We start from the raw sequence: 57,671 nt of genomic DNA on the forward strand, positions 1-57,671 counted from the left end.
GGTGACGACGACGAGCGGGTGGCGCGCTGCCCGTCGTGCCGGCGCCGCTTCGTCCTCGGCCACCTCCACCGGCGGGACTCGACCTACTGCGGCCCGCGGTGCAGGCAGGCCGCCTACCGGGCCCGCCAGCGGGTCCGCGAAGCCGTCACCACCCCGCCCGCCGTGACGGCTCCCGCCCCCCTCTGCAACGCCGTGACCGGTGCAAACGCCACCGAGGAGATAACGGCGGGTGGTTGTTCGCCCGGAACGGCGGACAGCGGGCGTCGTTGAACCAGGCATGGATGAATCCCCTCTGGCAAAGGCCGAAGCGGCCAAGTCGCGCCGTGACTTCGGCGGCGAGATGTCAGCCCTGCTCGACGGCGGGAAGTCGCTGCAGAGCGCCACGTGGTTTCCGGCGCGGGCGGGCGACGTGCTGACCGTCCGGTACCCCGCCGGCGGAACGGTCCCGGCGCACGAGGAGACCTACGAGGTCGTCCCGGACGAGTTCGGCAGCCTGATCCTCAGCCTGCGGTCCCACACGTACCCGGAGAAGTTCGCGCGCTCCGCCGGCTCGTTCGCCCCGGGCCTGCCCGACGAGCCGTTCTTCGAGGCATGGATGGAAGCCGGCCCCGACAGCCTGACGATCACGCGAGACGGCTGGGTGATCCACCCGGGACGCTGAACCACGGACCGGGGCGCCGGGCAGAACCCCACCCCGGCCCCGCGCTCACGCCTCTGCACGCTCCGGGTCGCGCAGCGGCCTGAGCCCGCCGGGCATCTCGGGCAGCAGGAAGCTGTACCGGCCGAGCATGTTCACGTGGTGCCGCACGAACGGCGAGAGCCGGGCGACGTCCTCGTCGCGGACGTCGAAGCCCTCGGCACGGAGCTGGGTGAGGGCGGCGTCCATGTAGCGGGTGTTCGGCTTCGGTACTGGTGGGCTCGCGTATTCAACCGTCGCGAGTTGACCCACCTCGTTCCGGCATTGCTACTGAGCGTGACAGCCTTGGGGGGAGATTCTGGGTGTCAGGGGCATCCGGTTGGATGAGCACGTGACTGTCTATGACGTAGCTCGCCGGCTCCCTTCCATCGCTGACCTGCGGAACCTGTGCCGCTCACTGGCGATGCTCGATGCGATCTTGAGCCCGGACTGGGAGGGCCGGTACTACTCCTTCAACGCCGGCTGGGCTGACGGCGAGGAGATGGCGTCGATGCGCAACGGCTCGGGGGACGAGTACTCCATCGTGTTCTCGGCGGCCGGGGCCTATATCCGTGGCTTCGACCACGAAGCACCGATGAGCCCGTACGGCAACGACGGCGAGCCCTGGCCGGGAGTGATCGACGAGGTTGCGGAAGCCTTCAAGCCCTTCGTCACGGAGCCCGCGTTCACCGATGAGGACGACGTGCCCGTCGTGACGGCCTGTCTGTGGCGGGAGGCGACGGACGATCGGTGGCGGCACGGCGTGATCGACTTCCCCACCGGGTGGTCTGACCCCGATGGGGCGACGGGCCTGTTCGAGCTCCTGGTCGACCGTTCGCCGGAGGCGTTCCAGCGCTTCGCCGAGGACTACTACGAGGTTTCCGTGGACCTGGAAGCGGTGCGCGATGTGTATGTCTTGCGACCGCTGAGTCATGAGCTCGTGTCATCGCTGAACTCGGAGGTCACCCTCGTAGACCTGGCCGAGGACATCGCCGAGATCGGCTACCCGCAGCCGCTCCGGGACGCGACTTGAGCTTCAACCGTCGGTGAGTCGATGGGGAGCCCAGCCTGCCGGTGACCGGGTGTGGTCGCCTGCGGCGTATCGGCTCCAGGTTCCGCCGTTCTCTCGGAGGAGTCGGCTGGTGGTCTTGTCGTGGTAGCCGAGGGCGTCCGCGACGACGGGGGCGGGCAGTTCGAGGAGTTGCTGTCGGATGGCGGCGCCGCGGGCGGCGGCGACCGGGATGCCGATCTCGCGCAGGAGCGAGGAGAGGTGGTCGGGGCGGGCTGGCTGGCCGGCTCGGCGGCCGGGGAAGAGCCAGCGGGATGCCTGGTTGGTGGCGGTGTTCATGTTGCCGCGGTCCGCGATGTAGGCCAGCAGCAGGGCTGCGACCGGTGAGGGGATGGGTGAGGCAGGCTCTCCGAGCCGGAGAAGCGTGGTCTCTCCGTCGTGGAGCACGTCGTCGATCGTCAGCCGGACGATCCGGGTGAGGGGTTGCGCGTAGAGGAGGACGATGACCCCGGCGACGCGGAGGCGCATCGGTGCGTCTGGGTCGGTCAGCAGCCGGCCGAGTGCGGCCAAGCGTTCGTCCTCGCTCAGGACGGGTCGCCGGGAGATCCTCAGTGCGGGGATGGAGAGGGAACGTGGACACCGGCGGCTCTCCATGGCCCAGTTGAGGAAGGGCCTCAGGCAGGTGCGGCCGCGTTCGGTGTTCTCGGCGAACCAGGCGTCGACGTCGAGCTGGCCCAAGGACGCGAGGGTACTGTTCCGGGCGCTGAGCCACTGCAGGAATGCCGTCGCGCAGGTGATCTGCTCGGCTGCGAAGCCGCGGACGCTCGGCGTGATCCGACTGCGATCGGCTCGTTCCCGCAGGTGGGGAAGGACGCGCCAGGTCGCGAAAAGCTTGATCGTCTTCAGGTGCTCGGGATCGGCGATGCCGGCCAGGTGGCCGGGCAGCCATCGTTGGAAGGAGCAGATGTACTTGTCGACGGCGGGCAGGACTCCGCTGGTCATCAGGAGTTCTTCCAGATGAGCCGCTGCCCGCCAGGGCTGGAGCTCGTGGAAGGCGTCGTGGTTCAGGGGGACCTGTCCGCGGCCGAGCCGCCGCAGCATCTGGGAGGCGTTTCCCGGCTGGCCGCGGCGCATCGCCAGCCAGGACAGCCCGCTCCTGGGCTCGTCCATCGCCACCAGCAGGTTGAACAAGGGCGTCAGCGCGGGCCGGACGCGGCCGGTGCCGTCGTCCAGGAGCTCGGTCAGCCGGTCGGTGAGCGTGCAGCGTTCGCAGAGCCGTCCGCCCAGCAGTTTGCCCTCGAAGCCGCAGCGCGAGCAGTCGAAGGTCTGGGAGAAGCCGGCGCAGTTCGTGCAGATCGCGGAGCCGTCGACGGGGTGACGCCCAGGGAGGGCGCGGTCCTGGCCGCAGCCAGGGCAGGATCCTCGCGTTCGCACCGCGCGGTCCGAACAGGTCCGGCAGACATATCCGTCCGGCCAGGTGCCGGCCTTGTGCCTGCGCTGGCCGCAGCGGCAGCACTCGGCCATGAACCAGCGTTCGTACTGCTCGTCGGTGGCGTAGGGGCGGCTCATGCGTCGGGCAGGATGCGGGCCGCGCGGGGCCGCAGCTTCGCGACGTTCGCGGGCGGGGTGGGCAGGTCGCCGGAGGCGGCCATGCGGACACCGGCGTTCTCAGCGGTGGTGGTCACCAGGTCGGCCGGGGTGCAGGAGAGGATGTCGCAGAGCGCGGACAGGACCTGCAGCGACAGCCGCTCCGGGGTTCCGGAGACCAGGCGGTGGACCTGGGAGGCGGACAGGTCGATGCCGCGTTCGCGCAGCAGTGGGACCAACTCGGTCGCGGTGAAGATGCGGTGCTGGGCCATCACCTCACGCAACCGCCAGGTGTAGCCGACCTTGCGCTTCATGCCCGCTCCCCGTTCTGAGCCTGGAGTGCGGCGGCGACGGTGGCGTCCAGGTGCCGACGCAGGGTGCGGGTGCGGAAGTCCGAGGAGACGCAGGTGTAGATGGACGTGGTACTGGCGTGCTCGTGACCGACCTGTTCCTGGACGAAGCGGGGGTCCCAGCCGTCCTCGATGAGGTGGGTGACGTAGGACCTTCGGAAGGAGTGGTAGTCCAGTCCGTCGTCCAGGCCCAGGGCCTTGCGGTAGGTGATGAAGCGGGAGTTGATGCGCTGGCAGCCAATCCGCATCCCGCGTTCGGACGGCCAGGCTGCTGGGTTGCCGTCGGTGCCCAGCAGCGGGCGGACCTCGGTGAACCACTCGTCCAGAACATCGGGAGTCCAGCCGAACACGGTCAGCACGCCGCGGCGCTTGGGCGGTGAGCCCTTCTTGGCCTTGCCGAACCGGACCTGGCAGCGTCCGAACTCGCCGAACTCGGCGCCGTGCGGGTTGCGGCCGAAGTCGGCGGCGTCGAGCATCCGCGTCTCGTTGCGCCGCAGCCCGTAGGCGTAGGCGGTCTTGAACAGGGTGGCGTCGCGGAACGCCGGCAGCCAGCCCTTGCGGCCGAAGGCCCTGATCCGGGAAACCTCGTCGTCGCAGTGCTCGAAGAACGCGTGCAGCTCGGCCTTGGTGAACGCCCGCTTCTTCGCGTCGGCCTCGTTGTCCTGGACGTGCACCGCGGTGTTCCACTCGTGCACGACCTGGACCGGGTGGGTGCCGAACCGCTCCTCGCAGGTGGCCGCCCAGTCGTAGAGCGGGTCGGTGACGAAGTGGCAGAACGCCCGGACCGCCTCCGAGTAGGACCGGATCGTGGAACGGCGCAGGTCCCTCAGCGAGCGCAGGTCACCGAGCCACTCGTCGACCATCGCCGGCGTCCAGTGCCACGGGTAGGTATTCACGTACGCGGCGAACGCCTTGACCGTGTTCTCCCGGCCCTCCACCGTCGTCCGGGCCAGATTCCGCGCGAGCTGCTGGTTCGCGAACCCGGTCAGCATCGCAGTGAAGACCTGTTCCTCCGGCCGCAGCAGCGCGACTCCGTCCACCAGGTGCAGCCGTGCTGCACCTGGGATCGACCCGTTGAACCCCACCGGCCCACCACTCTCCGTCACTCGCGTCCTATGCGAGAAAACCGCATTTGATGCGAGTCGGAGGGCAAACCGCAGGTCAGTCAGCCGGACGAGTGACCCCGACTGGCGTCATCGCCACGTCCGCCGCTACCGTCACCACCAGCAGGCCGGGCTAACACCCGTGGTCAGCGTGCTGATCAGCGCCATTGCCCCCGACGATTCGCGAACCGTCGCGAGTTCGCATCAGATGCAATTGGCGGCGCTTGTAGTAGCGGTACAGCGGTTAGCGCTAAGGAGCGGCGGCGGGCCTGAGGTGCAGTGATGCTGGTCGCCGGTTGATCCTCTTGATCGCGATTCGGTAACTCCCCAGTCGGCATGTGGTTGGCCGCGTACGGTCGGTGACCATGCCCGTGGAGTTCCTGACTGATGACCAGGCGGCCTTGTACGGCGCCTTCAACGAGGTGCCGACCCGCCCTGAGCTGGAGCGGTTCTTCTTCCTCGATGACGAGGACCGCCTGCTGATCTCGAAACGGCGCGGGGAACACAACCGCCTCGGCTTCGCCCTGCAGATCTGCACCGTCCGGTACGTGGGGCTGTTCCTGGCGGACCCGCTGGACGTGCCCTGGCCGGTGGTGGACTACCTGGCCGAGCAACTGGGCGTCGAGGACGCCTCGTGCGTCAAGCGGTACACCGAGCGGCAGATGACGCCGTACGAGCACGCCTGGGAGATCCGGGACGCCTACGGCTACCACGAGTTCGAGGACGCGAGGTGGGGCCGGCGGTTCCGCACGTTCCTGCACGGGCGGGCCTGGACGCACGCAGAGGGGCCGGTGGCGCTGTTCGACCACGCGGTGGCGTGGCTGCGCCGGCACCGGGTGCTGCTGCCGGGCGTCTCGGTGCTGGCCCGGCAGGTGTCGGAGGTACGGGCGGTGGCGGAGAAGCGGCTGCACGCCACGGTGGCCCGGGCCGCGCACCGGGCGGATGCGGTGCTGCCGGGTGCGCTGGTGCGGCTGCTGGAGGTGCCCGACGGCGCCCGGGTCTCCGAGCTGGAGCGGCTGCGCCGGTCGCCGACCCGCACGACCGGCACCGCGATGGCGCGGGCGCTGGACCGGGTGAACGAGATCTCCGCGTTCCAGCTCGGGAGGGTGAACCTGACGCGGGTGCCGGTGAACCGGCTCTCGACGCTGGCCCGGTACGGGCTCGCCTCGAAGGCCCAGACGCTGGAGCGGTCGGCGGAGCCCAAGCGCACCGCTCTGCTGACCGCGGTGGTGCGAAGCCTGGAGGCGGCGGCGATCGACGACGCGCTGGACCTGTTCGCGCTGCTGATGGCCACCAGGCTGATCAACCCCGCCCGGCGGGCCTCGGACCGGGAGCGGCTGGTGATGCTGCCGCACCTGGAGAAGGCGTCGCGCACCGTGGCGAAGGCGCCAGGGTGCTGATCCGGCAGCTGGAGCTGACCGAGGAGGCGGGCTGCGACCTGGACACGGCGGCGCTGTGGCGGGCGCTGGAGGAGGTCGTCTCGCGGGCCGCGGTGAACAACGCGGTGCGGGTGGTCGAGCAGCTGGTCCCCGAGGACGACGGCTCGGCGGAGATCGCGCTTCGCCAGCAGCTGACCGGCCGCTACAACACGGTGCGGCCGTTCCTGGCGCTGCTGGGCGACAGCGACGCGCTGGGCGCCGCGCAGGGCGGGCGGCGGGTGCTGAAGGCGGTGCGCCGGCTTCCGGTGCTGGCCCGGCGCAAGGTGGCCCAGCGTCCGCTGCTGCCCAAGGAGATCGACGCCGAGCTGGTGCCGCCGGCCTGGAAGAAGGCGGTGTACTCCAACACCGCGCTCCCCGAGGGCGCGGTGGACCGCGACGCCTACGTGGTGTGCGTGCTGGAGCAGCTGCACCGCGCGCTGACCCGACGCGACGTCTTCGCCTCGCCGTCGAACCGCTGGTCGGACCCGCGGGCCCGGCTGCTGGACGGGCCGAGGTGGGAGGCGGTGCGCGAGGACGTGCTGGCCGGCCTGAGCCTGACCGAGCCGGTCGAGCAGCACTTGGACGGGCTGACCCGCGGCCTGGACGCGGCGTGGCGCCAGATGGCGGCCAGGCTGGAGGAGGCTGGGCCGGCGGCGAAGGTGGAGATCGTGGTGCCGCCGGACGGCGGGCGGGCCCGGTTGAGCGTGGACAAGCTCGGCGCGCTCGGCGAGAGCACCTCGCTCCAGTGGCTGCGCAAGACCACCTTGGCGATGCTGCCGCGCATCGACCTGCCGGACCTGCTCTTCGAGGTGCACTCCTGGACCGGGTTCCTGGACGCCTTCACCCACGTGTCCACCAGCGCGACCCGCATGGAGGGCCTGCCGGTCAGCCTGGTGGCGCTGCTGGTGTCCGAGAGCTGCAACATCGGGCTGACGCCGGTGACCAACCTGGCCTACCCGGAGCTGACCCGCAGCCGGCTCTCCCACGTCGACCAGAACTACCTGCGGGGTGACACGATCGCCGCAGCCAACGGGTTGCTGATCTCCGCCCAGGCCCGGGTGCCGCTCGCGCAGAGCTGGGGCGGCGGGCTGCTGGCCTCGGTGGACGGCCTGCGGTTCGTCGTGCCCAAGCGGAGCATCAACTCGGCGCCCTCACCCAAGTATTTTGGCCAGAAGAGGGGACTGACCTGGCTAAACGCACTCAATGACCAGGTCTCGGGGATCGGCGCGATGCTGGTGCCCGGCACCCCGCGCGACTCCCTGTTCATCCTGGACACCCTGCTGAACCTGGACGGCGGTGTGCGCCCGGAGATGGTGGCCACCGACAACGCCTCGTACTCTGACATGGTCTTCGGGATCTTCAAGATGCTGGGCTTCCGCTTCGCGCCGCGCTTCCGGGACCTGGCCGACCAGCGGTTCTGGCGCGCCGACATACCCGGCGAGCAACCGGCGGCCGGCTACGGGCCACTGGAGGCGATCGCCCGCAACAAGGTCAACCTCAAGAAGATCCGCGAGCAGTGGCCCGACATGCTCCGCGTGGCCGGGTCGCTGATCACCAACCAGGTCCGCGCCTACGACCTGCTGCGGATGTTCGGCCGCGAGGGCCACCCCACCCCGCTGGGCCAGGCGTTCGCCGAGTACGGCCGGATCGAGAAGACCTTCCACCTCTTCGACCTGGTCGACCCGGTCGACGACACCTACCGGCGCCGGATGAACCGCCAGCTCACCGTGCAGGAGTCCCGCCACACCCTGGCCCGCGCGATCTGCCACGGCAGGCGCGGCCACATCCAGCAGGCGTACAAGGACGGCCAAGAGGACCAGCTGGCCAGCCTCGGACTCGTCCTCAACGCCGTGGTGCTGTGGAACACCCGCTACCTCGACGCCGCCGTCGAAACACTGCGGGCACTGCCCGCCGAGCAGCGCGAGCACGACGTCCTGGACGAGGACGTCGCCCGCCTCTCCCCGCTCAAGGCCGGGCATCTGAACGTCCTGGGACGCTACGCCTTCACCCCCTCTCAGCCCGAGGGCGCCCTGCGTCCATTGCGCGATCCGGACGCGGTGGACGACGACACCGATCCCGGCGACCAGTAGCCCCCGGGCACGACCGAGAGGAGAGCGGCGTTGAAGTACGCCGCATGGTTACCAGCTGGCCGCCCTTGGCGGGTTCGGTGCTGCGCTGCCGCCCGCCCAGACCTTTGACGCTCTGGGCGGGCGGCAGCGCGGGTGACGACTTCTGCACGGTCTGGTGCCCGGTCGGTGTTGACAGCCGGTCCCGGGCGCGAGTCCTGCCTTGATGGCCTACAGGCCCGGCAGCGCCGGGGCGGTGTCGGTGGCGGCGATGGTCGTATCGATCCAGGTCCTGAACTTGGCGACATCCGTGTAGACGCCGGGGAGGTCGGCCCTGGCGCAGCCGATCCCCCAGGAGATGACTCCGACCAGGGTGTTGCCCTGGAGGAGCGGGCCGCCGCTGTCCCCCTGGCAGGCGTCCACGCTCCCCTGAGGGGCTGCAGCGCAGAGCATCTGGTCGGTCACGGCGTATTCTTTGTAGGCTTTCTTGCAGGTGGTGTGGTCCACGACGGTGACCTGCGCGTACTGCAACTGTGCGGAGGCCTTTGTGGCGTTTTCCCCGGTGTATCCCCAGCCCGCGATGTCCGCGACCGTCCCTGTGGGAGCTGTGGCGCCGGCGGCAGGCAGGTCTGCCGAACGAAGCCCGCTCACTGCACCGTTCAGCTTGATCAGAGCGATGTCGAAGTCAAGGTTCGGGTCGTCATACATCGGGGCCTTCACGATCTTCGAGGCGCTAAATGTCCGGCCGCCGTGGGTGCGGGAGGACGACCCGGCGTAGATCTTCAGGTTGGCGGCTCTGCGGCCCTCGACACAGTGGGCTGAGGTCACTGCCCAGCCGGGTTTGATCAGGGTCGCGCCACAGAAGTGCTGGTTGTTGATCCGCAGGCTCAGCATGAACGGGAATTCCCCGATGCTGGCGTGCTTGCCCCCGACGATGGCGTGCGCCCCGGGCGCTGTCGCGAAGGTCAGCAACAAGGCCGAGGAGAGGGTGAGGCCTGCGGAACGGATCCCCCGCCACTTGGCGCCCTGGGTAATCTTGTGATTCCTCAGTGTCATGAGGTGATCATGGGCATTCGATCCTTCGCCACCGAGGGAATTTGCCGGATCTCAACCCCGGCGGCCTCTCACAAATGATCAGATGTGCGAGTTCTGAGAGAGACCCGAACCGTGTCCGATTCACCCCGATCTGCTCTCGCAGAAAACCTCTCAGAACTCCGCACTTCTGCGAAGCACTTCTGAGAGACTTCTGCCATGGACCTGACGCCCGATCGGGCAGCATCTGCGGTGGAACGACACGAATGCCCGAAGTGCGAGGCGCCACCCGGCAGCCCGTGCCGGACTCTCGGCGGGAAGACCGCCTCGAAGTACCACACGCCGCGATTCATCCTCGTGCCCGCGCTGCGCGAGGACCTCGAAGTCCTCATCCCCGCCGACCGCGGTCCGGGCCGGACCTGGCAGCCGGGCCCGGCGCTCGCCGTCGTCCCCGAGCCCGCCGCGGGGAGCCGGCCCGTGCGGATCGGGTACGCCCGTACGTCCATGGTCAGCCAGGAGCTGGCCAGCCAGATCGAGGCCCTGGAGGTGGCGGGCTGCACGAAGATCTTCCGGGAGAAGATCAGCACCCGCGTCAAGCACCGCCCCGAGATGGCCGCCGCGCTCAAGCTCGCCACCGAGTTCAAGGAGGCGGCCCCCGACCAGGTGGTCATCCTGACCGTCCACGAGATGAAGCGCCTGGCCCGCAACGCCGCCGAGCTGATGCAGCTCTCCGCCGACCTGGAGTCCACCGGCATCCTGCTCGAACTCCTCACCGGCCCGCTCACCGGCATCTACGACCCCAGCGGCATGGGCTCGATGCTGTTCGCCGTGCTCGCCGTCGCCGCCCAGCTCGACCGCAACTACATCCGGGAGAAGACCCTGGAGGGCCAACAGAGCGCCGCCCGCAAGGGCAACCACGGCGGTCGGCCGAAGGTCATCGACGACGACATGCTGACCTTCGCCGTCGCGCTCAAGGCCAAGGGCACCCCGGTCCCCGACATCGCCAAGAAGCTCGTCATCAAGACCGGCAAGAACACCGGGAAGAACCCGTCGGTCGCGTCCCTGTACCGGGCGCTCGCCGACGCCGAGGAAGCCGCCACCACCGCGCTGGACGACGACCTACCGCTGCGACCCCGCCCCGCCCTCATCCGCCAGGCCGACGAACCGCTCACCCCCGAGGAACTCGACCTGCGCCGGCGCCTGGTCGCCCAGCGCACCGACCTCACCGCCGCCGACCGCCAGGAAGAGGTCCGCCCGCGATCCCCGATACGACCCGGCATGCATCACCACAATTCAGACCATACGCTGACAAGCGGCCGTGCATGGCCGGGTAATCCATGAGCGTGTTCGCCGTCACCGGATGGAGAGCCGCCAGAGCGTTATCGCCAGCCGTAACAGCTGTGGAAGGGAACACGCCATGACGGCGCCCGCATCATCACTGCAGTACGACACGTTGTGCCTCCGCCGAGCGGGCCTTACCCGCGACTTGCCGCCCGGCAAGGAAGACCTCCAGTGGGTCTCCAACACCGCCACGCTGATCTACGGTGAGCGCGACGCGGTAGTGGTCGACACGTTCCTCACCATCGAACAGAACCAGGAACTCGTCGACTGGGTGAAATCCCACAACCGCAACCTGGCCTACATCTACATCACCCACGGCCATGGCGACCACGCCTTCGGCGTCAAGCAGCTCCTCGAAGCCTTCCCCCAGGCCAAGGCGGTCTCCACCGCCGCAGTCGTGGCCAAGGCGACCTTCGAGGGCAGCCCGCCGTTCCTCGACACCTTCTGGACCTCACGCTTTCCGGGACAGGTCCCGCTGCCGCAGGTCTTCCCGGAGGTCCTGGACGGCGACACGTTCACCCTCGAAGGGCATCCGCTGCGGGCGGTCGAGACCGGCTTCACCGACTGCGAGGGCAGCACCGCGCTGTGGGTGCCGGACCTGCGGCTCGTCGTGGCCGGCGATGTCGCCTACAACGGCATCCACCAGTACATGGGCGAGACCACCACCGCGTCACGCGAGGAGTGGATGCGCGCCACCGACACGCTCGCCGCACTCGACCCCGCCTTCGTCGTCGCCGGCCACAAGAACCCTGACCTACCCGACGACCCGAAGATCCTGGCCGAGACCAAGAAGTTCCTGGCGGACTTCAACCGGCTCGACGCCGAAACCCAGACCGCGGCCGAACTGTACGAGGCGATGCTCGCGCTGTACCCGAACCGAGCGAACCCGGGCTCGCTCTGGGGCGGAGCGAAGAAGGCTAAGAACCTCTAGCGAAGCGGGTTCGGTCATTTGGGGGTAGCGCCGAGGTACGCCCAGAAGCCGCCAGATCTTGATAGCGCAAAGCCGCAGATCAATCACTCGTTGCTGTAAAGCGAATAGAGGCCACGGGTAGAGATCCAGCGACTACATACCCGGTCAGAGGCCCTGAGAGAACAGGCCCCCGGGGTTCAGCCGAGATACGGGGACCGACCCCGAGGCTGCGCCGTACCGCGGTCGCCGTCTGCGGGGCGGGCTGCTGGGGAGTCTCCTCGGCAGCCCGCTCTGCGGCTGTCCGGCCACGGACGGCGCGCGCCGCCTCGTCGTCGTCCAGGAGGGCCGGTCCGTGCCCGAGCGGGCGGCGCATTGTGCTCACCGCCGAAGTCTCGCGGCCGGGTTAGGCGGCTGCGTCGGTGGCTGTCAGCGCCCGAGATCAGACACAGAGTCGGCAAGGGGGGTGGGGCGGTCCGCCTCGGAGACTCCCAGACCAGCGATTCCGGCGAAAATGTTCATGGTCGGCTTCATGACGAACCTGGCGACCTGCGCGTTGAGCTTGGCCCTGTCCGTCTTCGGGACGTACGAGCCAACAGCAGCCTTCAAGGCATCCGCCTTCGGCATGACCACGTCCGGTACGAGTTTGTCCCCGGTGGCAAGGCGGCTGAAGCTGAACAGGCCCTGCGAGGGGCCTGGCGTCGTGATGGTGTCGAGGGCGGGCTGCTCAGCGGCCAGGGCGGGCGTAGACACAGCCAGGGCAGCAGTAGCGGCGACAAGGGCTGTGGTCACAATGCGCTTGATCATGTCTTTGGCACTTCCCTCATGATCATTCCTTAGCGCTAACGGCTGTACTGCTACTACTCAAGACCGTTCCCCCGGCCCTGGGCCACAGCCCGGGGCCCGCCGGCCCTCGGCCGAGCTTTCGGCGCTGTCCTGGGTCGCCCGTACCGCCTTCGACCAGCAGGCCGCCTCCAGCACCGGGTTCGCCCTCCCGGTGCAGGCCGCGGTGGCCCCGGGCGGCGGTCGCGCGCTACGGGGCGATCGGCGCTGCCGGGTCGCGCCCGAAGAACGCGGCCAGCCGGTCGTACGGCGGGGCGTCCTCGGGCGCGGCGACGGCCGGGCCGAAGGCGTGGCGGTCCTTCTCAGCGCCGCGGTACTCGGGCTTGAGCGCGCCCTCGGCCCAGGCCAGGGCGGCGAGCGCGACCCCGTGATCGAGGCCCTCGGTGGGCTGGCCGGTGGCTCGGGCCAAGTCCCATCCGTGGACGGCGAATTCGGCGGTCTGCTGGTCCACGGGGAAGCGGGCCGGCAGGGTGCCGACGCCGGGCAGTTCCAGCGTCCCGGTGAGGTCGCCGGCCGCACGCCAGGCGTCGGCCAGCTCCTCGGCCCCGGCCTCGAAGGCGTGCAGCCAGTCCTCCTCCACCCGCTCGAAGGGCTGTGACCAGTCGGGCTGGCCGCCCCGCGCCCGCACCGTGAACTGCCGCAGGTCGTACAGCAGATGGCTGATCAGGTCGCCGACGTCCCAGGAGCGGCAGGGCGTCGGGTGGCCGGCCAGCTCGACGCCGGTGCCGTCGATCAGCCCGGCGGTCTGCGCCAGCGCCCGGGCGAGCAGCTCGATCGGGTCTTCCGCTGTGGTCATGGCACACCTCTCGGTCGGGAGCCCGGTCGGGAAGCCCGGTCAGGGAGCCCGCTCCGGGGGCACGGGTCGTGCCGGGCGATCGTAAGCGCGAGCGCTGACGACCACCCGGCACGACACCGCACCGGTTCCGGCCGGGTGTCAGGCCGCGAAGCCGCCGTCCACCGCCAGCTCCGCGCCCGTGACGTACCGGCCGTCGTCGCCCACCAGGTAGGCGACGGCGCCCGCGATCTCCGCGCCGGTGCCGAAGCGGCCGAGCGCGGTGAGCCCGCTCTGGAACTCGCCGGCCTCGCCGTCCGCCGGGTTCATCTCGGTGTCGGTCGGACCGGGGTGGATCAGGTTCGCGGTGATCCCGCGCGGGCCGAGCTCCCGGGCCAGCGCCTTGGTCAGCCCGGTCATCGCGGCCTTGCTGGTCGCGTACAGGGTGGCGCCGGGGAAGGCGACCCGCTGGGCGACGCAGCTGCCGATGGTGACGATCCGCCCGCCGTCGGCCAGGTGCGCGGAGGCCGCCTGGGCGTACAGGAAGGGTGCCCGGACGTTCACCTCCAGCACCCGGTCGATGTCGGCCGACGCCAAGTCGCCGATCGGGCCGAGCGCGCCGACACCGGCGTTGTTCACCAGGATGTCCAGCCGCCCGAACCGCTCGGCGACCTCCGCGACCACGGCCCGCACGGCCTGCGGGTCGGCGCTGTCCGCCCGGACGGCCCAGCCGCTCCGCCCCATCGCGGTGATCTTCCCGGCGACCTCCTCCGCGCGTTCCGCGCTGCCCTGGTAGGTCAGGACCACATCGGCTCCGTCCTCGGCGAGCCGCAGCGCGATCGCCGCCCCGATCCCCCGGCTGCCGCCGGTCACCAGGGCCACCTTGCCGTCGAGCACTGCCACACCGTTCATCGTCATATCTCCAGAACTCCTTGTTCCGATCTCGGACATGACTCGATCCTGGGCCAGGGCGCTGCAAACCTCCGGCGGCATTCGGACATCGAGTTCAACGTTCAACTATGCCTCGATGCGCTCCCGCACTCCGGCGTGCACGCCGCCTACCGGTCGCACGAACCGGCCGCCCGCAACGCCGCCGGGCACCGTGCCTCCGCACCTCCGCGCTCCCGCAGCCGGAGCCCGCTCCGACCGGTCCCGGAACGCAATGAGCCGAGCGGCCGCCCCCACGGGAGGGGCGGCCGCTCGGCCGGGCGGCGAGGCTCCGTCGGAGGCTGGGTCGGGCGCTCCGCCGGAGGCGCGCTCGTGGGCTCCGTCAGACGGTTGCGGGCCGTCGAACGGTCAGAGCCCGTCAGGCAGTCAGCCCGTCAGAACGTCAGGACGTCAGAACGTCAGAACGTCAGACGGTCAGGGTCTGGCCCGGGAAGATCAGGTCCGGGTTGCCGCCGATGGTGCGGGCGTTCTTGCCGTACAGGGTGTCGGTGTCGGTGCCGAACTTGGCCGCGATCTCGCTCAGGGTGTCACCGCTCTTGACGGTGTAGCTGCCGGCGGCGGTGCCCTGCGGCGCGACCGGTGCGGCGGCCGCGATCGGCGCAGCCTGCGCCGGCTTGGCGACGGGCTTCGCCGCCTTCGTGGCCGGCGCGGCGGCCGGCTTGGCGACGGGCTTCGCCGGCTTGGCGACGGGCTTGGCAGGCTTGGCGGCGGGCTTCGCCGCGGGCTTGTCCGCCGGGGCGTCCGAACCCGCCGAGGTGTCGACGGCGGCCGGGGCGCCGCCCTTGTTCAGGCCCGCCTTCTGCGAGCAGACCGGCCAGGCGCCGGGGCCCTGCGAGGCGAGGACCTTCTCGGCGACCGTGATCTGCTGCTCCTTGGTCGCCTGGTTGGCCTGGGGGGCGTACGCGGTGCCGCCGTACGCCTTCCAGGTGCCGGGGGTGAACTGCAGTCCGCCGTGGAAGCCGTTGCCAGTGCTGATGCTCCAGTTGCCGCCGCTTTCGCACTGGGCGACGGAGTCCCAGGTCGAGCCGGGAGCGGCGGAGGCCGAGGTGGCCGTGACGAGGCCGGCCACCGGCAGGGCCGCGATGGCGGCGCCCGTCACCACGGCCAGCCGGACGCGGTTGCGCTTGGTGGAGGTGGCGGAGGTGGTGGCAGCGGCGGTCTCGTGACGGGAATTCATACGGGTCCTCTCGACAAGCCCCGGGCGGGCAGGCGGAACCAGGCCCGGGACATGGGCCGGTCGGCTCCGCTCACCGCACTCGTCGGGCGGCCGGACACGCGTCGGACGTGCCGTGCCGCCCCGGTCACCTCCGCGCGCCGACGGCCCGGTTCGAGCGGGTCTTGTCGGCGGGCACCGCCCTCGCGCCGTGGGTCAGTCGGCGGGCGGTGCGTCGGGGTGAACCCGGGTGGCGCTCGTTGCGCCGCCAACGAAGCTATGGGCATCCCCTGGGCGCGGCAAGCAATTCTTGGACGTCGCAGGTCAGTTGACTGTTACCGGCGGTATCGATCAAGAACCGGCGCCCGGTTCGACCGGGTTTGACCGCATTTCCAAGATCGAACGGTCAGTTTCCGTGCCCGCGCTCACACCTGTCCATTTGCGACACCCGCCACACCATCGACGCACTGCGACCGCGACCTGACGGACCGTCACCACGAGAGCCGGAGTTCCCGACTCCGCATGGCCGCCGAGTGGCGTCCACCACACCCGACACGTTCTGTCATCAAACGGACACGCTCAGCCCCGGCCGTCGAGCTCCGCGTCCCGCGCCAGCAACGCCGCCTGGACCCGGTTCTCGCAGCCCAGCTTGGCCAGGATCCGGCTCACGTAGGTCTTCACCGTCGCCTCGCTCATGTGGATCCGCGCCCCCGCGTCGGCGTTGGACAGCCCCTCACCGAGCAGCGCCAGCACCTCCAGCTCGCGCTCGGTGAGCACCTCCAGCCGGCGCCGGGCCGCTGCCCCGCGGGCGGCCAGCGAGCCGCCGCGCCCGGCGGCCAGGGAGTCGACGATGTGCCGGGTGGCGGCCGGGGAGAGGAAGGCGTTCCCGCCGGCCGCCGCCCGGACGGCCTGGATCAGCTCGTTCGGCGCGGTGTCCTTGAGCAGGAAGCCGGCGCCGCCCTCGGTCACGGCGCGCAGGACGTTCTCGCGCTCCCCGAAGGTGGTGAGGATCAGCGCCCGCGCGCCGGGGGCGACCCTCGCCAGCTCCCCGAGCGCCGTCAGCCCGTCCATCACCGGCATCTGGATGTCCAGCAGCACCACGTCGACCCGGTGCGAGCGGGCCAGCTCCAGCGCCTCCCGGCCGTCGGCGGCCTCCGCGACCACCTCGATGTCGTCGGCGGAGCCGAGGATCATCCTGATCCCGGCCCGGATCAGCGGCTCGTCGTCGGCGACGAGGACTCGGATCACGCTGGTCATTCCCCTCGAACGGTGCTTCGGCTGCGGCACCATCCTCACATCCGCGCCGCCCCTCCCGGACCCCGGCCGTGCTGCTCCCCCGGCTCTCTCCCCCTCGCCCCGCGGTCAGCCCGTGGCGACGTACTGCTGCTTGTCCATCAACACCCCGTCCCGGAAGCAGAACCGGGCCACGTGGTCCTCGTTCCAGCCGTCCGCGCGCGTGCCGACCAGGGAGTACCAGCGGCACTGCGCGCCCTCCGGCGGGGTCGGACCGGTGCGCTCGTACTCGTCGGTGAAGAAGTGGTTGCCCGGCGGCAGATCGCGCAGCACCTCGGCCTCCGCGGTGCCGACCTGGACCCGGTCGTACAGCGGCTTGCGCACCGTCGCGTCGCGGTTGCCGTCGACGAACGCCACGATGCCCCAGACCACCAGCCCCAGCAGGGTCAGCCCGACCGCCACCACCCCGACCGCGCAGCCGAGCGCCGGGCTGCGCCGACCGGCCTCCGCCGGGTCGGCCGGCGGCAGGCCCTCGAACACCCAGTCGTCGGCCCCGGCGTCGACCCCGGCGGCGGCCGCGGCGCCCTCCCCGGCGCCCTCCGCCCCCTCGTACGGCAGGACGGCGGCCAGCCGGAAGCCCTGCTCCGGTGTCGCCCCGGCGTGCACCATGCCGCCGACCAGCCGGGCGCGCTCCCGCAGCCCGGTCAGCCCCTGGCCGCCGCTGACGGCCGTCCCCGCGCCGGCGCGCACGCCCACGAGCTCCGGCGCACGCGCGTTGGTGACCTCCACCACCAGCGCGTCGGGCTCGTACCGGAGCGCGACACCGATCGGCGCGCCGGGGGCGTGCTTGTGCGCGTTGGTGAGCGCCTCCTGCACGATCCGGTACGCCGCGTGGTCGACGGCGGCCGGCAGCGGCCGCCGCTCGCCCTCCCGGGTGAGCCCGACCTGCGCCCCGGCCGCCCGGGAGGACTCCACCAGCTCCTCGACCCCGTCCGCGCCGCCCCGGGCGGGCCCCGCGGACGACGCCGCGCCCGGCGCGGTCGGCACCGCCGTCGACTCGTCGTGCAGCACCCCGACCACCTCGCGAAGCTCGCGCATCGCCGCGACCGCCGCCTGCCGCAGCACCCCGACCGCCTCCCGCTGCCGGTCGGTGAGCGTCCGGTCCACCTCCAGCGCGCCCGAGTGCACGGAGATCAGCGCCAGCTGGTGGCCCAGGCTGTCGTGCATGTCCTGGGCGATCCGGTGCCGCTCGCGCAGCCGCGCCTGGCGCACCACCATGACCCGCTCGCGCAGCAGTTGGTCGTTGCGCTCGCGCAGCGCGTCCAGCAGGGCGCGCCGCTGCGCGCGGTAGCGGCCGTAGAGCGCGGGCAGCACCGCGAGCACCAGGAACCCGCCGAGCGACAGGCCGAGGAGCAGCTTGGGCGAGAACGAGGCGGCGTCCTTCGCCACCCCCGTCACGGTGAACAGCACCCAGCCCGCCGCGAAGGTGCCGACCAGCGTCCAGACCCGGCGGATCCGCGCCCCGGCCGCCCAGCCCGCGCAGACCATCAGCAGCACCGGCCCCATCGACCAGCCCGTGGCGGCCGCGGCGACCAGCAGCACGGTGGCCGGGAGCCCGCGGCGCAGTACCCAGAGCACCGCGACGCCCAGGCCGAAGGGCACCGCCAGGCCGGAGTCGGCGACCAGCTCCCCCAGCGCGGCGAGCCCGCCCATCAGCAGGGCGAGCGCGGCCTCGCCCACCACCCGCCGGGGCCGCCAGGGCCCGGGCAGCGCCGTCCGTACCGCCGTCTTCCAGGCCCGCGCGATCGCATCCACCGGTCGAGGCTAACCGGCCGCCCGACGCCCGCGCCGTCCCCCTTCGTCGCCGCCCGCGCCGACGAAAGTCGCCTGCCCGCCACGGCGCCGGATGCCGTGCGCGCCCGGCGCCGGCTCATCCGAAGGCGGTCAGCAGCAGCGCCACGTCGTCCACCCGGTGGGTCGAGCCGACCTCCCGCAGCAGCCGCTCGGCCGCCTCGTCCAGGTCCTCCCCCGCCGCGCCCCGGGCCATGGCGGCCCGCAGCCGGTCCACGCCCTGGTCGATCGCCACCGACGGATCCTCGACCAGCCCGTCCGTGTAGAGGGCGAGCACCGCGCCCGGCCGCAGCCGCAGGTCGCTGACCGGGTAGGCGGCCCGCTCGTCGACCCCGAGCAGCGGCCCGCCCGCCACCTCCAGCACCTCGGCCCGGCCGCCCGGGTGGCGCAGCACCGGCGGCAGGTGCCCGGCGCGGGCGATCCGGACGGCGCCGTCGGCGGGGGTGAGCCGGACGAGGCAGCAGCTGGCGAGCAGGCCGAGGTCGAGGTCGAGCAGCAGCCGGTTGGTGCGGGCGAGCACCTGGTCGGGCGGTTCGCCGCCGGTGGCGAAGGCGCGGACGGCGCTGCGCAGCTGGCCCATCGCGGCGGCGGCGGCCACGCTGTGGCCCTCGACGTCGCCGATCACCAGGGTGACGTCCTCGTCGGTGACGATCGCGTCGTACCAGTCGCCGCCGATCTCCATCCCCTGGGTGCCGGGCAGGTAGCGGGCGGTGATCCGGATGCCGGGCACCTCGGGGAGGCGGTGCGGCAGCAGCCCCTGCTGCAGTCCGCGGGCCAGCGTGAACTCGGCGTCGTACAGCCGGGCGCGCTCCACGGCCTGGGCGATGAAGCCGCCCAGGGCGGTCAGCAGGCCGCGCTCCTCGATGGTGAACGGGCGCGGCCGGTCGAAGCCGAGGATGCAGCTGCCGACCGGGCGGCCGGAGGCGATCAGCGGCAGGAAGGCCCAGGCGCCCATCCCGTCGAGGGCCAGGCCGGGGTAGGCGGCGGCGAGTTCGCGCACCGACTCGAAGAAGATCGGGGTGCCGGTGCTGAGCGCTTCCGCGCCGGGGAGGCGGGCGTCGATCGGGGTGCCCTCGAAGCCGTCCAGGAAGCCGTCCGGGTAGCCGGCCTGCGAGAGCAGGTGCAGGTGCTGGTCGCGCACGGCGTAGATGGCGAGCTCCTGGCCGCCGAAGGCCGGCAGGATCTCGTCGGCCACCGCCCGGCAGACGTCGCGCACGGTGACCGCCTCGGTGAGCGCGCTGGCGAGCTGGAGCAGGTGGTGGGTGCCGCCGACGCCGGTGCGGGCGGCGGCGGGCGAGGGCGGCGGCGCGGCGGCCGACGGCTCGGCGGCGTCGGGCGGGGACTCGGCGGCGACCACCCGGCCGGTGACGCCGTGCGCGTCGGGGTAGAGCGAGAAGGCGAGCCAGCCGTCGGGCGGGCGGGCGGCGAGGAAGACGGTGGGCCGCTGGGAGAGCAGGGCGGCGCGGTAGCGGTTCTCGTAGAAGGGATCGGCGAGCCAGGGCAGCACGTCCCAGGGGTGGTGGCCGACCAGGTCCTCGCGGCGGGCTCGGAGCAGCGGCTCGATGGCGCGGTTGGCGTAGTCGATCCGGCCCTCCGGGTCGAGCGAGAACACGCCTTCGCGCAGCCGGTCGACGGCGGCCGCGGCGGCGGTCAGGCTCCGGGCGTCCAGCACGGCGCCGACCAGGTGGGTCCGGCCGTCGGAGATCGCGGCGGGCACCCGCGCCCACAGCTCGACGGGGTGCGGCCGGCCGTCCGGTCCGAGCACCCGGACGCGGGCGGCCAGCACCTCGCCGTGCTCCAGGGCGGTGCGGGCGGCGGCCCGGAAGGCCGGCAGGTCGCCGGGGGCGACCCGGGCGTTCAGGGCGGCCACCGTGCCGTCGAACTCGCCCGGCCCGAAGCCGAAGATCTCCCGGAACCGGGCGTCGGCGGCGAGCGCGCCGGTGGCCACGTTCCAGTCGAACAGCCCGACCCGGGTGGTCGGCACCGACGGCGGCGGCAGTTCGACCACGGCCTCGTCCCCGTCCGAGTCCACCGACTGCCCGGACGACGCCTCCAACGCGGCCAGCTCCTCGCCCAGTGCGTCCGCGACGGCGGCGAGCTGCGGGCCCGCAGGCTCCGGCACCCCCTCGTCCGAGGCGGGCCACAGCACGCTCAGCACACCGAACCGCTCGCGGCCGTGCGCCACCGGCACGCAGGCGGAGGCGAAGTCGTACGGCAGGCCGACGGCGAGCTGCGGGAAGCGCCGCATGGTGTCCTCGGTGTCCGAGAGCAGGACGCCGTGGCCGCTGCGGAAACAGACTGCGACCGGCAGCGGCCCGGCCGCCGCGATCCGCCGGAACGGGCTCATCACGGACATCGGCACCCCGGCGATCGTCCGGAGCACCAGCGACCGGCGGTCCGGCGAGCGCAGGTACACCATCGCGCCGTACGCCCCGGTGGCGGCGAGCGCCCGGGGCACGGCCTCCGCGAGCAGTTCGTCCGGCCGGGGATCCGGCCGGGCCGTCTCGCGGACGGACGGGAGGGCCGCCCAGCCCGCCTCCGCGTCGGAACCGGGCTCCGGCGGCCGGTCCGGCCCGGACCGCGCCCCGGGGGCCCCACCGGTCGCATGCGGATGGCGCATGCTCTTTTGCTACGCCGGGCCCGGAACGGTGTCAAGGCGGGGCCGCCCGGCCCCGGCTGCCGGGCCGCCCCGCTTGGACCTCCTCCACGCGGGCCACGACGACATCCCGCACCCCGCCCCGCACGCCCGCCCACCCGTCCTCCCCGCTGCACCGACCCCCGCCGCCCACGGCAGGATGGCCCGATGCGGATCACACCGATCTCCCCCGACAACCTGGCCGAGCTGCTCGCCGACCGCGTCACCGCCCTGCCCTGCTCCGACGGGCGCCGCCTGCGGGTGGCCGTGGACGGCGCCGCGGCCGCCCGCCCCGACGCGCTCGCCGACGCCCTGGTGGAGCCCCTGCGGCTGCGCGGCCGCCCGACCCTGCGGGTGTCGGCGGCGGACTTCCTGCGCCCGGCCTCGGTCCGGCTGGAGTACGGCCGCCACGACCCGGACGCCTTCCACGACCTCTGGCTGGACGACGGGGCCCTGCTGCGGGAGGTCCTCGACCCGCTGGAACCGGGCGGCACCGGCCGGGTCCTGCCGTCCCTGCGCGACCCGGCGACCGACCGCTCGACCCGCGCCCCGTACACCCGGCTCCCGCCCGGCGGCGTCCTACTGCTGGACGGCACCTTCCTCCTCGGCCGCTGGCTGCCCCTCGACCTGACCGTCCACCTCGCCCTCACCCCGGCCGCGCTCGCCCGCCGCACCCCCGCCGACGAGCACTGGACCCTCCCCGCCTTCGCCCGCTACGAAGCGGAGACCGGCCCCGGCGGACTCGCCGACCTCACCGTCCGCATGGACGACCCCCGCCACCCCGCCCTGGTCGAACAGCTCTGACCGGGCGCCTCACCGCCCCGGCGGACGTCCTGCGCCGCCCCGGGACGGGCGGAGGGTGCCGCCCGCCGGGGCCGGGCCGCGTTGGCAGTACGGGCACCAGTAGGCCACCCGGTCCTGCGGGGGCGTGCCTGCCCTGACGAGCGGTCAGGACGAGGGTGCCGCAGCGGGGGCAGGGGCGCCCGGCGCGGCCGTAGACCCAGTGCTGGCGGCCGCGCCGGGTGTCGCCGGTGGTGATGTGGCCGGGGCGCAGCTTGTTGGCGTCCAGCAGGTGCCGGGCGCGGTCCACCAGGCGTTCGGGGCGCGGGAGTTCGCCGACCTCAGTCCACGGGGTGACGCCGGCCAGGTAGCAGAGCTCGTTGGCGTACACGTTGCCGATGCCGGCGAGGTTGCGCTGGTCGAGCAGGGCTTCGGCGACGGGCCGGGCGGGGTGGGCGAGCAGGCGGCGGACGGCCTCGGCCGGATCCCAGTCGGGGCCGAGCAGGTCGGGTCCGAGGTGGCCGACGGCGCGCTGCTCGTCGGCGGTGCGCAGCAGTTCGACGACGGGGAGCCGGTAGCCGACGGCGGTGCCGCCCTCGGTGCCGAGGACGGCGCGGATCTGCCAGGCGGGCCCGCCGGCCCAGCGCTCGCCGGGGCGGTACACCTCCCAGCGGCCGTCCATCCTCAGGTGGGTGTGCAGGGTGAGGCCGCCTTCGAGGCGGGTGAGCAGGTGCTTGCCGCGCGGGACGACCTCCAGCACGCGGCGGCCGGCGAGTTCGGCGGTCGCGTGCGCGGGCACCCGCAGGTCGGCGCTGGTCAGCAGCTGCCCGGCGAGGGTGGCGTGCAGCCGGGCCGCCGCGCGGTAGACGGAGTCACCTTCTGGCATGCCTCCATCCTCTCCCGCTCCCCCGCGCGGCGGCCCGGTGACGGGCTCGGACGGCGGGTTACGCCGCGGCCTGGCCCTCGCGGACGACGACCACCGGGCACGGGGCGTGCTCGGTGAGGTGGCGGCTGACCGAGCCGAGCAGGACGCCGGAGAACCCGCCGAGGCCGCGGCTGCCGACGACGAGCAGGGCCGCGCCCTTGGCGGCCTCCAGCAGGGCCGTGGCGGCGTTGCCGGGCATCACGCTCTCGCGGATCGGCACGGCCGGGTCGTCGCCGACCACCCGGGTGACGGTCTCGGAGAGGGTGTTGCCGGCGAGCTCCTCGGGGTTGAAGGTCTCGACGGTCGGTACGGCCTGCCCCGCCCAGCCGTAGAAGGCGGGGTACTCCCAGGCGGCGATCGCGCTGATCGTCCCGCCGACGGCCTTGGCGTAGCCGACGGCCCAGCGCAGCGCCTGCTCGGAGGCGGGCGAGCCGTCCACGCCGACGACGATCCGGGGATTGGCACTCATGCCCTTGCTCCTTCGGTTGCTCCTGCCGGAGGGTGCGGCTGGATGGTGGGGTCGGACGGTGGGCCGGCTGCGGGGCGCGGATCGGCTCCCGCGGATCCTGTCAGCTCAACTTCGGTACACGGCCCACGAGTTCGCCATCCGCTGGGCCTGCCCGGGGGTGAACCGGCTCATGCAGGAGTCGTAGCTGTAGTCCATGTAGTTGTGGATCGGGTCGAGCCCCGGAGCGGGGCAGGTGTCGCGGCCCTCGGAGCAGCCGTAGGAGGGGCTGCGTTCGGCCGGGGTGTCGTCCACGTAGTCGCCCGGGGCCAGGCAGCCGCCCTGGAAGGTGTGGAAGAGGCCGAGCCAGTGGCCGATCTCGTGGGTGGCGGTGTTGCCCTCGTCGTAGTGGGTCGCGGAGCCGCCGGGCAGTGAGGCGTCGAGCACGACCACGCCGTCGTCGGTCGGGTTCGACCGGTAGGCGTTCGGGAACGTCGACCAGCCGAGCAGGGACTGGCCGAGCCGCGCGGTATAGAGGTTGAGGGTGCCCTGGTCGCCCTTGCGCAGGGCGCTCTTCATCGCCTGCTCGGCCGCCGAGCCGGGGGTCAGGCCGGTGTACCAGGAGGCGTTGTCGGTCCGATCGGTGCCGGCCAGCTCGAAGTGGAACTGGGTGGGGGTGTTGCCCGCGCCCTGGCCGCCGTAGCTCGCGTTGAGGTGGTCGATCTGGGCGGCGACGGCGCCGTCGTCCAGGTTCCCGGAGTCCCCGGCGTGGATCACGTGGACGTGGACCGGGACGGTGGTCGGGGCGCCGATCTGCGCGCGGGCGGCGCCGAGTTGGGCGAGCCGGTCGTCGAGGTCGTCCTGCATCGCCCGGGCCCGGGCGGCGCTGACGGCGTTCGGGTCCTTCCCGGCCTGGCTGCCGGCCGGCTTCCGGGCGGCGGCCCCGGCGCTGTCGGCCCCAGCGCTGTCGGCCCCGGCGCCGACCGCACCGCCCTCGCACACCGTCGTCGGAGCGGTGGCAGCGGTCCATTGCGGGGCCGAGGCCGGCGCCGGGGCAGGGGCCGCGAACTGGCTCAGACCGGCGGCGGCCACCAGCGCGGCGGTGCAGGGGAACAGGCGGGGGGCACGCGAGCGCACCCGGACAGTACGGCGCATCTGCGCTCCTGGGGGGATTCGACGTGGTCTCGGCCGCGCCCGGCATGCTCCGGCCGGACCCGCCGGCGCGGCGCCCGGCGCGGACCCGCCGAGACTACGACGCCGTGAAGTCGATCTCCCGCAGGGCGCGCGCGGCGGCCCGGTCGAGTACCACGGCCGACGCACAGTCGGCCGGCAGCCGCCCGGCGCCGAGGATCCGGCGGCGCAGCCGAGTGACGGCGGCCCGGTGCCGGGCGAAGGCGTACCGGGAGACGCCGCGCCCGCGCCGGCGCTGCCCGGCCAGCGCCTCGGCCGGGTCGACGTCGAGCAGCAGCAGGTGCACCCGGCGGCCCTGCCGGGCGGCGGCCCGGGCGAGCCAGGCCCGCACCCAGGGCAGGGTGCCGCAGTCGTGCACCGCGAGCGGGCCGCCGTCCAGCACCGCGCGGCGCAGCCGCCGGTAGTGCGCGAGCCGGGCGAGCGGGCGGTAGAGCGCGTACGGGAGGCGGCCGGGCAGCCGGGCCGCGTACTCCTCGCGCACCAGCTGGGAGTCGATCAGCGGGGCGCGCACGCAACGGCGCATCAGGGTGCTCTTGCCGCTGCCGGGCAGGCCGGAGACGACCAGCAGGTCCCCGGCGGGGTAGCGCAGGGCCGCCGGGCCCGGGCCGCGCAGCTCGTGCAGGACGGGCGGGTCGTGGGCGGGCGGCAGGACGACGCGCTCCCCGGCGGGGCGCGGCGGCGGCACCCGTGGCACCGCCGCCGCCCGTACCGTTCTCGTCCCGCTCACCGGATCTCCCCCCGCCGTTCCTGCTCCGGAGCATGGCGCATTCCCAAGAGCGAGTAAAGGGCGGAGGTCGCAGCGGGTACGGACGGCCCTTGCCGGGCCTGGTCACGCGGCCCCGGTCGTCAGCCGAGCTGCGGGGCGACCCGGGAGGCGATCAGCTCCAGGTGGTCGAGGTCGTCGAGGTCGAGGATCTGCAGGTAGACCCGCTCGCTGCCGACGGCCTGGTACCGGCCGATCCGCTCGGCCACCTCGTCCGGGGTGCCGGCCAGGCCGTTGGCCTTCAGCTCGTCGACCTCGCGGCCGATGGCGGCGGCCCGGCGGGCCACCTCGGCGTCGTCCCGGCCGACGCAGGCGACCAGGGCGTTGGAGTAGACCAGGGCGTCGGCCGGGCGACCGGCCTGCTCGACGGCGGCGCGGACCCGGCCGAACTGGGCCGCGGAGTCGTCCACCGAGGCGAACGGCAGGTTGAACTCGTCGGCGAAGCGGGCGGCCAGGGCCGGGGTGCGCTTCGGGCCGAGGCCGCCGACCAGCACCGGGATGCGGTCCTGGGCGGGCTTGGGCAGCGCGGGCGAGTCGGTCAGCGTGTAGTACCGGCCGGCGAAGTCGAAGGTGTCGCCGAGCTTGGTGTTCCACAGCCCGGTGATGATCGCCAGCTGCTCCTCCAGCCGCCCGAACTTCTCCTGCGGGAAGGGGATGCCGTAGGCGGCGTGCTCGGCCTCGTACCAGCCGGCGCCGAGGCCGAACTCGACCCGGCCGCCGCTCATCGCGTCGACCTGGGCGACCTGGATCGCGGTGACGCCCGGAAGCCGGAAGGTGGCGGCGGTCATCAGGGTGCCGAGGCGGATGGTGCTGGTGTCGCGGGCGAGGCCGGCCAGGGTGATCCAGGCGTCGGTGGGGCCGGGCAGGCCGTCGCCGTCGCCCATCTTCAGGTAGTGGTCGGAGCGGAAGAAGGCGCTGAAGGCGCCGAGCTCCTCGGCGGTGCGGGCGACCTTGAGCAGGGTGTCGTAGCTCGCGCCCTGCTGGGGTTCGGTGAAGATGCGGAGATCCATGCGGACCATTGTGGTGCAGACCACCCGATCGTGAGCGCACGGATCCGGCCGGATCACGGACCGTACCGGCCCGCCGCGGCGGGTGCCGGGGCCGGCGGCCGGGGTGGCCAAGGTCTCAGCACGGAACCGTCACGGCGGTCCGATCCCGCGCCCGGGCTCGCCTACCGTGGACGGATGTTCGCGACCTCCGACGATTCCTTCCGGCGCTCCCCCGACGAGCCGGCCGGCTGCCCGCTGCCCGGCATCGTGGCGGCGTTCACGCCCCGGCTGGCCGAGTTCGCCTTCGAGCCCGGCTTCGTCGCGGCGGTCGACCAGCACGCGGCGATGCTGCGCGAGCTGCTGTACGCGCAGGGGCCGGAGCTCGCGCCCCGGCCCCTGGACCGTGAGGAACTGTCGGACTACGCGCTGGGCTTCCTCGACGCGCTCGCCGAGATCGGCTGGCGGGAACCGGTCGGCTACGACTACGCCGTGCTCCGGCTGACCGCCATCTGCTGGCTGGTGCGCGAGCAGGACCTGCTGGCGGTCTGAGCCCCGCAGCGCCGACGCCCGCGCACCGCCGGCACCCGGCTACAGCGGCCGGTCGCCCGGGCCGCCGGGGTCGATGCCCGGAGCCGGCGGGGTGGCCGGGCCGGTCTGGGTGGTCGGGCGGATCGGCTGATTGGCGAGGGCGTCGGAGCGGCCGGCCTGGTACGAGCTGCCGCGCAGTCGGGCGGTCTCCTGCTCGGCGCTGTCCAGCCACCGCTCCCAGCGCTGGCGCATCGGCATGATCAGGCCGCCGCCGACGCCGACCACCAGCACCCCGGTGATCGTGGCCAGTGCGGCGATCAGCACCGGTCCGGTGATCGCGGTGGCGATCCCGACCTGGCCCAGCGCGGCGATCACGCCGAGCGCGACGATGAAGCCCCACGCCATGGTGGAGACGGTGCGGCCGTACGAGGCGCCGGAGAGGGAGTTCGCGACGATGTCGCGCACGCCGTTGGCGATGGCCATCGCGACCACCACGATCACGACGGCGACGATGGCCCTGGGCAGCCAGGCGACGATGCTGTGGATCATCACGCTGATCGGGTTCGGGCCGAAGACGCCGAACGCCAGCTGCAGCGCCATCAGCAGGACCACGTAGTAGACGACCTTGCAGACGATGCCGGTCATGTCGTACTTCGAGCCGCGCAGGCGCGCGGCCATGCCGGACCGCTCCGCGACCCGTTCCGAGCCGAGCCGGCGCAGCACCCGGTCGAGGATCTTGGCGATCGCCTTCGCCACGAACCAGCCGATGACCAGGATCGCCAGGAAGGCGATGAACTGCGGAATGACCTTCGCGATCTTGGACCAGGCCTGGGTGAAACCCGACCCGAAATCGACGGACAGTGCGAGCTGCTGAGCCACGGAGTCCTCCACTCGGTGACACGGCGCCACGAGCGGGCGCAAGCGGCCCCCCACCCTTCGTGGATAGCAGCCCCCCGTCCGGGCCGCGCGCGCCCGGTCTCCGGGCTGGTCCCCTCGGGTGAACCGCCCTGGCCCGCGGCGTTACAGTGGCGGTCCCGAGGACGGACGGACGTACGGACGGCGGGGCAGGGCGGACGGCGGGGGCAGGCGGAACGGGACGGTGCGGCAGTGAGCGGTACGGCGGCGGACAGAGCGGCGGCGGACAGTGCGGTGGGGCACCGGGCGCTGCACTGGCGGACCCGCCCGGACCAGGCACGGGCCGCCGTCCTGGTGCTGCACGGCGGCGAGGAGCACAACCTCGGCCGGCCCGGCCGCCTCAACCTTCCCCTGCTCCGCATGCACGGCTTCCTGCGGGCCCTCACCAGGGCCACCGCCGACGCCGGTGTCGCCGTCGGCACCGTCCGCTACCGCCACCGCGGCTGGAACGGCCCCCGCGCCGACGCCGCGCAGGACGCGGTCACCGCGCTGGACGAACTCGCCTCGCTGCTCGGGCCGGTGCCGACCGTCCTGATCGGCCACTCGATGGGCGGACGCGCCGCCCTGCGGGCCGGCGGGCACCCGTCCGTGACCGGGCTGGTCGCCCTCGCCCCCTGGTGCCCGGCCGAGGACCCGTGCGAACACCTCTCCGGCCGGGACGTCCTGCTGCTGCACGGCGACCGCGACACCGTCACCGCCCCCGCCGACACCCGGGCCTTCGCCGCCCGCAGCCGCGCCGCCGGCGCCCGCGTCTGCGGCTACACCGTCACCGGCAGCGGCCACGCCATGCTCCAGCGCGTCCCCGACTGGCACCGCGCCACCGCCCGGCTCACCACCGCCCTGCTCGGCCTCCACCCGTTCCCCGTCGAGACCGCCTCCGCCCTCGCCCTCCCCCCGGCCTCCGCCGAGGCCCTCGCCCTTCCGCTCCCCCGCCAACCCCGCCGCGCCGCCGGCCTCGCGACCGGCCTCGCGACCGGCCGCTGAACCGCGAGAGGGCGGACCCCGCCGCCGGCGGCGGCGGGGTCCGCCGCCTGCGGGCTACTGCGTGCTGATCGCCCGCAGGGTGTTCAGGCGGGCCGCCCGCCGGGCCGGCCACAGTGCGGCCAGCACGCCGATCGCGGGGCCGAGCAGCAGGAACAGGCCCAGCCGCGGCCAGGGCAGCACGACCTCCCAGTGCGGGAGCGAGGACCTGCTGAGGCTGCCGCACGTCCAGGCCAGGAAGATCCCCGTGCCGATGCCCAGGACCGCGCCGAACAGCGAGATCACCACCGATTCCAGGCGCACCATCCGCTTGACGCCCTTGCTGTCGAGGCCGATCGCGCGCAGCAGTCCGATCTCCCGGGTCCGCTCGAAGACCGACATGGCCAGGGTGTTGATGACGCCGAAGACGCCGATCACGACGGTCATGCCGAGCAGGCCGTACAACATGGTGAGCATGGTGTCGATCTGGCCGGACTGCGCCTTCGTCAACTGCTGCCGGTTCTGCACCTGGAGGAGCGGGCTGTTGCCGAGGGCGGCGCGGATGTCCTGGTCGAGGCCGCTCGTGTTCCGGTCGGCGGCGGCCTTGACCAGGATGCTGTCGAACTGCCCGCCGTCCGCCTGCGGCAGGACGTCGTCCATGGTGGCCAGCGCGCTGCCGACGGCACGGGTCTGCTGGTAGACGCCGACGACGGTCAGTTCCCTGGTGTCGTGGCCGAGGCCCACCGTGCCCTGGAAGGTGTCGCCCTTCGACAGGCCGACGTCCGCGGCCAGCTTGTCGGAGACCGCGATCCGGCCGGGGCCGATGTCGGCGAGCGAGCCGCTGCTGAACCTCAGGTCGGTGACCGCGGCGAGCCGCTGCGGGTCGGCGCCGGTGAGCGCGGCGTACTTGCCGCGCGCACGCAGGGGCGCGGAGGCGACGGGCGCCGCCGCCGCGACGCCCGGGACGTCGGCGACCTTCGCGCCGAGCACGGGGTCGATGCCGAGGCCGGCGGCGGCGTTGGACACCTTGTAGTCCGCGGTCAGGCCGCCCACTGCCGCCTCCTGGAGGGCGGCCTCCGTCGAACTGCCGGTCACGCTCAGGCCGGTGATCAGGGTGAGCCCGATCATCAGGGCGGAGGCGGTGGCGGCGGTGCGGCGCGGGTTGCGCAGCGCGTTCTCCTTGGCGAGCTTGCCGCTGACGCCGAAGAGCCGGGTGGTGGCCGCCCCCGCGAGCCGGACCAGCGGCCGGGACAGCAGCGGAGCGATCACGATCATGCCGGTCAGGGTGAGCACCGAGCCGAGCGCGGCGGTCTGGAGGTTGCTGTCGGACCCGTTCCTCTGCGTGGAGAGGTAGAGCAGGGCGAGGACACCGACGCCGGTGAGCAGCCCGCCGACGCTGTGGCGGAGCGCCAGGCCGCGCGGGGGCGGCGGCTGGTCGACGGTGGTCAGCGCCTCCACCGGCGCGACCCTCGCGGCCTTGCGGGACGGCAGCCAGGCGGCGAGCACGGTGACGCCGACGCCGACCAGGACGGACCGGGCGAGCGCGTCCGCGGAGATGACCAACGGCCCCGCCGGCAGGCCCGCGCCGCTCGCGTCGAGGACCGGCCGCACGGCGGCCGCGATGCCGATCCCGAGCGCGATCCCGGCCGCGGAGGCGCCGAGCCCGAGCAGCGCGGCCTCGGCGAGGACCGCGCGGACGACCTGCCGGCGCGAGGCCCCCACGGCGCGCAGCAGCGCGGTCTCACGGCTTCGCTGGGCGATCAGCATGGTGAAGGTGTTGGCGATGACGAAGACGCCGACGAACAGCGCGATCCCGGCGAAGCCCAGCAGCATCCGGGTGAGTTCCTTGGTATTGTCGGCGATCCGCGCCGCCTGCTCGTTCGCGAGCTGGGCTCCGCTGGTGACGGTGATGCCGTCGGCGGGCAGCAGCGCGCGGATCCGGTCGGCGAGCGCCTGGTCGTCGGTGCCGGGTGCGGAGCCGACGGCCAACTCGTCGAACCGGCCCGCCTGCAGGAAGAGCCGCTGCGCGGTGCCGGTGTCGAAGAGGGCGAGGCTGCCGCCCGCCGTCACCCGCGGGTCGTCGGTGTCGACGATGCCGACCAGCTTCTTGGTGAGGGTGGGGCCCGTGGTGGCGAAGCGGACGGCGTCACCGACGGCGTAGCCGGCCTTCTCGGCGGTCCGGCGGTCCAGTGCGATCTCGCCGTCGGCGACGGGGCCGCGGCCGGCGCTGACGGGGAAGCGGCTGTCCCGGTCCGTGCCCGGCGTGTCCGGCGAGTAGTTCGTCGCCAGGTTCTGCCAGCTGGTGTCGGCGTTCAGCGGTCGGCCGTCCTTGGCGGCCAGGGTGGCGCTGCCGTTGACGGTGGCGTGGACGGACGTGACGCCGGGCACGGCACGGACCTGGTCGGCGAGCTCACCGGTGAGCGCCGTGGACCGGGTGGCGTCCTCCTCGTCGCGGGAGTTGCGCCGGGACTCGGCCTGGACGGCGACGGCGACGTCCTTGAGGTTCCTCGCGGAGGCGCCGCGAAGGGCCTGGGTGACGGTGTCGCCGAAGACGAGCGTGCCGGTCACGAAGGCGACGCCGAGCATGATCGCGAGGGCGGTCATGGCCAGTCGGGCTTTGTGCGCGAGGACGTTGCGCAGGGCGGTACGCAGCATGGTGGTGCTTCCAACTCCTGGGTGGGTGGTGGGGGTTCGGGCGGGCAGCGGACGGTCGGGTCAGCTGGTGCGGGCCCTGGTGTCGAACTGCCGCATCCGGTCCAGGACCCCCTCGGGGGTCGGTGCGTCCAGCTCGTCGGTGAGCCGGCCGTCGGCGAGGAAGACCACCCGGTCCGCGTAGCCGGCGGCCGTCGGGTCGTGGGTGACCATCACGACGGTCTGGCCCAACTCCCGGACCGAGTACCGCAGGAAGCCCAGGATCTCGGCGCCGGCGCCGGAGTCCAGGTTGCCGGTCGGCTCGTCCGCGAAGACGATCTCCGGCCGGGACGCGAGGGCGCGGGCCACCGCGACCCGCTGCTGCTGGCCGCCGGACAGCTGGGCGGGGCGGTGGTCCAGTCGGCCGGCGAGGCCGACGGTCGACACCACCGTGTCCAGCCACCGCCGGTCGGGCTTTCGGCCCGCGATGTCCATCGGCAGCGTGATGTTCTCCAGCGCCGTCAGGGTGGGGAGCAGGTTGAACGCCTGGAAGACGAACCCGACGCCGTCCCGGCGCAGTCGGGTCAGCTGGCGGTCGTTCAGACCGGACAGTTCGGTGTCGCCGATCCGCGCGGAGCCCGCGGACACCGAGTCGAGCCCCGCCATGCAGTGCATCAGAGTCGACTTGCCGGAGCCCGACGGACCCATGATCGCGGTGAACCGGCCGCGCCCGAACTCCAGCGAGACCGAGTCCAGGGCGACGACCCTGGTCTCGCCCTGGCCGTAGACCTTGCACAGCCCGGTGGCCGTGGCGGCGGCGGGGCCGGTGGCGGAAGGCGCGGGCACGGGGGCGGCTGCCTGCAGTGACATGTCAGCTCCGAAGTGGCGTGGATGAGGTGAGAGGTGTGGTGACTGCCTCTCATCCTCGGCGCGCCGCACCGCCGAACCGTCGGCCTCAGGGCGTGGATGAGCCGTCTGTCGAAGGTCGGGCCCGGCGGCGCGCCTCGTCCTCGGGGCGGACGACCGGCTCTGTCCTTCGGCAGAGCCGGGGCGCCGGGCCACGGCTCAGGACAGCAGCCCCGTCCGGTACGCGAGGACCGCCGCCTGGACCCGGCTGTCCGTACCCGTCTTCACCAGGACGGCGCTGACATGAGTCTTCACCGTGCCCACGCCGATGCCCAGCCGGCGGCCGATCTCCGCGTTGGCGAGGCCCCGGCCCAGCAGTGCGAGGACGTCGCGCTCCCGGCCGGTGAGCGCTGCCAGCCGCGGGTCGGGGACGGTGCCGGAGGGCTGAGCCGGGGGAACGGGGTTGCCGTGGCTGTTGCCGTTGCCGTTGCCGTCGCCGTCGCCGTCGCCGTCGAGCATGCGCTCGATGACGGTGCGGGTGACCTTGGGCGAGAGGACCGCGTCGCCCGCGGCGGCGGCCCGTACCGCGCTGATCAGCTCCTGCGGGCCCTCGTCCTTGAGGAGGAAGCCGGTGGCGCCGGACCGCAGCGCGCGCGTCACGTTCCGCTCGTCGCCGAACGTGGTCAGCATGACGACCTGCGGCCGGGGGCTGAGGGCGAGCAGCCGCTCGATCGTGGCGAGCCCGTCGAGCACGGGCATCCGGATGTCGATCAGGGCCACGTCGGGACGGGTCTCACCGGCCACCCGCACGGCCTCCTCGCCGTTCGGCGCCTCGCCGACCACCTCGATGCCTTCGGCATGGCGCAGGATCAGCCGGACGCCGTGCCGGATCAGCTCCTCGTCGTCGGCGAGCAGGACCCGGATCGGGCGGAGGTCGGAAGCGGCGAACGCGGTCATCGGGACTCCCAAGGCGGTGTGCGCGACACCACCGGTACGGTGAAGCGGTCGATCGTGGCCAACGTATCGTCACGGAAGCAGAAGCGGGTGATCCTGAGGTGGTTGGCGTCCTCCTCCGCGCCCGCGGCCGGCGCCGTGGAGTCCTCGAACAGGAACGTCGAGTACAGGCAGTCCGTCACCGAGTCCGAGTGGGGCGGCTCCCGACCGGTCGCCGCCGCCCGAACCGCCGTGCTGTCCCCGTACACGGCCTCCTCCACCCTCGCGCGGGACATCCCGATCCGGGGTGGCTCGTGCGGGCGGGGGCTGGGGTCAGGGAACGCCTGGCCGACCAGCGCGAGCGCGCACACCATCATCACGCCCACGCCCAACAGGCCGAGAAGCCCGCTCAGGGCCATCACGACCCGGCGTTGGACCCCGGCGGGCGAGCGGTCGGACGGCGGCTCGGACCGCGACTCGGACCGCGACTCGGACCGCAGCTCGGACGACGACTCGGACGGCGGCTCGGACGGCGATTCACGCGGCGGGGCGTCCGCGGCGGACAGGCTCGCCCCCGGGTCCGGCCGTGCCGGGATCCGCGCCGTCACCGCGAAGCCGCCGGCCGGCGTCGGGCCCGCCTCCAGGGTGCCGCCGAGCAGCGCCACCCGTTCCCGCAGTCCGACGAGGCCGCGCCCCGACCCCAGGCCGGTCGCCGCCTCCGGGGCCACGGGCGGGAGCCCGTTGCGCACGAGCACGTCCACCCGGTCGTCGGTGTGCGTGACCGCCACGGTGACCCGGGCTCCGGCGGCGTACCGGTGCACGTTGGTCAGCGACTCGCGCACCACCCGGTGCACCGCACGCCGCACCTGGGCCGCGCGGTCGTCCAGGTCGGGCCCGTCCCAGGACAGGTCGACCGGTATCCCGCCGCTGCGCGACTCCGCGGCCAGCGCCTCGACATCGGCGCGGGTACCCGTCGTGTCGGTCAGCGCGTCGGTCCCGGTGTCCCGCCCCAACGGGCCCAGCACGCCCAGCACTTCGCGCAGCTCCCGCATGGCTTCCGCGGCCGCGCGGCGCACCAGGGCCGCCTCGTCACGCAGTTCCGGCGACTCCTTCCGCAGTGCCATCTCCAGGCCGCCCGTGTGCAGCGACACCAGGCTGAGCCGGTGACCGACCAGGTCGTGCATCTCGGCGGCGATCCGGGACCGCTCACGGATCCGGGACTCGCTCTCCGCGAGCCGGCGGGCCGCCTCCGCGGCGGCGGCCCGCTCCCGGAGCGCCCACAGCAGCCGCTCCTCCTGGCCGCCCGAGGCACCGAGCAGCCCCGGCACCATCAGCGTGGTGGCGGCGAGCACGGCACCCAGCGCGCCCCCGAACGAGTGGCCGCCGAGCCCGATGACCGGGGCGAGGGCGGCGCAGGCCGACGTCGCCAGGGCGGTCGGGGCGAGCAGCACGACGCTCCGGCGCCGGCGCCGGCGGACCACCAGGTACTTGGCCGTGGTGTACGCGGTCACGGCGGCCGGCAGCCCGGCGGCGGGCAGCAGACCCACGACCGCGGAGATGCCCAGCAGGCTCGCCGTCGGGAACCGGCGGCGGACGGCGAGCAGGACGAGGGCGACGGCACCGAGGAGGAGCTGGAGCCTGCCGGACGGGCCCCGGCCGCCCAGGATCGCGTGGGTGAGGAGCATCAGCCAGGCGCCGCCCGTCACTTCCGCGAGCGCGCGCCACAGTCCCCGGGTCTGCTCGCCGGGGGCCGTGAACGGATTTCGGAAGGTGGGGGGCATCCGCCCATTGTCGGGGGCGGAGGTGCGGGTCCGCCTACGACCTGGGGATGAGTCCTGCTCTGTCGAAAGCCGGAGGCGAGGACACGGCGGGCCCGGGGGTGACCGGGCCCGGCGCGTCCTACGGGGTCGGGCCTGGCACCGGCTCCGGGGCCGGGCGCGGCGCGGCCTGCGGCGCCGGGACTCGGCCGGCGAGGAGCGCCTGGCCGAGCGCGGTGGGGCGGTGGGTGACGCTCCGGCCGGTGCGGTCCTTGGCGGTGAGGCCGGCGTCGGCGAGGACGGTGGCGTGCTCGCTCGCCGAGGCGGTGGAGATGCCCAGGCGGGCGGCCAACTCCGTCGTGGAGCACGGACCGTGGACGGCGACGGCCTCCAGGGCGGCCGCCCGGGTCTGGCCGAGCAGGGCGGTCAGGGTGCGACCCGGGGTCGGTTCGGGCTCGGCGCGCAAGGGTCCACCGATCCGGGCCGGGTAGAGGAGGACGGGCTGCTGCGCCGGGTCCTCGAAGCGGGCGATGACGGGGCGGCGGGGGCCGAACACGCAGGGCTGGAGCACCGGCCCGCGGCCGTCCAGCCGCAGGTCGTGCCGACAGCCGTTGGCCAACGGGAAGCTGAGCACCGGGCGGCGCCAGGACACCGCCGGGTGCAGCGAGCGGAGCACCCGGTCCGGCTCGGTGATCCGGCGGTGGCGGCCGTGCTCGACGGTGACGATGGTCTCGATCTGCCGCCGGTAGGGGTCGATCGCCCGGGCCTGGTACTCGGCGGTGACGTTGCCGAGCAGCTTCCGGGCCCGGCGGTCCCCCGCCGCCACGCCGCGCGCGAAGGCGCTCAACGGCCGCTCCCCGCCGACCGATCGCAGGTGGTCGCGCAGCGGCTCCTCGGGCGCCTCGGCGGTGGCGCACTCGGTGGCGCCCGGCTCGCGCCGCACGGTGAGGAACTCCGGGATCGCCGAGGCGGTGTAGAGGTCGAAGAGCAGCGCGGTGTGCGGGTTCCAGGAGGCGCGCAGGTGGTCCCGCCACGCCTGGAAGCGCGGGTCGCGCTGCCCGTTCACCAAGGTGTGCACGCTGAGAGACAGCTCCATCGACATGTCCGGATGCTCCGCCACCCGGATCCGCTCCAGGTCGTCCGTACCGAAGAGAATTCGCAGCACGATCGCGATCGTCACCCGAAACCGGCACCGCCGCAAGACTGTTCGGCCAGAGCCGAATCCCTTGCGGACCGCCCGGCGCCGGGGCAGGCCCGCGCTCCCGGACCGGGCACCCGGACCAAGCACCCGGCGGGGAGCCGACCCGGGGCTCCGCTCCGCGCGCGAACCACCCGGGACCGCTCCCCGCTCCCCCCGTGCGGGTGGTTTGGCCGTCCGCCCCGCCGAGGGGATTCGTCGGTGGACGGATGATCCGTCCTGGGGCCGTGTCGGGCGGCTCCGGGAAGGACGGGTACCGAACGATGAGCACGACGCGACGTACGGTGCTGGGCGCGGCACTGGCCGCCCCGCTGCTGGGGCAGTTCACCGCCACGGCGGCCGGCGCCGATGACGCCGGCACCGGCCGGGCCGGGCGGCTGGGCACGCTCTCCGAGGCCTGGGTGGAGGTGCGCTGGACGCCGGAGGCGCAGGCCCAACTGGACCGGGTCCAGGCGGTGGTGGAGGCCGTCGCCCCCGCCCGGCTGGTGCAGGACGAGCGGGGCGCGGCGGTACGGCTCCCGGTGCGCTCGGCCGAGGGCGACCCCTCCCTGGCCGACCTGCCGAAGGCGCACGGCGACGGGGCGCTGGACGGCGGGGTCACCCTTCGCACCTCCGAAGGCACCTTCCGGGTGGTCAACCTGGCGGGCGCGCTCCAGGACGGCCTGGCCTCCGGCCGGTGCGAGGTCGGCGGGGCCGACATGGGGCACCGCTCGGCGTTCCGCTGCGGGCTGGCGGAAGGGACGTTGACGGCGGACCGGGTGCCGTCGGGGCAGCCGATGCGGGTCCGGCTCGGCGAGGTGCCGCTGCGCCCCACCCAGGAGGTGCTGGACGCGCTGACCGCGACCTTCGGCGCTCACCCGGTCACCGTGGACACGGTGCTGGCGTACGTCACGGCGGAGGGGGTGTACACCCCTCCTGGGCGGCAGTAGCGGGCGTGGCCTGGGCAGGTAGGGCCTGGGCGGGCGGGGTCTGGGCGGGCGGGGTCTGGGCCGGAAGGGTGCCGCCGAAGCGGCGTTCGCGGGCCGCGTAGGCCCGGACGGCCTGCCGCAACCGGGCGAGGTCGTAGTCCGGCCAGGGCGTCGGGTCGAAGAGCAGTTCGGCGTAGGCGAGGTGCCAGGGCAGGAAGTTGCTGATCCGCTGCTCACCGGAGGTGCGGATCAGCAGGTCGACGTCCGGCAGCTCCGGGGCGTACAGGTGCCGGGCGAGGTCGTCCGGGCCGATCGCCTCCGGGCGGATCGCGCCGGCCACCGCTTCGGCGGCCAACGCCCGGACGGCGGCGATCAGTTCCTCCCGTCCGCCGTAGTCCGCGCAGACCGTGAGGGTCAGGGCCTCGTTGTTGGACGTCAGGTTCTCCACCAGCGCGATCGCGGAGGCGAGCGACTCCTCGATCCGGTCGCGCCGGCCGCACCAGCGGATCCGGACGCCGAGCGCGTGCAGGCTCTCCGTGCTCCGGGCGATGCCGTCGGCCAGGGAGTCGAACAGCGCGGTCAGCTCCTCCGGTGGGCGCTCCCAGTTCTCGGTGGAGAACGCGTAGATGCTCAGGTGCCGGATGCCCAGCCGCAGGGCCGCGTTGACCAGGCGCAGCGCGGCCCGCTGACCGGCGCGGTGGCCCTGGTGGGCGGGCAGGTGCCGGGCCTCGGCCCAGCGGCGGTTGCCGTCCATGATCACGGCGACGTGGGCGGGGAGGCGGTCGGGGGTTCGGTCGGGGGTTCGGTCGGGCGCAGGCGGATCGGTGTGGACGGTCCCCGGCTGGGGACGGCGGTGGAGTGTGGCGCCGTCGGAGCACAGCGGTGCGAGGCCGTCGGTCAGGACGCGCGAGCGCAGCAGGGCGGCCTCGTCGTACTGCAGTTGCGCGCCCAGCAGCATGGTGTGCAGGAAGGGGCTGCACCCGGGTGCGGCGAGCCAGGTGGCCGGGGTGGCCTGGTCCAACAACCGCTGGAAGTAAGCCTGTTGGATGTCGATCAGCTCGTCGAGAGCGGCCCGGCGGTCGTCGCGGCCGAAGTCGGCGACGGTCAGGCCGAGGCGCCGCAGGTCTTCGCCCGGCAGGTAGCAGCGGCCGGCGGCGAGGTCACGGGGCAGGTCCTCCAGGATGTCGGCCAACTGGCAGGCCTCCCCGAGTGCGGACATCGCGGCTGCCGCCTCCGGGCCGTGCGCGCCCAGCAGCGGGCCCCACAGTTGGGCGATCGTCCCCGCGACGCCCCGCAGGTGGCGGTGCCGGTCCGCGTGGGTCCTGAACGCGGGCGGGCTGGCGCCGTCGGCCCGGGTGGCGTCCAGGAACTCCTCGACCAACGCCGGGTCGAGCCCCCGGCGCCGCACCGTGTCCACGAACGCCCGGCGCAGCGGGTGTTCGCTGCGCCCGGCCGCCAGCTCCGCCAGGGTGTCGGCCTGCCAGCGGGCGAACCGGCGCTCACGCTCGGCGGGTTCGCCGTCGTCGGCGATCCGGTCGGAGCGGGAGGCGAAGCCGTTGACGGCGTGGAGGTACGGCCTGACCTCGCTCGGCAGCACCTCGCAGACCGCCCACAGCGAGGGCAGGCAGCCGGACACCTCGGCCTCGCAGACCCGGTAGGACTCCCGCAACTCCGGCGAACCGCCCACCACCGCGTCGGTCCCCGCCGCGCCGTTCCCGGCCGCCCCGCTACCTGCCATGCCCGTACCCCACCCTCCGGACGATTCCGTGCGCCACCTCGTCAACGAGGCACGGGCCGATGAGTGGCGCCCCCGGCTTCGTCCGACGCGGGTCAGTCCAGGTCCGCCGGGGACTCCACCACCACGCCGTACAGGTCCCCGATCGTCGCCAGTGCGCCGCGGTGCACCTGGGCGGCGGTCAGTTCGGTGCCCGCCGACTGCAGCGGCCGGGTGGCGCAGGCGGCGGCGACCACGGTCGGGCGGTTGCCGCGCAGGAAGGCGCCGGCCGTGGTGAAGGCGACGCACATGTGGGTCATGAACCCGGCGATGACGACGTCCCGGTGGCCGGCCGCCTCGACCAGCCCGCCCAGGTCGGTGCCGACGAACGCGTCCGGGGCCTGCTTGACCACCACCCGCTCGCCCTCGGCCGGGGCCACGCTCGGGTGGATCCGCCCGATCTCGGCCCGGATGTCGTACGGGGTGCCCTCGCCGCCGTCGTTGACCACGTGGATGACGGTGGCGCCGGCCGCCCGGGCCCGGGCGAGCAGGTCGGCGGCGGCGTCGAGCGCCTCCTGCCAGCCCGTCAGCTCCATCACGCCGCGTACGTAGGTGTTCTGGTAGTCGATCAGGATCAGCGTCGAGTCGCCGAGCGATGCGGGCTTCTCGTCGAGTCCGTTGAGGGTGCGCAGGGTCGTCGTGGGCACAGCGGTGCCGCCTTTCCCGTGTGGGGTGGGGTTTTCGCAGGTCACGCCTGATGCGCCCTGCCTCGAAAACGCTACGGGCGCCCCTCGCGTGTCGGCAATGTCGTCTAACCTGCAGATTCCGACATCGAAAGATCGAAGGATCGAAGGGGGGACGGTACTGATGGAAACCGGACCGGGGCAGCGGCTGATCGTCATCGTCCTGTTCGAGGGGGTCGACCTGCTCGACGTGACCGGGCCGCCGGAGGTGTTCTCGCTGGTCCGGCGGGAGACCGACGACGCCGTCGGCTACCGGGTCGTCCTCGCCGCCGAGACCCTGGCGCCGGTCACCACCGCGGCGGGCGTGCGCATCCTGCCCGACCTCACCTTCGACGAGGCGGCCCGGGGCGGGATCGACACCCTGCTGGTGCCCGGTTCGGTCGAGGTGGACGACCGCCGCCGGGTCCGCGCGCTCACCGACCCGGCCGTGGTCGACCGGGTCCGCACCCTGGCCGCCCATTCCCGCCGGGTGGCGAGCGTCTGCGTCGGCGCCCACCTGCTCGCCGCCGCCGGGCTGCTGGACGGCCGACGTGCCACCACGCACTGGTCCACGGCCGGGCAACTCGCCGCCGACCACCCGGAGATCGAGGTGGACGCCGATCCGATCTTCATCCGCGAGGGCGAGGTCTGGACCGGCGCGGGCATCAGCGCCTGCCTGGACCTCTCGCTCGCCCTGGTCGCCGAGGACTTCGGCGAGGAGCTGGCCCTGCGGGTCGCCCGCCAGCTGGTGATGTACCTCAAACGCCCCAGCGGCCAGAGCCAGTTCAGCGTCCCGCTGGAGCCGGTCTCGACCACCCGGCGGATCGAGGAGCTGCGCCACCACATCCGGCGCAACCTCTCCGGCCGGCTCACCGTCCCGGACCTCGCCGCCCACGCCCACGTCAGCGAACGGCAGTTGACCCGCATCTTCCAGACCGAGCTGGGCACCACCCCGAGCGCCTACATCGAGTCGGCCCGGGTCGAACTCGCGCGCCACCAGCTGGAATCCGGTGACGCGACCCTCGAACGCATCGCGGCAGCCTGCGGTTTCGGCACCACCGACACGCTCGTCCGCGCCTTCCGCCGCCGGCTCGACACGACGCCGACCGACTACCGGCAGCGCTTCCGAACGACCGCCGGAGCCTCGGCGGCCTCCTCGTCGGCCGTATCGGCAGTGCCGTAAGCGGCCGTCACGGCAGCTGTCGCGGCAGCCGGACGGTGAACACGGTGCGGCCGGGCCCGCTGGCCGCGTCCACCGTGCCGCCGTGCGCCTGGACGACGGCCCGGACGATCGCCAGCCCCAGCCCGGTCGACCCGGTGGCGCGCGAGCGGGCCCGGTCGCCGCGGACGAAGCGCTCGAAGACCCGGTCGAGCAGCTCAGACTCGATCCCCGGGCCGTGGTCCGCCACGCTCAACTCCACCTGTCCGCCCACCCGTTCGAGCTGAAGCCGGACCTCGGTGCCGGGCGGGGTGTGGGTCCGGGCGTTGGCCAGCAGGTTGGCCACCACCTGGCTCAGCCGGTGCTCGTCCCCGCGGACCAGGACCGGGTCCTCGGGGAGGGCGAGGCGCCAGCGGTGGTCCGGGCCGGCGGCGCGGGCGTCGGCGACGGCGTTGAGGGCGATCCGGGTCAGGTCCACCTCCTCCTCCGCCAGCGGTCGGCCGGCGTCCAACCGGGCGAGCAGCAGCAGGTCCTCGACGATCGCCCCCATCCGCACCGCCTCCGCGTCGATCCGCTCCAGCGAGTGCCGCACGGGCGCCGGGACGGCCCCGGGGTGGCGCAGCGCCAGTTCGGCGTGGCCGCGGACCGCCGCGACCGGGGTGCGCAGTTCGTGGCTGGCGTCGGCGGCGAAGGCGCGCAGCCGCTCCTCGACCGCGTGGCGGCGAGCCAGGGCGTCCCCGACGTGGCCGAGCATCCGGTTGAGCGCCGCGCCGACCCGGCCGACCTCGGTGCGCGGATCGTCGTCCGGCACGCGTTCGGCCAGCAGGACCTCGCCGCGGGCGAGCGGCATCGCGCTGACCCGTTCGGCCATGCCCACCACCCGCCGCAACGGGCGCAGCGACCAGCGGACCCAGAGCGCCCCGGCGGTGCCGGCCGCCACGACGGCGATCGCGAAGACCATCAGTTCCAGGGTCTCCAGCCGCCGGACGGTGTCCTCGGCCGGGCGCAGCGGTAGGCCGCTGACCAGCACGTCGCCGTCCCGCCCGGCGACCGCCCGGACCCGGTAGTGGCCCTGGGCCCCGTCAAGGTCGAGGGCCCCGGCCGAGCCGCCGACCGGGAGGGCCGCGAGCACGCGCTGCTGGGCCGGCGTGAAGGTGATCCGGTCGTCCTCGTCGTCGGGGCCGTCCGTGTCGTCGGCGTCGCCGTCGACCACGCCCGCCGCCGTGACCCGGCCGCCGAGCAGCCGTACGCCGAGGGTGCCCGGGGTCTGTGCCCGGGTGTCGGGGCCGGCGCCCTGGCCGGTGTGCTCCAGGCTCGCGGCGTAGCGGCCGCCGGCTTCGGCGAGCTGCTGGTCGAGGCGGTCGACCAGGAAGTGGCGCAGCGCGGCGGTGGTGGCGAAGCCGACGGCGGCGCAGGTGACGACGAGCAGCACCAGCAGGCCGGCGATCAGGCGGGCGCGCAGGGTGCGCGGGGCCAGCCGGGCGGCACGGGCCCGCAGCGTGCGGGGCACCGGGCGGCGGCGGGGCGTCCTGGCGCGGGGGCTCACGGCGCGGCCTTGATGAGGTACCCCGCGCCGCGCACCGTGTGGATCATCGGGCTGCGGCCCGCGTCCACCTTCTTGCGCAGGTAGCTGATGTACAGCTCGACGATGTGCGCCTGCCCGCCGAAGTCGTACGACCAGACCGCGTCCAGGATCTGCGCCTTGCTGAGCACCTGGCGGGGGTGGCGCATCAGGTGCGCGAGCAGCGCGTACTCGGTCGGGCTGAGCTCGATGGTCCCACCGCCGCGGGTCACCTCGCGGGCGCGGTCGTCCAGGACGAGGTCGCCGAGCACCAGCGCGTGCGGGGGCGGCTGCCGCGGCGCGACGGGCGGGGCGGCCCGGCGCAGCAGCCCGCGCAGCCGGACGACCACCTCGGCCAGGCTGAACGGCTTGGTCACGTAGTCGTCGCCGCCCGCCGCGATGCCCGCGATCCGCTCCTCGACGGCGTCCCGGGCGGTGAGGAAGAGCACCCGCACCTCGGGCTGTCCGGCGTGGACGCGGCGCAGCACCTCCAGGCCGTCGAGGTCGGGCAGCATCACGTCGAGCACCACGGCGTGCGGCCGCCAGGCCGCGGCGGCTTCGACGGCGGCCAGGCCGGTGGTCGCGCCGCGCGCCTGCCAGCCCTCGTAGCGGACTGCGCCGCAGACCACCTCGACCAGGTCCGGCTCGTCGTCGACGACCAGGACGCGCCACTCCGGGCGGTCGGCGGCGGCGTCCATGGTGCTCCCTCGGGTCCGTGCTGCGCGGCGTTCATTCTGCACCGCCGCGATGAGAAACCCCTGAGACCCCGGCGGTCCGTTCACGGGCCGCCGCAGCCGCCCTGACCTGGGCGGATGTGCTCGCTGCGAAGGCCCGGCGGCCCGGGCCGCTCAGAGCCGGCTCAGAGCTTGCGGTGCGATCGTGGTCCGCCTCGGCGGCACTCGCGGCCGGGCGCTGAGGAGGTTTCGATGACCACTGCCGCCGCACCGAAGCCGCAGCCCGGTTCACGGCGGGCCGAAGCACGTCGGCCCGGGCCCCCGCCGTCTGGGGCGCGGCCCGGGCCGGCACCCGCCGGCCGTGGGCACCGGGCGGCGCCGCGCCCGTCGTTCGCCCTCGACCCGGCCGTCGCGCTCGCGCTGATCGCCGCGGGCGCGCTCGGCGTGCTCGCCCTGTGGTGGACGGGCACTCCGGCGGTCGTCGGCGCGGCCGGCTGGCTCACCGGCGCCGGCCGGATCACCGGGCTGCTCGCCGGGTACGCCGCCCCGGTGCTGCTCCTGCTGATGGCCCGGCTGCCGCCGCTGGAGCGCGGGGTGGGCGCGGACCGGCTGGCGCGCTGGCACGCCTTCGGCGGCCGCTGGATGGTCGCCGCCGTCACGGTGCACGTGCTGACGATCGTCTGGGGCTACGCGCTGACCGACGGGCGCGGCCTGCTCGGCGAGGGCGTGGAGATCGTCTTCCACTACCCCGAGATGATCAATGCCGCCCTCGGCACGCTGCTGCTGCTCGGCACCGGCGCCGTCTCCGCCCGCGCCGCGCGCCGCCGGCTCCCGTACGAAGCCTGGTACTACCTGCACCTCGCCACGTACCTGGCGGTGGCGCTCGCCTTCTCCCACCAGCTGGCCACCGGCGCCGACCTCGGCGGCGGCCCCGGCCGCGCCGCCTGGTACGCGCTCTACTTCGGGACGGCGGCGCTGCTCGGCTGGTACCGGCTCGCCCGGCCGTGGCTGCTCGACCGGCGGCACGGGCTGCAGGTCGCCGAGATACGGCCGGAGGGCCCCGGCGTGGTGTCGCTGTTCCTCACCGGGCAGCGGCTGGACGAACTGCGCGCCGAACCCGGCCAGTTCTTCCGCCTCCAGTTCCAGGCGCCCGGCCTGCGCTGGGCCGCCAACCCGTACTCGCTCTCCGCGCCGCCCCACCCGCGGTTCCTGCGCTTCACCGTCAAGGACCTGGGCGGGCACAGCGCCGCCGTCGCCGCCCTGCGACCGGGCACCAGGGTGCGGGCCGAGGGGCCGTACGGCGCGTTCACCGCGCGGCGGCTGCGGCAGCGCCGGGTGCTGCTGCTCGGGGCCGGCGTCGGGATCACCCCGCTGCGGGCGCTGTTCGAGACGCTGCCGGGCGAGCTGACGCTGGTCCAGCGCGCCCGGCGGGCGGAGGACGTGCTGTTCCGGGCGGAGCTGGCCGACGTCGCTTATCGGCGCGGCGCGGTCGTGCACGAGTTGCTCGGCCCGCGGGAGCAGGTCGGTGACCTCGGAGCCGCGCTCGCCCGACTCGTCCCCCACCTCGCCGAGCACGAGGTCTACCTCTGCGGCCCGCAGACGCTGGCCGACGAGGCCGTCCGCGCGCTGCGGGCGGCCGGGGTGCGGCCGGGACGCATCCACCACGAGAGCTTTTCCTTCTGACCCCGAGGAGTCCGACTTCCATGCGCAGAGCCGTTGTCACCAGCGCCACCACCGCCGCCGGGGTGGTGCTGCTGCTCTCCCTCAAACCGCACGAGGCGGCCGGGCCTGCCCCCGTGATCAGTTCGGGGGCGGGGGCCGGATCCGCCCCCGGGGCCGGATCCGACGTCTCGGTACCGTCGAACGCCCCCACCGGGCCCGCGTCGTCCGGCTCCGCCGCGCCGCCGTCGTCGGCTGCCCAGTCCGCGTCGGCTGCCCCCGCCGGTGCCACCCGGAAGGTCAGCGGCGACACCGTCAACACCCGCTACGGCCCGGTGCAGGTCCAGGTCACCCTCGCCGGCAGCCGGATCACCGCCGTCGACGTGGTCAAGTACCCCAACTCCGAACGGCGCGACCGCGAGATCAACACCTCCGCCCTGCCCGTCCTCAACCAGGAGGCGATCTCCGCGCAGAACGCCGGGATCGACGTGGTCAGCGGCGCCACCTACACCAGCGACGGCTACATCCGCTCGCTGCAGAGCGCCCTCGACCGGGCCAAGGGCTGAGGGCTGAGGCACCGTGCTGCGCCACGCCGAACCCGTGATGGGCACCGTCTTCTCGATCGCCGTCCGCGACCCCCGCCCGGGCACCACCGCCGTGCTCGACCGGATCGCCGAGCGGCTGCACCGCATCGACGCGGTGTTCTCCCCCTACCGGCCGGACAGCGACATCAGCCGCCTCGACCGGGGTGAACTGTCCCTCGACGACTGCGATCCGGACGTCCTCACCGTGCTGGCCGCCTGCCGCCGGGTCGCCGAGGAGACCGGCGGCTGGTTCACCGTGCGGCCGGGCGGCCGACTCGACCCCAGCGGCTGGGTCAAGGGATGGGCGGTCGAGGAGGTGGCGGCTCTCCTGCACTCCACCGGCGCGCGGCAGTACTGCGTCAGCGGTGGCGGAGACGTGCAGACGAGCGGCGGCCCGTGGCGGATCGGCGTCGCCGACCCCGGCCGGCCGGGCCTGCTGGCCGCCGTCCTGGCCGGCAGCGGCCTCGCCGTCGCCACCTCCGGCACCGCCGAACGCGGCGCGCACATCCTCGACCCGCACACCGGCCGACCGGCCACCGGCCTGGCCTCCCTCACACTCGTCGGCGCCCCTGGCACCGGCATCGCCCGCACCGACGCCTGGACCACCGCCGCCTTCGCCATGGGCCCGGACCGCGCCCTCGCCTGGGCCGCCCGGCAACCCGGCATCGAGGCACTCGCCGTCCTGCCGGACGCCACCAAACGCTGGACCCCCGGCCTACCCGCCCACCTCCCGGCGAGCGGGCCCGCGGACTGGCAGGCCGCCGTCCGCTGACCCGGCGTCGATATCAGCCTCGACCTCGGCCTCGGCCTCGACCGCATGCGACGAGCTCATGCCGGGGTGCCATGAGACAAGCTCATGTGCGAAGTCATGAGGCGACCTCATGCGCCGGCCTCATGAGACAAGCTCATATGCAACCCCCATGAGACGACCTCACACCCCGACGCCATGAGACACCCTCATGTACCCCCGCGTGCAGCCGAGCTACGACCGCTACGACCGCTACAACCGCTCCTGCTGCGCCGCCCGCCAGGCCTCCCACGCCACCAGCGGCGCCAGGTACGACCAGCGGTGGGAACCGTCCGGGCAGACGCCGCCCTCGACCAGCTCGGACACCGAGCGGCGGGTGAACGGCACCCAGACCGCCATGTCGTGCTCGAAGGTGCTGTGGCAGGCCTCGCGGCGGCGGTCGATCTCGGCCGCGTCGAGCCGCGCCCGGACGGTGGCGACCAGCGTGTAGCAGGAGGCCGGTTCGCTCCAGCCGAGCCAGGTGATCACCGTCGGTCCGACGTCGCCCGGCAGCAGTCCCAGCTCCTCCTCAAGCGCCCGGTGCACCAACCCGTAGAAGTCCTCGGCGGCGCCCGGCTCGTCCCGGTACTTCATCGTCTCGTTGATCCCGACCGTCCACTGCGCCGGGAACGTCGTGACAGCCAGGGAGCGGCGCAGGAGCAGCAGCCGCCCGGCGCGGTCCCGCACCGCGACGCAGGCGCTGACCATCGTGGGCGGCGCGGCGGCCACGAAGCTCGTCAGGCCCTCGTCCAGTGCCTCGCGCAGCAGCCGGCCCGCCTCCGGGTCGTCCCGGCCGAGCCGGGTGGTGGCCATGCACTCGGCGTAGTCACTCTCGGCGATGCCCACCTCACACACGCGGGCCGCGCTGTGCTCGCCGTGATCGACCGTCAGCCGCGAGACGTACGCCGTCCGGCCCGCCGCCCCGGCGGCCCGTTGGCGCGCCGCCTCCTCGGCCCAGCCGACCCGGTCGAGCACGTGCGGGCGGGTGATCCGCCCCTCGTACGAGGTCACCAGCGAGCCCGGGGTCAGCGGCCGGGCCGCCGACCAGGTGATCAGCGGCGCGAGCCCGTCCGCCCGGACGTCGTGCGCCCGCGCCGCCGCGGACAGGCCCGCCCGTCGGACCAGTGGCACCGGTACCCGCGAACTAAGGCGTGAGCCGCCGAACTTGGCGAAGTCGTACACCAGATTGGTCAGCACCCCGAGCAGCAGGGCCCCGCCGATCCCCAGCAGCCACTCCACCCCGGTCTCCCCCGCCTTCGTGATCGCCCGCCCCATTGTGGGGCCCCGGCGTGCCCGGGGAAAGGGGCTTCGCACGGCCCGGTGCCAGGGTGATCGAAAGTCGGCTCGGAGGTACCGGACAGTCGTACGGGCGGCCCGGGCCGGACCGCCCGGACCGCCCGAAAAGTACCGGCCCTGACGTTGATGTCGGAATCACGCCAGACCAACCCCCTCACGGCTTGGTGGACTTCGGTGACATCCACCGCTCACGGACAGGACCTCCGGTATGTCTGACACTGCTCTTCTGCCCACCCCGCCTGCGTCCGGCGGCGCTTCGCCGGGTGGCGGGCGGCGTTCCTGGCGATGGCCGCGCTGACCGTACTGACCTTGGCGCCCCTCCTGGTGTCGCTGCCGCCGCTGCCTCCGCTGACCTCGACCAGCCTGGGGGTGCTGCGCGGGATGCTGGCCGGCCGGGGCACCCGGACCGGCCTCGCGGCCACCTTCCTGATCGTCCTCGCCCACTTCGGCAGCTACACGTACGTCACGCCGTTCCTGGCGGACACCACCCATGCCGAACCGGGTCTGATCACCGGCCTCCTGCTCGCCTACGGCGCCGCCGGGCTGCTCGGCAACGTCCTGCTCGGCGGGCGGGCGGCGCGGGCGCTGCGCCCGGTGTTCGGCGGGGCCGCCGTCCTGCTGGCCGCCGCGACCCTGCTGCTGCCGCTGCTGGGCACCGGCGGGCCGGGTGCTGGCGTGCTGCTGATGCTCTGGGGAGTGGCGTACGGCGCCGTCCCGGTCTGCTCGCTCACCTGGTTCCTCGCGGCCGCCCCCCATTCCCCGGAGGGGGCGGGGGTGGTGTTCACCTCCGCGTTCCAGGCCACGATCTCGATCGGCTCCCTGGCGGGCGGCCTCGTGGTGGACCACTCCTCGCCCGCCGCCGTCATGGTGGCCGGGGGTGTGGTCGCGCTTGTCGCCGCCGCCACCGTCGGGGTGTACGGGCACCGGGTCGGGCCCGATGGGGCGGCGGCCGCACGCTGACGAGGGCGCCGCAGCGGGCCCGCGCACGACTGTTCCGGAGCTGCGCGGTGTGCCGTAGCGTGGCCGGGTGAACACGAACGCGTCCGTGCGGTACGACGTCGTGATCGTCGGCGGCGGGCACAACGGGCTGGTGGCCGCGGCCTACCTGGCGCGGGCCGGGCTGCGGGTGCTGGTCCTCGAGCGACTGTCCCGGGTGGGCGGGGCGGCGGTCTCCGCCCCGGTGTTCCCCGGGGTCGACGTCCGGTTGTCGCGCTACTCCTACCTGGTCAGCCTGCTGCCGCGGAAGGTGGTGCGGGACCTCGGGCTGCGGCTGGAGCTCCGCCGCCGCCGGATCTCCTCGTACACGCCCGCCGTGCGGGACGGCAAGCCCACCGGCCTGCTGGTGGACGCCGGTGACCCCGGCCGCACCCGGGAGTCGTTCCGGGCGCTGACCGGCACCGACCGGGAGTGGCAGGCCTGGCAGCGCTTCTACGGGATGACCGGCCAGGTCGCCCGGCGGGTGTTCCCGACGCTCACCGAGCCGCTGCCCACCCGCGCCGGGCTGCGCCGGCGGGTCGCGGACGACGCCGCCTGGACGGCGCTGTTCGAGCGGCCCCTCGGCGAGACGGTCGAACGGACCTTCGCGGACGACCTGGTGCGCGGCGTGGTTCTCACGGACGCGCTGATCGGCACCTTCACCCACGCCCACGATCCCGCGCTCCGGCAGAACCGCTGCTTCCTGTACCACGTGATCGGCAACGGAACGGGTGACTGGGACGTCCCGGTCGGCGGGATGGGCGCGGTGACGGGCGCGCTGGCCGAGGCGGCGCTGGCGGCCGGGGCGGAGATCCGGACCGGCTGCGAGGTCACCGCCATCGCCGCCGACCGCGGCGGCCCGGGCGACGGCGGCGGCCGCGGCGACGCCGAGGTCTCGTACCGCCACCGGGACGGCGAGGCGACGGCGGCGGCGCGCCGGGTGCTGGTGAACGCCGCGCCGGCGACCCTGGCCCGGTTGCTGGGCGAGGATCCGGGGCCCGCGCCGGAGGGCGCCCAGCTGAAGGTCAACATGGTGCTGCGCCGGCTGCCGCGCCTGCGGGACGCCGCCGCGGACCCGCGCGAGGCCTTCGCCGGCACCTTCCACATCGCCGAGGGCTACCGGCAGTTGGCGGCGGCGTACACCGAGGCGCGGGCCGGGCGGCTGCCGTCGGCGCCGCCGTCCGAGATCTACTGCCACACCCTGACGGACCCGTCGATCCTGGGCCCGGAGGCCGTCCGGCAGGGGCTGCACACGCTCACCCTGTTCGGCCTGCACCTGCCGACCCGGCTGTTCGGCGATCCGGGGACCGGCCGCGAGCCCGGGGAGCGCGGGGGCCAGGAGCGTGCGGCCGGGGAGCGCGAGGTCAAGGAGCGGGCGCTGGCCGCGAGCCTGGCGCAGTTGGACGAGGTACTGGCCGAGCCGATCGCCGACTGCCTGGCCACGGACGCCGACGGCCGGCCCTGCATCGAGGCCAGGACGCCGCCGGAGCTGGAGCGGGAGATCGGGCTGCCGGGCGGCCACATCTTCCACCGCGACCTGTCCTTCCCGTTCGCCGACGAGGAGGCGGAGGGCGCCGCGGCGCGCTGGGGCGTGGCGACGTCCCGTCCGAACGTCCTGCTGTGCGGCGCGGGGGCTGTCCGTGGCGGCGGCGTCAGCGGCATCCCGGGGCACAACGCGGCGCGGGCCGTCCTGGCGGACCTGGCGGATCCGATGAACGGGGCCGACCGCTGAGCGGCTGAGTTCCGGGCACCCAGCGCAACTGCCGAGCACCGAGCGCGAGTTCCGGCACCCATCGCGAGCCTCCGGTCGCCGTCCGGCCCCGCACCGGGATCGGCAGCCCGTCCGTCTGGCATGCCACTTCCGGTAGCGGTTTACTGAGAGTAAGCAGGGCAGGAGGGAGGCCCTCCGATGGAATGTCCACACCCACCCGGGTTCCACATCGAGGTCCGTGAACGCTACATCGCCGCCGCGGCGGAAGTGACCCGGCTGGTCCTGGCCGTCCCCGAGGACGGCTGGACGATCCCCACGCCGTGCCGGGGGTGGGACGTCCGCACACTGGTGAACCACCTTGCCGCGCAACACCTCTGGGTCTGCCAGGCGGTGGCAGGCTACACCCCGGAGTCGATCGGCCACCGCTTCGACGGCGACGTGCTGGGCCGCAACCCCGTCGGCGTGTGGGTGATGGCCGCCGACACCGCGGTGCGCGCGCTGCACCAGCCCGGCGCCCCGGACCGGCTGGTGCACCTGCCGTACGGAGTGCGTGATGTCGGCGGGTACGCACGGGAGTTGACCGCGGAGACCGTCGTGCACGGCTGGGACCTGGCCCGGGCGCTGGGCGAGCGCGGCCGGATGCCGCCGGGCGCCGCGCGGTACGCGCTCGCCGAGTTCCAGGGCTACCGCGACCTGGCCCGCACCGGCCTGTTCGACCCGCCGCTCGGCACGGTACCGGGGGCCGACGCCCAGGACGAGCTGCTGGCCCTCACCGGCCGCGATCCGAACTGGTCGTACGACGCCCTGCCCTGACCGGCTCCCGGACGGCCGGTCAGGAAAGCCGGTCAGGAAGCCGGACAGGAAAGCCGGGCTGAATCGGCGAGCGGAGGAGGAGACCCTTCTGCCCACCGCCGTTCCGCCCGGGCGTCCGCCACCGGGCCCTCGGGGTGCAAGCGGGCGACCGTGAGCGCCTGGACCGGTGCCGGGCTCCGGGACCACCATCGGAGGATGCACGCACTGCGCTCCCCCCTGGCTGCCCCCGGCCCGACCGACCCACCCCGCTTCCGCGCCTACGGGGCCCGGCAGTTGGAGCAGGTCGCGCGGCGGTTCGCCCTGTCCGCGGAGGTCCTCCGGACGGTCGAGCTGGTCTCGCGGGTCCTGCCGTTCCGAGTCAACGACTACGTGCTGTCGGAGCTGATCGACTGGCGGCGCGTCCCCGAGGACCCGGTCTTCCAGATGGTGTTCCCGCAGGAGGGCATGCTGCCCGCCGAGGACCTGCGCCGGCTGGCCGCGCTGCCGGACGGCTCCTCCGCCGAGGCGCGCGCGGCGGTGCGGGACATCCGGTACCGCCTGAACCCGCACCCGTCCGGCCAGCTGGAACTGAACGTGCCGAGCGTCGACGGCCGGCGGCTGGCGGGGGTGCAGCACAAGTACGCCGAGACGGTCCTGTACTTCCCGCAGCAGGGGCAGACCTGCCACACCTACTGCACCTACTGCTTCCGCTGGGCCCAGTTCGTCGGCGACGCGGACCTGCGGTTCGCCGCCGAGGGCCCCGAGCAGCTGGTCGGGTACCTGCGCGCGCACCCCGGCGTCAGCGACGTCCTGGTCACCGGCGGCGATCCGCTGGTGATGTCCGCCGAGCGGCTGCGGCGCCACCTCGAACCGCTGCTGGCGGTGGAGAGCGTGCGGACCGTGCGGATCGGCACCAAGGCGCTCGCCTACTGGCCGCACCGCTTCGTCACCGACCGCGACGCGGACGACCTGCTGCGGCTGTTCGAAGAGGTGGTCGCGACCGGCCGCACGCTCGCCGTGATGGGCCACTACAGCCACCCGCGCGAGCTGGGCCCCGCCGTCGCCCGGCAGGCCGTCGCCCGGCTCCGCGGGACGGGCGCGCAGGTGTACTGCCAGGCGCCGCTGATCGCCCGGGTCAACGACGACCCGCAGGTCTGGAACGAGCTGTGGCGCACGGAGTCGGCCCTCGGCGCCGTCCCGTACTACCAGTTCGTCGAGCGGGACACCGGGCCGCACGAGTACTTCAAGGTGCCGCTGGCCGAGGCGGTGCGGATCTTCGGGGAGGCGTACCGCCGGCTGCCGGGGCTGGCCCGGACGGTGCGCGGGCCGGTGATGTCCGCCGCACCCGGCAAGGTGGTGGTCGACGGGGTCGAGGAGTCCGAGCAGGGGCGGTTCTTCCAGCTGCGCCTGCTCCAGGCCCGCGATCCGGAGCTGGTCGGCCGCCCGTTCCGGGCGCACTGGTCGGCGGACGCCGCCTGGCTGGACGAACTCCGGCTCGCCGATTCGGTGCCGCCGGCGATCCGGGCGGCGCTCAGCGCGGCGGCCCCGCCGGCGATCCGGGCAGCGGCCCCGACGGCAGCCCCGACGGCGGTCCGAACAGCGGCCCCGACGGCGGCCCCGGCGGGGGGTCGGGCATGACCGGGACGAGCGATCGGCACGTCTCGCCGAACATGGCGCTCGACCAGCTGGTGGCCCGGCGGCGGGCCGAGGGCGCGGAGATCGTCCACCTCGGCTTCGGCGAGTCCGGCCTGCCCGTCTTCCCACCGCTGGTGGAACGGCTGACCGCCGGGGCCGGGCGCAGCGGGTACGGCCCGGTCGCGGGCGCTGCGGACGTCCGCAGCGCCGTCGCCGGGTACTTCACCCGGCGCGGTTCGGCCACCGGCCCGGAGCAGGTCGTCGTGGCACCCGGCAGCAAGCCGCTGCTGATGGCGCTGCAACAGGTGCTGCCCGGCGACCTGGTGCTGCCCGCGCCCGCCTGGAACACCTACGCCCCGCAGGCCGCACTCGCGGGCAAGGCCGTGGTGCGGGTGCCGATCCCGGCGGAGTGCGGCGGGGTGCCCGACCCGGCGGCGCTGCGTACGGCGGTGCGCGCGGCCCGGGCGGCGGGCCGGCGGCCCGGTGTCCTGATCCTCACCCTGCCGGACAACCCGACCGGCACCCTGGCCGGCCCGGAACTCGTCACCGAGCTGTGCGCGGTGGCCGCCGAGGAGGACTTGACGGTCGTCTCCGACGAGATCTACCGCGACCTCGTGCACGATCCGGCGCAGCCGTTCCTCAGCCCGGCGGACGTCCTCCCGGAGCGGACGATCGTGCTCACCGGGCTCAGCAAGAACCTGGCCCTGGGCGGTTGGCGGATCGGGGCGGCCCGGTTCCCGGCCGGAGCCTGGGGCCGTGAGGTCCGGGACCGGGTGACGGGCTACGCGAGCGAGGTGTGGTCGACCCTCGCCGGGCCGATGCAGGAGGTGGCGGCGTACGCGTTCGCCGAACCGCCGGAGCTGCGCGCCCACCTCGCGGCCTCCACCCGGCTGCACGCCGAGGTGGCCCGGGCGGTGCACCGGATCGTGGTCGGCTCGGGCGCCCGCTGCCGGGCACCGCAGGCCGGCTTCTACCTCTACCCGGACTACGGGCCGCTGCGCGCGGGCTTGGCCGCGCACGGCGTGGGCGACTGCGCCGGACTGCAGCACCACCTGCTCTCGCGGGCCGGCATCGCCGTGCTCGCCGGGCACCACCTGGGCGACGACCCCGGCGCGCTGCGCTTCCGCATCGCCACCAGCAAGCTCTACGGCGAGACCGCCGAGGAGCAGTGGCAGGCGCTGGGGAGCGACGATCCCGCCGCCCTGCCGCAGGTGGCACGGCAGTTGGCGGTCATCGAGCGGGGGTTCTCCGCGCTGGCCGTTCCACCGGGCGGCGCCCGCGCGGCGGACCGGCCGGCCTGAGCGCGGGCGCCCGCGTCAGCGTGCGTACGGCTGACGCGGGCGCCCACGCCCGGTCAGCCGTGCTCGCGGACGGTGTCCCGGAGGCTGTCCGCGAGCGAGCGCACGATCGGGTAGCGCAGGAACGAGTAGTGGTCGCCCGGTGTGCCCCGCACCTCCAGGTCCGGCACGTACGGCTGCCAGGTCTCCCGGATGGTGGTCCCGATCCAGCCCGGCAGCGGGCGGTGCTCCGCCTCGTAGAGGGTGACGGGGAACTCGACCGGTGCGGGCTCGTACGCCAGGACGGCGGTGCCGATGCCGCGCATGACGGTGAGGTGGCGCACCAGGTCCGCGCCGGCGATCTCGTGCAGCTCCGGCGGGATGTTCAGCTGCTCCAGCCCGGCCGCCACGTCCTCCGGCAGGGCGGCCGGGGTGTGTCGCCGCGTGCCCGCTGCTCCCGCCGCCTCCGCCTTCTGCTCCTCCTCCGCCTTGTCCGCCTCCGCGAGCCGGGCCAGCAGGCCGTCGATCGTCGCGATGTTCCCGCGCACGCCGTCCCGGTACTCCGCCGTGGGCAGGATGCCGTCCAGGGCGACGACGCGGACGGCGTGTCCGCCCGCGTGGAGCAGCCGGGCCGTCTCCAGTGCCAGGACGCCGCCGAAGGACCAGCCCACCAGCAGGTACGGCCCGTCCGGCCGGCTGCCGAGGATGGCGTCGCGGCAGCTGCGGGCCATCGTCGGGATGTTCCACTCCGCCGCGTCCGGCCGGTCCCACCAGGACAGTTCGACGCCGAGCAGCCGGGCGTCGGCGCTCAGCGCGCGGGCCAGCGGGACGTAGCCGGTGACGTTGCCCGCGATCACCGGGAAGCAGAAGGCGGCGGGCGCGGAGGTGCTGTCGTTCAGCGGGGTGACCGTGCCGTGACCGGCCGTGCCGGCCCCGCCGTCGAGGGCATCCCGCCCGAGGTGCTCGGCGATCCGGGCGATGGTCTGGTGACGAACCATCAGCCGAGGCGTGAGGTGGATGCCCAGGCGGCCCGCCCGGTGGACGGCGCGGATGCTGAGCACGGAGTCGCCGCCGAGTTCGTAGAAGTTGTCCTCCGCGCCGACCCGTTCGACGCCCAGGACCTGTTCCCAGACCCGGGCCAGCGTCTGCTGGACCGGCCCGGCCGGGGCCACGTACGCCCCGCCGGTGTCCGGCCGCGCACCGTCCGGGGCGGGCAGCGCCCGCCGGTCCACCTTGCCGTTCACGGTCAGCGGCAGCGTGTCGATCGCCATCACGGCGGGCACCAGGTACTCCGGCAGCCGCTCGCCGGCCCGCCGGCGCAGCGCGGCGGCGTCGACCGGGCCGCCCGGTTCGGCGGGGGTCACGTAGGCGACCAGCCGCCGCTGCCCCGGCACGTCCTCCCGGGCCAGCACCACCACGTCGCCCACCGGTCCGCTCGCCCGCAGGGCGGCCTCCACCTCGCCCGGCTCGACCCGGACGCCGCGGATCTTCACCTGGTCGTCGACGCGGCCGAGGAACTCCAGGTCCCCGTCGGGCCGCCACCGGGCGAGGTCCCCGGTGCGGTACATCAGCGCTCCGGGCCCGCCGTCGGGCCGGGGACGCCCGGTGGCCGAAGCGGTGGCCGAACCGGTGGTGGTCGGGCCGGGGGTGAGCGGCCCCGGTCCGGGGGCTCCGTACGGGCAGGCGACGAAGCGTTCCGCGGTCAGGGCGGCCCGGCCCTGGTAGCCGCGGGCCAGGCCGACGCCCGCGATGTACACCTCGCCGGGGACGCCGACCGGCACCGGGTTCAGGTACCGGTCCAGCAGGTACACCCGCTTGTTGGCGATCGGCCGGCCGACGACGTCCTCGGTGCGTTCCGCCCAGTCCTCGGTGGCGGGCCAGTAGGTGCTGGTCATGGTGCACTCGGTGGGGCCGTACTGGTTGACCAGCGCGCCCGGCAGGACACGGCGCCCGTGCTGGCCGGCGAGCCGGAGGCTCTCGCCGCTGGCCACCGTCAGCCGCAGCGAGGCCAGCGCGTGCTCCGCCTCGGGGAGCGACAGGAGCTCCCGCAGCTGGGAGGGGACGGTGCTGAGCAGCACCTCCACCCGGTGGCGCTCGACGCACTCGGCGATCGCGGCCGGGTCGAACGGGCCGTCCTGCGGGGCGAAGACGGCCGTGGCACCGCAGCTGAGCGGCCCGAGCAGGTCCCGTACCGAGGCGTCGAAGCCGACGGACGCCAGCTGCAGCACCCGGGTGCCGGGGGTGATGCCGTAGCGGGAGGTCACGAAGGACAGGTAGGCCGTGACGCCCTGGTGCGGGACGGCGACGCCCTTGGGGGTGCCGGTGGAGCCCGAGGTGTGCACCACGTAGGCGAGGTTGCCGGGCCGGGCGGACGGCTCCGGGTTCCCGTCGGGGCAGGCGGCGAGGGCGGGCGCGTCCTGGTCCAGGCAGACCGCCTCGGTGTCGGCACCGAGCCGGTCCCGGAGCTCCTGCCGGGTGACGAGCAGCGCCGCGCCGGTGCCGGCCAGCAGCGCCGCCAGCCGCTCGCGCGGGTGCGCCGGGTCCAGGGGCACGTAGGCCGCGCCGGACTTGAGGATGCCGAGCAGGGCGGCGGCCAGCTCCGGACCTCGCTCCAGGCAGACGCCGACCAGGGCCTCCGGGCGGGCGCCGGCCCGGCGCAGCCGGTGCGCGATCCGGTTGGCGCGGCGGTTCAGCTCGCCGTACGTCACCTCCTCGGCACCCGCGATCAGCGCGACGGCGTCGGGTGTCCGGGCGGCCTGCTCCTCGAACAGCTGGTGCACGCACCGGTCGTCCGGGTAGGGCGCGGCGGTGTCGGTCCACTCCTCCAGCAGCTGCCGCCGCTCGGAGCCGGTCAGGAGGGGCAGCTCGGAGAGCCGCCGGTCCGGGCCGGCCGCGATCCCGGCCAGCAGGGTGGCGAAGTGCCCGGCCATCCGCGCGATGGTGGTGGGTTCGAAGAGGTCGGTGCTGTACTCGATCACGCAGTCCAGTTGCCCGTCGCTCTCGTGCGCCGCGAGTGTCAGGTCGAACTTCGCCGCCTGCGGTTCCCACTCCCCCGGCGTCACCGTGAGCCCGTCGAGCGTGAACGGTGACCTCGGGGTGTTCTGGAACATGAACAGCACCTGGAACAGTGGGTTGCGGCCGAGGTCGCGCTCCGGGCGCAGCTCCTCCACCAGGCGCTCGAACGGCAGGTCCTGGTGCGCGTAGGCGCCGATCGCACTGTCCCGGACCTGCGCCAGCAGGCCGGTGAAGGACGGGTTCCCGGCGAGGTCCGCGCGCAGCACCAGGGTGTTGACGAAGAAGCCGACCATCCCTTCGGTGTCGGCCCGGTTGCGGTTGGCGATCGGGGTGCCCACCGCGACGTCGTCCCGGCCGCTGTAGCCGGACAGCAGGGTCTGGAAGGCGGCGAGCAGGGTCATGAACATCGTCGCGCCCTCGCGGTGCGAGAGTTCGCGCAGCGCCTCGGTCAACTCCGGCGGCAGGGTGAACTCGTGGCGCGCTCCGCTGCCGGAGCGCACCGCCGGGCGCGGCCGGTCGGTGGGCAGCTCCAGCGGTGCGAGTCCGCTCAACCGTTCGCGCCAGTAGTCCAGTTGGTCGGCCAGCACGTCGCCGCGCATCCAGTACCGCTGCCGCACCGCGAAGTCGGCGTACTGGATCGGCAGCGGCGCCAGCGGGGACGGCAGGCCCCGGGTGAACGCGGCGTAGAGGGCGGCGAGTTCGCGGCTGAGCACGCCCATCGCCCAGGCGTCGGCGGCGATGTGGTGCACCGCGAGGAGCAGGACGTGCTCGTCGGCCCGCACCCGCAGCAGCCGGGCGCGCAGCAGCGGGGCCGCGGCGAGGTCGAACGGCCGGGCGGTCTCGGCGGCCACGAGCGCCGACACCTCGGTCTCCGCCTGCTCGGCGGGAAGTCCGCTCAGGTCGGTCAACGGCAGCGCGAGGGCGCCGGGTTGCTCGATCACCTGGAGCGGGACGCCGTCCGCCACCTCGAACCGGGTGCGCAGCACCTCGTGCCGGGCGACGAGCTCCGCGAGCGCCCGTTCCAGCGCGCCCGCGTCCAGGCCGCCGGTGAGCCGGAGCACCCGCAGGATGACGTACTCGGTGCTGTCCGGGACGAGTTGGTCCAGCAGCCAGAGCCGTTCCTGTGCGAAGGAGGCGCGCAGCGGCCCGTTCCGCAGCACCCGCCGGATCGGCGGCATGGTCAGCGCGGGCTCGGCGCCCGGGGGCGCCTCACCGCCCGCGCTCACCACCTCCGCCAGGGCCGCCACGGTCGGGGCGGCGAAGACGCTCTGCACGCCGAGGCCGTCGCCGAACTCCTGGCGCAGCTGGGAGATCGCCTGGGTGGCCAGCAGGGAGTGGCCGCCGAGTTCGAAGAAGTTGTCCTCGGCGCCGACCCGGTCCACCCCCAGGACCTGTTCCCAGACCCGGGCGATCGACT

The 57,671-nt window shown here is 74.0% G+C and carries 43 protein-coding genes and 5 pseudogenes (1 of these 48 running past the window's edge); 19 read left to right on the top strand and 29 right to left on the bottom strand.

The features are described from left to right. Nucleotides 1–270 (top strand): annotated as a pseudogene (locus AC0B61_RS29480) (hypothetical protein); the annotation flags it as partial. A gap of 7 nt (nt 271–277) precedes the next feature. Then, a complete protein-coding gene (locus tag AC0B61_RS29485; RefSeq protein ID WP_471744317.1) occupies nt 278–661 on the top strand; it encodes a hypothetical protein in 384 nt (127 codons plus the stop codon). Nucleotides 662–706: 45 nt separating this feature from the next. Here the strand turns inward: AC0B61_RS29485 and AC0B61_RS29490 are convergent. Further along, nucleotides 707–898: pseudogene (locus tag AC0B61_RS29490) on the bottom strand (Tn3 family transposase); the annotation flags it as partial. Between the two features lie 130 nt (nt 899–1,028). Between AC0B61_RS29490 and AC0B61_RS29495 the strand changes: the two are divergent. Continuing rightward, nucleotides 1,029–1,709: a hypothetical protein gene (locus tag AC0B61_RS29495; RefSeq protein ID WP_471744319.1), complete on the top strand. Its 681-nt coding sequence runs from the start codon at nt 1,029–1,031 to the stop codon at nt 1,707–1,709. Nucleotides 1,710–1,712: 3 nt separating this feature from the next. On the opposite strand, the gene AC0B61_RS29500 is transcribed toward AC0B61_RS29495, so the two are convergent. Genes AC0B61_RS29500 through AC0B61_RS29510 form a run of 3 tightly spaced genes read right to left on the bottom strand, consistent with a single transcriptional unit; the run spans nt 1,713 to nt 4,662 of the window. Beyond that, complete coding sequence (locus AC0B61_RS29500; protein WP_471744320.1) at nt 1,713–3,254, bottom strand: hypothetical protein; 1,542 nt, start codon at nt 3,252–3,254, stop codon at nt 1,713–1,715. Then, entirely contained in the window at nt 3,251–3,586 is a 336-nt protein-coding gene (locus AC0B61_RS29505) for a helix-turn-helix domain-containing protein (RefSeq protein WP_471744322.1), read from the bottom strand. Before AC0B61_RS29505 ends, AC0B61_RS29500 begins: the two co-directional genes overlap by 4 nt. Further along, the gene (locus AC0B61_RS29510) at nt 3,583–4,662 is read right to left on the bottom strand and encodes a tyrosine-type recombinase/integrase (protein WP_471744324.1); all 1,080 of its coding nucleotides are present in this window, start codon (nt 4,660–4,662) and stop codon (nt 3,583–3,585) included. Before AC0B61_RS29510 ends, AC0B61_RS29505 begins: the two co-directional genes overlap by 4 nt. A 428-nt stretch (nt 4,663–5,090) precedes the next feature. Between AC0B61_RS29510 and AC0B61_RS29515 the strand changes: the two are divergent. Beyond that, nucleotides 5,091–8,233, top strand: a pseudogene (locus AC0B61_RS29515) (Tn3 family transposase). A gap of 207 nt (nt 8,234–8,440) precedes the next feature. On the opposite strand, the gene AC0B61_RS29520 reads toward AC0B61_RS29515, so the two are convergent. Beyond that, the gene (locus AC0B61_RS29520) at nt 8,441–9,265 is read right to left on the bottom strand and encodes a S1 family serine peptidase (RefSeq protein WP_471744326.1); all 825 of its coding nucleotides are present in this window, start codon (nt 9,263–9,265) and stop codon (nt 8,441–8,443) included. Between the two features lie 195 nt (nt 9,266–9,460). On the opposite strand from AC0B61_RS29520, the gene AC0B61_RS29525 reads away from it, so the two are divergent. Together AC0B61_RS29525 and AC0B61_RS29530 are read left to right on the top strand one after the other, a co-directional pair. Further along, complete coding sequence (locus tag AC0B61_RS29525) at nt 9,461–10,582, top strand: recombinase family protein (protein WP_471744328.1); 1,122 nt, start codon at nt 9,461–9,463, stop codon at nt 10,580–10,582. A gap of 76 nt (nt 10,583–10,658) precedes the next feature. Next, complete coding sequence (locus tag AC0B61_RS29530; protein WP_471744330.1) at nt 10,659–11,513, top strand: MBL fold metallo-hydrolase; 855 nt, start codon at nt 10,659–10,661, stop codon at nt 11,511–11,513. Between the two features lie 405 nt (nt 11,514–11,918). On the opposite strand, the gene AC0B61_RS29535 is transcribed toward AC0B61_RS29530, so the two are convergent. From AC0B61_RS29535 to AC0B61_RS29565, 7 genes are all read right to left on the bottom strand, one after another. After that, nucleotides 11,919–12,296, bottom strand: coding sequence for a hypothetical protein (locus tag AC0B61_RS29535; RefSeq protein ID WP_471744332.1), 378 nt, complete (start codon nt 12,294–12,296; stop codon nt 11,919–11,921). Between the two features lie 226 nt (nt 12,297–12,522). After that, complete coding sequence (locus AC0B61_RS29540) at nt 12,523–13,128, bottom strand: TIGR03086 family metal-binding protein (RefSeq protein ID WP_471744334.1); 606 nt, start codon at nt 13,126–13,128, stop codon at nt 12,523–12,525. 138 nt (nt 13,129–13,266) lie between these two features. Then, nucleotides 13,267–14,022: an SDR family NAD(P)-dependent oxidoreductase gene (locus tag AC0B61_RS29545; RefSeq protein WP_471744336.1), complete on the bottom strand. Its 756-nt coding sequence runs from the start codon at nt 14,020–14,022 to the stop codon at nt 13,267–13,269. A 436-nt stretch (nt 14,023–14,458) separates the two neighbouring features. Next, a complete protein-coding gene (locus AC0B61_RS29550; protein WP_471744338.1) occupies nt 14,459–15,229 on the bottom strand; it encodes a LysM peptidoglycan-binding domain-containing protein in 771 nt (256 codons plus the stop codon). A gap of 555 nt (nt 15,230–15,784) precedes the next feature. Then, the gene (locus tag AC0B61_RS29555; RefSeq protein ID WP_471744340.1) at nt 15,785–16,453 is read right to left on the bottom strand and encodes a response regulator transcription factor; all 669 of its coding nucleotides are present in this window, start codon (nt 16,451–16,453) and stop codon (nt 15,785–15,787) included. A 114-nt stretch (nt 16,454–16,567) separates the two neighbouring features. Next, nucleotides 16,568–18,253 carry a sensor histidine kinase gene (locus AC0B61_RS29560; RefSeq protein ID WP_471744341.1) on the bottom strand — a complete coding sequence of 562 codons (1,686 nt, stop codon included), beginning with the start codon at nt 18,251–18,253 and terminating at the stop codon, nt 16,568–16,570. Nucleotides 18,254–18,368: 115 nt separating this feature from the next. Further along, nucleotides 18,369–20,909, bottom strand: a complete 2,541-nt coding sequence (locus AC0B61_RS29565) for a SpoIIE family protein phosphatase (protein WP_471744343.1) — start codon at nt 20,907–20,909, stop codon at nt 18,369–18,371. Between the two features lie 183 nt (nt 20,910–21,092). Between AC0B61_RS29565 and AC0B61_RS29570 the strand changes: the two genes are divergently transcribed. Beyond that, complete coding sequence (locus AC0B61_RS29570) at nt 21,093–21,728, top strand: nucleoside/nucleotide kinase family protein (RefSeq protein WP_471744345.1); 636 nt, start codon at nt 21,093–21,095, stop codon at nt 21,726–21,728. Nucleotides 21,729–21,737: 9 nt separating this feature from the next. On the opposite strand, the pseudogene AC0B61_RS29575 reads toward AC0B61_RS29570, so the two are convergent. From AC0B61_RS29575 to AC0B61_RS29595, 5 genes and pseudogenes are all read right to left on the bottom strand, one after another. After that, nucleotides 21,738–22,590: pseudogene (locus AC0B61_RS29575) on the bottom strand (DNA-formamidopyrimidine glycosylase family protein). 58 nt (nt 22,591–22,648) lie between these two features. Further along, the gene (locus AC0B61_RS29580; protein WP_471744347.1) at nt 22,649–23,098 is read right to left on the bottom strand and encodes a universal stress protein; all 450 of its coding nucleotides are present in this window, start codon (nt 23,096–23,098) and stop codon (nt 22,649–22,651) included. Nucleotides 23,099–23,203: 105 nt separating this feature from the next. Next, nucleotides 23,204–24,229 carry a zinc metalloprotease gene (locus tag AC0B61_RS29585; RefSeq protein ID WP_471744348.1) on the bottom strand — a complete coding sequence of 342 codons (1,026 nt, stop codon included), beginning with the start codon at nt 24,227–24,229 and terminating at the stop codon, nt 23,204–23,206. Between the two features lie 94 nt (nt 24,230–24,323). Then, nucleotides 24,324–24,992, bottom strand: coding sequence for an AAA family ATPase (locus AC0B61_RS29590; RefSeq protein WP_471744350.1), 669 nt, complete (start codon nt 24,990–24,992; stop codon nt 24,324–24,326). Between the two features lie 119 nt (nt 24,993–25,111). After that, nucleotides 25,112–26,038, bottom strand: a complete 927-nt coding sequence (locus AC0B61_RS29595) for an LLM class F420-dependent oxidoreductase (RefSeq protein WP_471744352.1) — start codon at nt 26,036–26,038, stop codon at nt 25,112–25,114. Nucleotides 26,039–26,212: 174 nt separating this feature from the next. On the opposite strand from AC0B61_RS29595, the gene AC0B61_RS29600 reads away from it, so the two are divergent. After that, entirely contained in the window at nt 26,213–26,566 is a 354-nt protein-coding gene (locus tag AC0B61_RS29600; protein ID WP_471744354.1) for a DUF6401 family natural product biosynthesis protein, read from the top strand. A gap of 39 nt (nt 26,567–26,605) precedes the next feature. On the opposite strand, the gene AC0B61_RS29605 is transcribed toward AC0B61_RS29600, so the two are convergent. Further along, entirely contained in the window at nt 26,606–27,424 is an 819-nt protein-coding gene (locus AC0B61_RS29605; RefSeq protein WP_471744356.1) for a mechanosensitive ion channel family protein, read from the bottom strand. Nucleotides 27,425–27,652: 228 nt separating this feature from the next. Between AC0B61_RS29605 and AC0B61_RS29610 the strand changes: the two genes are divergently transcribed. After that, nucleotides 27,653–28,444 carry an alpha/beta hydrolase gene (locus AC0B61_RS29610; RefSeq protein WP_471744358.1) on the top strand — a complete coding sequence of 264 codons (792 nt, stop codon included), beginning with the start codon at nt 27,653–27,655 and terminating at the stop codon, nt 28,442–28,444. 54 nt (nt 28,445–28,498) lie between these two features. Here AC0B61_RS29610 and AC0B61_RS29615 read toward each other — a convergent pair whose 3' ends face one another. The 5 genes from AC0B61_RS29615 to AC0B61_RS29635 form a co-directional block, all read right to left on the bottom strand. Beyond that, a complete protein-coding gene (locus AC0B61_RS29615) occupies nt 28,499–31,075 on the bottom strand; it encodes an ABC transporter permease (RefSeq protein ID WP_471744359.1) in 2,577 nt (858 codons plus the stop codon). 60 nt (nt 31,076–31,135) lie between these two features. Then, nucleotides 31,136–31,921: an ABC transporter ATP-binding protein gene (locus AC0B61_RS29620; protein WP_471744361.1), complete on the bottom strand. Its 786-nt coding sequence runs from the start codon at nt 31,919–31,921 to the stop codon at nt 31,136–31,138. A gap of 195 nt (nt 31,922–32,116) precedes the next feature. Continuing rightward, nucleotides 32,117–32,854 carry a response regulator gene (locus AC0B61_RS29625; protein ID WP_471744363.1) on the bottom strand — a complete coding sequence of 246 codons (738 nt, stop codon included), beginning with the start codon at nt 32,852–32,854 and terminating at the stop codon, nt 32,117–32,119. Further along, nucleotides 32,851–34,611: a sensor histidine kinase gene (locus AC0B61_RS29630; protein ID WP_471744365.1), complete on the bottom strand. Its 1,761-nt coding sequence runs from the start codon at nt 34,609–34,611 to the stop codon at nt 32,851–32,853. Before AC0B61_RS29630 ends, AC0B61_RS29625 begins: the two co-directional genes overlap by 4 nt. Nucleotides 34,612–34,729: 118 nt before the next feature. Continuing rightward, a complete protein-coding gene (locus AC0B61_RS29635; protein ID WP_471744367.1) occupies nt 34,730–35,752 on the bottom strand; it encodes an ArsR/SmtB family transcription factor in 1,023 nt (340 codons plus the stop codon). A 296-nt stretch (nt 35,753–36,048) separates the two neighbouring features. Here AC0B61_RS29635 and AC0B61_RS29640 point away from each other — a divergent pair, with 296 nt between their 5' ends. After that, nucleotides 36,049–36,714, top strand: a complete 666-nt coding sequence (locus tag AC0B61_RS29640) for a hypothetical protein (protein WP_471744369.1) — start codon at nt 36,049–36,051, stop codon at nt 36,712–36,714. Here AC0B61_RS29640 and uppS read toward each other — a convergent pair. Further along, nucleotides 36,674–38,431, bottom strand: coding sequence for a polyprenyl diphosphate synthase (gene uppS / locus AC0B61_RS29645; protein WP_471744371.1), 1,758 nt, complete (start codon nt 38,429–38,431; stop codon nt 36,674–36,676). The two genes, AC0B61_RS29640 and uppS, sit on opposite strands and share 41 nt — an antisense overlap. Before the next feature lie 92 nt (nt 38,432–38,523). Then, nucleotides 38,524–39,114 carry an isochorismatase family protein gene (locus tag AC0B61_RS29650; protein WP_471744373.1) on the bottom strand — a complete coding sequence of 197 codons (591 nt, stop codon included), beginning with the start codon at nt 39,112–39,114 and terminating at the stop codon, nt 38,524–38,526. 160 nt (nt 39,115–39,274) lie between these two features. Here AC0B61_RS29650 and AC0B61_RS29655 point away from each other — a divergent pair, with 160 nt between their 5' ends. Beyond that, nucleotides 39,275–40,312, top strand: a complete 1,038-nt coding sequence (locus AC0B61_RS29655) for a GlxA family transcriptional regulator (RefSeq protein ID WP_471744375.1) — start codon at nt 39,275–39,277, stop codon at nt 40,310–40,312. A gap of 7 nt (nt 40,313–40,319) precedes the next feature. Here the strand turns inward: AC0B61_RS29655 and AC0B61_RS29660 are convergent, their stop codons facing one another. Both AC0B61_RS29660 and AC0B61_RS29665 read right to left on the bottom strand, forming a co-directional pair. Continuing rightward, a complete protein-coding gene (locus AC0B61_RS29660; RefSeq protein WP_471744376.1) occupies nt 40,320–41,834 on the bottom strand; it encodes a sensor histidine kinase in 1,515 nt (504 codons plus the stop codon). Continuing rightward, nucleotides 41,831–42,547, bottom strand: a complete 717-nt coding sequence (locus tag AC0B61_RS29665) for a response regulator transcription factor (protein WP_471744378.1) — start codon at nt 42,545–42,547, stop codon at nt 41,831–41,833. The genes AC0B61_RS29660 and AC0B61_RS29665 overlap by 4 nt, the downstream gene beginning before the upstream one ends. A 228-nt stretch (nt 42,548–42,775) precedes the next feature. Between AC0B61_RS29665 and AC0B61_RS29670 the strand changes: the two genes are divergently transcribed. From AC0B61_RS29670 to AC0B61_RS29680, 3 genes are read left to right on the top strand one after another with little or no spacing between them, the layout of a single operon-like run. Further along, nucleotides 42,776–44,206 (top strand): ferredoxin reductase family protein, encoded by a 1,431-nt coding sequence (locus tag AC0B61_RS29670; protein ID WP_471744380.1) that lies wholly within the window; start codon nt 42,776–42,778, stop codon nt 44,204–44,206. 20 nt (nt 44,207–44,226) lie between these two features. Then, nucleotides 44,227–44,748 carry an FMN-binding protein gene (locus AC0B61_RS29675; protein ID WP_471744382.1) on the top strand — a complete coding sequence of 174 codons (522 nt, stop codon included), beginning with the start codon at nt 44,227–44,229 and terminating at the stop codon, nt 44,746–44,748. A 37-nt stretch (nt 44,749–44,785) separates the two neighbouring features. Then, nucleotides 44,786–45,538 carry an FAD:protein FMN transferase gene (locus AC0B61_RS29680; RefSeq protein ID WP_471744442.1) on the top strand — a complete coding sequence of 251 codons (753 nt, stop codon included), beginning with the start codon at nt 44,786–44,788 and terminating at the stop codon, nt 45,536–45,538. A 228-nt stretch (nt 45,539–45,766) separates the two neighbouring features. On the opposite strand, the gene AC0B61_RS29685 is transcribed toward AC0B61_RS29680, so the two are convergent. Continuing rightward, nucleotides 45,767–46,792, bottom strand: coding sequence for a hypothetical protein (locus AC0B61_RS29685; RefSeq protein WP_471744384.1), 1,026 nt, complete (start codon nt 46,790–46,792; stop codon nt 45,767–45,769). Between the two features lie 327 nt (nt 46,793–47,119). Here AC0B61_RS29685 and AC0B61_RS29690 point away from each other — a divergent pair. The 5 genes and pseudogenes from AC0B61_RS29690 to AC0B61_RS29710 form a co-directional block, all read left to right on the top strand. Continuing rightward, nucleotides 47,120–47,809: pseudogene (locus AC0B61_RS29690) on the top strand (MFS transporter); the annotation flags it as partial. A 67-nt stretch (nt 47,810–47,876) separates the two neighbouring features. After that, nucleotides 47,877–49,556, top strand: a complete 1,680-nt coding sequence (locus AC0B61_RS29695; RefSeq protein ID WP_471744386.1) for a phytoene desaturase family protein — start codon at nt 47,877–47,879, stop codon at nt 49,554–49,556. A gap of 177 nt (nt 49,557–49,733) precedes the next feature. Further along, nucleotides 49,734–50,348, top strand: a complete 615-nt coding sequence (locus tag AC0B61_RS29700) for a TIGR03086 family metal-binding protein (protein WP_471744388.1) — start codon at nt 49,734–49,736, stop codon at nt 50,346–50,348. Nucleotides 50,349–50,543: 195 nt separating this feature from the next. Next, nucleotides 50,544–51,965: a KamA family radical SAM protein gene (locus AC0B61_RS29705; protein ID WP_471744390.1), complete on the top strand. Its 1,422-nt coding sequence runs from the start codon at nt 50,544–50,546 to the stop codon at nt 51,963–51,965. Continuing rightward, the gene (locus AC0B61_RS29710; RefSeq protein ID WP_471744392.1) at nt 51,962–53,263 is read left to right on the top strand and encodes a pyridoxal phosphate-dependent aminotransferase; all 1,302 of its coding nucleotides are present in this window, start codon (nt 51,962–51,964) and stop codon (nt 53,261–53,263) included. Before AC0B61_RS29705 ends, AC0B61_RS29710 begins: the two co-directional genes overlap by 4 nt. A gap of 53 nt (nt 53,264–53,316) precedes the next feature. Here the strand turns inward: AC0B61_RS29710 and AC0B61_RS29715 are convergent, their stop codons facing one another. Next, on the bottom strand, nt 53,317–57,671 hold the 3' portion of the coding sequence (locus AC0B61_RS29715; protein ID WP_471744394.1) for an amino acid adenylation domain-containing protein. The gene runs 2,980 nt beyond the window's last position; the window shows 4,355 of its 7,335 coding nt (coding positions 2,981–7,335); its start codon lies off the right edge, out of view — the gene reads right to left on this strand; it ends in the stop codon at nt 53,317–53,319.

The organism is Kitasatospora sp. NPDC023385, assembly GCF_055664045.1.

Coding starts and splice junctions, on each gene's coding strand:
- AC0B61_RS29485 (WP_471744317.1), top strand. CDS start 278: ATGGATGAATCCCCTCTGGCAAAGGCCGAAGCGGCCAAGTCGCGCCGT.
- AC0B61_RS29500 (WP_471744320.1), bottom strand. CDS start 3,254: ATGAGCCGCCCCTACGCCACCGACGAGCAGTACGAACGCTGGTTCATG.
- AC0B61_RS29505 (WP_471744322.1), bottom strand. CDS start 3,586: ATGAAGCGCAAGGTCGGCTACACCTGGCGGTTGCGTGAGGTGATGGCC.
- AC0B61_RS29520 (WP_471744326.1), bottom strand. CDS start 9,265: ATGACACTGAGGAATCACAAGATTACCCAGGGCGCCAAGTGGCGGGGG.
- AC0B61_RS29525 (WP_471744328.1), top strand. CDS start 9,461: ATGGACCTGACGCCCGATCGGGCAGCATCTGCGGTGGAACGACACGAA.
- AC0B61_RS29530 (WP_471744330.1), top strand. CDS start 10,659: ATGACGGCGCCCGCATCATCACTGCAGTACGACACGTTGTGCCTCCGC.
- AC0B61_RS29535 (WP_471744332.1), bottom strand. CDS start 12,296: ATGATCAAGCGCATTGTGACCACAGCCCTTGTCGCCGCTACTGCTGCC.
- AC0B61_RS29540 (WP_471744334.1), bottom strand. CDS start 13,128: ATGACCACAGCGGAAGACCCGATCGAGCTGCTCGCCCGGGCGCTGGCG.
- AC0B61_RS29545 (WP_471744336.1), bottom strand. CDS start 14,022: ATGACGATGAACGGTGTGGCAGTGCTCGACGGCAAGGTGGCCCTGGTG.
- AC0B61_RS29550 (WP_471744338.1), bottom strand. CDS start 15,229: ATGAATTCCCGTCACGAGACCGCCGCTGCCACCACCTCCGCCACCTCC.
- AC0B61_RS29565 (WP_471744343.1), bottom strand. CDS start 20,909: ATGCGCCATCCGCATGCGACCGGTGGGGCCCCCGGGGCGCGGTCCGGG.
- AC0B61_RS29570 (WP_471744345.1), top strand. CDS start 21,093: ATGCGGATCACACCGATCTCCCCCGACAACCTGGCCGAGCTGCTCGCC.
- AC0B61_RS29580 (WP_471744347.1), bottom strand. CDS start 23,098: ATGAGTGCCAATCCCCGGATCGTCGTCGGCGTGGACGGCTCGCCCGCC.
- AC0B61_RS29585 (WP_471744348.1), bottom strand. CDS start 24,229: ATGCGCCGTACTGTCCGGGTGCGCTCGCGTGCCCCCCGCCTGTTCCCC.
- AC0B61_RS29595 (WP_471744352.1), bottom strand. CDS start 26,038: ATGGATCTCCGCATCTTCACCGAACCCCAGCAGGGCGCGAGCTACGAC.
- AC0B61_RS29600 (WP_471744354.1), top strand. CDS start 26,213: ATGTTCGCGACCTCCGACGATTCCTTCCGGCGCTCCCCCGACGAGCCG.
- AC0B61_RS29615 (WP_471744359.1), bottom strand. CDS start 31,075: ATGCTGCGTACCGCCCTGCGCAACGTCCTCGCGCACAAAGCCCGACTG.
- AC0B61_RS29620 (WP_471744361.1), bottom strand. CDS start 31,921: ATGTCACTGCAGGCAGCCGCCCCCGTGCCCGCGCCTTCCGCCACCGGC.
- AC0B61_RS29625 (WP_471744363.1), bottom strand. CDS start 32,854: ATGACCGCGTTCGCCGCTTCCGACCTCCGCCCGATCCGGGTCCTGCTC.
- AC0B61_RS29630 (WP_471744365.1), bottom strand. CDS start 34,611: ATGCCCCCCACCTTCCGAAATCCGTTCACGGCCCCCGGCGAGCAGACC.
- AC0B61_RS29640 (WP_471744369.1), top strand. CDS start 36,049: ATGAGCACGACGCGACGTACGGTGCTGGGCGCGGCACTGGCCGCCCCG.
- uppS (WP_471744371.1), bottom strand. CDS start 38,431: ATGGCAGGTAGCGGGGCGGCCGGGAACGGCGCGGCGGGGACCGACGCG.
- AC0B61_RS29655 (WP_471744375.1), top strand. CDS start 39,275: ATGGAAACCGGACCGGGGCAGCGGCTGATCGTCATCGTCCTGTTCGAG.
- AC0B61_RS29665 (WP_471744378.1), bottom strand. CDS start 42,547: ATGGACGCCGCCGCCGACCGCCCGGAGTGGCGCGTCCTGGTCGTCGAC.
- AC0B61_RS29670 (WP_471744380.1), top strand. CDS start 42,776: ATGACCACTGCCGCCGCACCGAAGCCGCAGCCCGGTTCACGGCGGGCC.
- AC0B61_RS29675 (WP_471744382.1), top strand. CDS start 44,227: ATGCGCAGAGCCGTTGTCACCAGCGCCACCACCGCCGCCGGGGTGGTG.
- AC0B61_RS29680 (WP_471744442.1), top strand. CDS start 44,786: ATGGGCACCGTCTTCTCGATCGCCGTCCGCGACCCCCGCCCGGGCACC.
- AC0B61_RS29700 (WP_471744388.1), top strand. CDS start 49,734: ATGGAATGTCCACACCCACCCGGGTTCCACATCGAGGTCCGTGAACGC.
- AC0B61_RS29705 (WP_471744390.1), top strand. CDS start 50,544: ATGCACGCACTGCGCTCCCCCCTGGCTGCCCCCGGCCCGACCGACCCA.
- AC0B61_RS29710 (WP_471744392.1), top strand. CDS start 51,962: ATGACCGGGACGAGCGATCGGCACGTCTCGCCGAACATGGCGCTCGAC.